This window comes from Haloferax sp. Atlit-12N, from assembly GCF_003383095.1.
GTDB lineage: Archaea > Halobacteriota > Halobacteria > Halobacteriales > Haloferacaceae > Haloferax.
This window is the reverse complement of the sequence record NZ_PSYW01000001.1, coordinates 162,897-217,993: the sequence shown is the minus strand read 5'-3', so window position 1 is coordinate 217,993 and position 55,097 is coordinate 162,897. Positions and strand designations below refer to the sequence as shown.

The 55,097-nt window shown below is 67.3% G+C and carries 58 protein-coding genes and 1 tRNA gene (2 of these 59 cut by a window edge); 30 read left to right on the top strand and 29 right to left on the bottom strand.

The window, feature by feature from the left end; translation table 11 throughout:
• The 5 genes in view from C5B90_RS01135 to C5B90_RS01115 are tightly spaced (each overlapping or abutting the next) and all read right to left on the bottom strand, a layout consistent with a single transcriptional unit that may run on beyond the window.
• Positions 1 to 945, bottom strand: partial view of a MoxR family ATPase gene (locus C5B90_RS01135; RefSeq protein ID WP_115878409.1) — the 5' portion only. The gene continues 78 nt to the left of window position 1, outside the view; the window shows 945 of its 1,023 coding nt (coding positions 1-945); the start codon lies at positions 943 to 945; its stop codon lies off the left edge, out of view.
• Positions 938 to 1,885, bottom strand: coding sequence for a hypothetical protein (locus C5B90_RS01130; protein WP_199517423.1), 948 nt, complete (start codon positions 1,883 to 1,885; stop codon positions 938 to 940). The genes C5B90_RS01135 and C5B90_RS01130 overlap by 8 nt, the downstream gene beginning before the upstream one ends.
• Positions 1,875 to 2,498 carry a chromosome partitioning protein gene (locus C5B90_RS01125; RefSeq protein WP_115878407.1) on the bottom strand — a complete coding sequence of 208 codons (624 nt, stop codon included), beginning with the start codon at positions 2,496 to 2,498 and terminating at the stop codon, positions 1,875 to 1,877. Before C5B90_RS01125 ends, C5B90_RS01130 begins: the two co-directional genes overlap by 11 nt.
• Positions 2,495 to 4,951, bottom strand: coding sequence for a VWA domain-containing protein (locus C5B90_RS01120; protein ID WP_115878405.1), 2,457 nt, complete (start codon positions 4,949 to 4,951; stop codon positions 2,495 to 2,497). The genes C5B90_RS01125 and C5B90_RS01120 overlap by 4 nt, the downstream gene beginning before the upstream one ends.
• Positions 4,951 to 6,747, bottom strand: coding sequence for a BatA and WFA domain-containing protein (locus tag C5B90_RS01115; RefSeq protein WP_115878403.1), 1,797 nt, complete (start codon positions 6,745 to 6,747; stop codon positions 4,951 to 4,953). The genes C5B90_RS01120 and C5B90_RS01115 overlap by 1 nt, the downstream gene beginning before the upstream one ends.
• Before the next feature lie 230 nt (positions 6,748 to 6,977).
• Between C5B90_RS01115 and nhaC the strand changes: the two genes are divergently transcribed.
• On the top strand, positions 6,978 to 8,435 hold the full coding sequence (gene nhaC / locus C5B90_RS01110) for a Na+/H+ antiporter NhaC (protein WP_115878401.1): 1,458 nt from the start codon (positions 6,978 to 6,980) through the stop codon (positions 8,433 to 8,435).
• A gap of 44 nt (positions 8,436 to 8,479) precedes the next feature.
• On the opposite strand, the gene C5B90_RS01105 is transcribed toward nhaC, so the two are convergent.
• Together C5B90_RS01105 and C5B90_RS01100 are read right to left on the bottom strand one after the other, a co-directional pair.
• Positions 8,480 to 9,055, bottom strand: coding sequence for a PH domain-containing protein (locus tag C5B90_RS01105; RefSeq protein ID WP_115878399.1), 576 nt, complete (start codon positions 9,053 to 9,055; stop codon positions 8,480 to 8,482).
• On the bottom strand, positions 9,052 to 9,681 hold the full coding sequence (locus C5B90_RS01100; RefSeq protein WP_115878397.1) for a PH domain-containing protein: 630 nt from the start codon (positions 9,679 to 9,681) through the stop codon (positions 9,052 to 9,054). The genes C5B90_RS01105 and C5B90_RS01100 overlap by 4 nt, the downstream gene beginning before the upstream one ends.
• Before the next feature lie 133 nt (positions 9,682 to 9,814).
• Here C5B90_RS01100 and C5B90_RS01095 point away from each other — a divergent pair, with 133 nt between their 5' ends.
• The 5 genes from C5B90_RS01095 (at position 9,815) to C5B90_RS01075 (ending at position 14,985) form a co-directional block, all read left to right on the top strand.
• Complete coding sequence (locus C5B90_RS01095; protein WP_256364939.1) at positions 9,815 to 10,306, top strand: Lrp/AsnC family transcriptional regulator; 492 nt, start codon at positions 9,815 to 9,817, stop codon at positions 10,304 to 10,306.
• Positions 10,303 to 11,454, top strand: a complete 1,152-nt coding sequence (locus tag C5B90_RS01090) for a pyridoxal phosphate-dependent aminotransferase (protein WP_115878395.1) — start codon at positions 10,303 to 10,305, stop codon at positions 11,452 to 11,454. The genes C5B90_RS01095 and C5B90_RS01090 overlap by 4 nt, the downstream gene beginning before the upstream one ends.
• A 96-nt stretch (positions 11,455 to 11,550) precedes the next feature.
• On the top strand, positions 11,551 to 11,976 hold the full coding sequence (locus tag C5B90_RS01085) for a universal stress protein (protein WP_115878393.1): 426 nt from the start codon (positions 11,551 to 11,553) through the stop codon (positions 11,974 to 11,976).
• A 139-nt stretch (positions 11,977 to 12,115) separates the two neighbouring features.
• A complete protein-coding gene (locus tag C5B90_RS01080; protein WP_115878391.1) occupies positions 12,116 to 12,832 on the top strand; it encodes a hypothetical protein in 717 nt (238 codons plus the stop codon).
• 134 nt (positions 12,833 to 12,966) lie between these two features.
• Positions 12,967 to 14,985: a hypothetical protein gene (locus C5B90_RS01075; protein WP_115880519.1), complete on the top strand. Its 2,019-nt coding sequence runs from the start codon at positions 12,967 to 12,969 to the stop codon at positions 14,983 to 14,985.
• Here C5B90_RS01075 and C5B90_RS20680 read toward each other — a convergent pair whose 3' ends face one another.
• From C5B90_RS20680 to guaB, 4 genes are all read right to left on the bottom strand, one after another.
• A complete protein-coding gene (locus tag C5B90_RS20680; RefSeq protein ID WP_199517422.1) occupies positions 14,986 to 15,126 on the bottom strand; it encodes a hypothetical protein in 141 nt (46 codons plus the stop codon).
• A gap of 179 nt (positions 15,127 to 15,305) precedes the next feature.
• Positions 15,306 to 15,896: a HalX domain-containing protein gene (locus C5B90_RS01070; RefSeq protein WP_115878389.1), complete on the bottom strand. Its 591-nt coding sequence runs from the start codon at positions 15,894 to 15,896 to the stop codon at positions 15,306 to 15,308.
• Positions 15,897 to 16,049: 153 nt separating this feature from the next.
• Positions 16,050 to 17,138: a TrmB family transcriptional regulator gene (locus C5B90_RS01065; RefSeq protein WP_115878387.1), complete on the bottom strand. Its 1,089-nt coding sequence runs from the start codon at positions 17,136 to 17,138 to the stop codon at positions 16,050 to 16,052.
• Between the two features lie 190 nt (positions 17,139 to 17,328).
• Positions 17,329 to 18,825, bottom strand: a complete 1,497-nt coding sequence (guaB, locus tag C5B90_RS01060) for an IMP dehydrogenase (protein ID WP_115878385.1) — start codon at positions 18,823 to 18,825, stop codon at positions 17,329 to 17,331.
• Positions 18,826 to 19,221: 396 nt separating this feature from the next.
• On the opposite strand from guaB, the gene C5B90_RS01055 reads away from it, so the two are divergent.
• From C5B90_RS01055 to C5B90_RS01035, 5 genes are all read left to right on the top strand, one after another.
• Entirely contained in the window at positions 19,222 to 19,419 is a 198-nt protein-coding gene (locus tag C5B90_RS01055; RefSeq protein ID WP_013035350.1) for a hypothetical protein, read from the top strand.
• A gap of 84 nt (positions 19,420 to 19,503) precedes the next feature.
• Positions 19,504 to 20,403 (top strand): DUF5794 domain-containing protein, encoded by a 900-nt coding sequence (locus tag C5B90_RS01050; RefSeq protein WP_115878383.1) that lies wholly within the window; start codon positions 19,504 to 19,506, stop codon positions 20,401 to 20,403.
• 42 nt (positions 20,404 to 20,445) lie between these two features.
• On the top strand, positions 20,446 to 20,832 hold the full coding sequence (locus tag C5B90_RS01045) for a secondary thiamine-phosphate synthase enzyme YjbQ (protein ID WP_058827104.1): 387 nt from the start codon (positions 20,446 to 20,448) through the stop codon (positions 20,830 to 20,832).
• A gap of 102 nt (positions 20,833 to 20,934) precedes the next feature.
• Positions 20,935 to 21,162, top strand: coding sequence for a DUF5795 family protein (locus C5B90_RS01040; protein WP_013035372.1), 228 nt, complete (start codon positions 20,935 to 20,937; stop codon positions 21,160 to 21,162).
• Between the two features lie 56 nt (positions 21,163 to 21,218).
• Positions 21,219 to 21,395 (top strand) — tRNA-Trp (locus C5B90_RS01035).
• A gap of 136 nt (positions 21,396 to 21,531) precedes the next feature.
• On the opposite strand, the gene C5B90_RS01030 is transcribed toward C5B90_RS01035, so the two are convergent.
• Positions 21,532 to 21,789: a hypothetical protein gene (locus C5B90_RS01030; protein WP_115878382.1), complete on the bottom strand. Its 258-nt coding sequence runs from the start codon at positions 21,787 to 21,789 to the stop codon at positions 21,532 to 21,534.
• Positions 21,790 to 21,893: 104 nt separating this feature from the next.
• Between C5B90_RS01030 and C5B90_RS01025 the strand changes: the two genes are divergently transcribed.
• Together C5B90_RS01025 and hdrA are read left to right on the top strand one after the other, a co-directional pair.
• A complete protein-coding gene (locus tag C5B90_RS01025; protein ID WP_115878380.1) occupies positions 21,894 to 22,274 on the top strand; it encodes a hypothetical protein in 381 nt (126 codons plus the stop codon).
• A gap of 111 nt (positions 22,275 to 22,385) precedes the next feature.
• Positions 22,386 to 22,871, top strand: a complete 486-nt coding sequence (gene hdrA / locus C5B90_RS01020; RefSeq protein ID WP_115878378.1) for a dihydrofolate reductase HdrA — start codon at positions 22,386 to 22,388, stop codon at positions 22,869 to 22,871.
• A gap of 21 nt (positions 22,872 to 22,892) precedes the next feature.
• Here hdrA and C5B90_RS01015 read toward each other — a convergent pair whose 3' ends face one another.
• The 5 genes from C5B90_RS01015 to C5B90_RS00995 all read right to left on the bottom strand — a co-directional run bounded on the left by C5B90_RS01015 (position 22,893) and on the right by C5B90_RS00995 (position 26,595).
• A complete protein-coding gene (locus C5B90_RS01015; RefSeq protein ID WP_115878376.1) occupies positions 22,893 to 23,990 on the bottom strand; it encodes a glycosyltransferase family 4 protein in 1,098 nt (365 codons plus the stop codon).
• A gap of 1 nt (position 23,991) precedes the next feature.
• A complete protein-coding gene (locus C5B90_RS01010; RefSeq protein WP_115878374.1) occupies positions 23,992 to 24,369 on the bottom strand; it encodes a 6-carboxytetrahydropterin synthase in 378 nt (125 codons plus the stop codon).
• A gap of 6 nt (positions 24,370 to 24,375) precedes the next feature.
• The gene (locus tag C5B90_RS01005; RefSeq protein WP_115878372.1) at positions 24,376 to 25,374 is read right to left on the bottom strand and encodes a zinc-binding dehydrogenase; all 999 of its coding nucleotides are present in this window, start codon (positions 25,372 to 25,374) and stop codon (positions 24,376 to 24,378) included.
• A gap of 3 nt (positions 25,375 to 25,377) precedes the next feature.
• Positions 25,378 to 26,163 carry a GTP cyclohydrolase III gene (locus tag C5B90_RS01000; RefSeq protein ID WP_115878370.1) on the bottom strand — a complete coding sequence of 262 codons (786 nt, stop codon included), beginning with the start codon at positions 26,161 to 26,163 and terminating at the stop codon, positions 25,378 to 25,380.
• Between the two features lie 177 nt (positions 26,164 to 26,340).
• A complete protein-coding gene (locus C5B90_RS00995) occupies positions 26,341 to 26,595 on the bottom strand; it encodes a hypothetical protein (protein WP_042663789.1) in 255 nt (84 codons plus the stop codon).
• A gap of 78 nt (positions 26,596 to 26,673) precedes the next feature.
• Here C5B90_RS00995 and C5B90_RS00990 point away from each other — a divergent pair, with 78 nt between their 5' ends.
• From C5B90_RS00990 to C5B90_RS21170, 3 genes are all read left to right on the top strand, one after another.
• Positions 26,674 to 27,456, top strand: coding sequence for an HAD-IIA family hydrolase (locus C5B90_RS00990; RefSeq protein WP_115878368.1), 783 nt, complete (start codon positions 26,674 to 26,676; stop codon positions 27,454 to 27,456).
• A 128-nt stretch (positions 27,457 to 27,584) separates the two neighbouring features.
• Positions 27,585 to 28,181: a DJ-1/PfpI family protein gene (locus C5B90_RS00985; RefSeq protein ID WP_004063616.1), complete on the top strand. Its 597-nt coding sequence runs from the start codon at positions 27,585 to 27,587 to the stop codon at positions 28,179 to 28,181.
• Positions 28,182 to 28,259: 78 nt separating this feature from the next.
• Entirely contained in the window at positions 28,260 to 28,394 is a 135-nt protein-coding gene (locus C5B90_RS21170) for a hypothetical protein (protein WP_004968055.1), read from the top strand.
• A 102-nt stretch (positions 28,395 to 28,496) separates the two neighbouring features.
• Here the strand turns inward: C5B90_RS21170 and C5B90_RS00980 are convergent, their stop codons facing one another.
• Together C5B90_RS00980 and C5B90_RS00975 are read right to left on the bottom strand one after the other, a co-directional pair.
• Positions 28,497 to 28,895, bottom strand: coding sequence for an OsmC family protein (locus tag C5B90_RS00980; RefSeq protein WP_042663791.1), 399 nt, complete (start codon positions 28,893 to 28,895; stop codon positions 28,497 to 28,499).
• Between the two features lie 103 nt (positions 28,896 to 28,998).
• The gene (locus tag C5B90_RS00975) at positions 28,999 to 29,715 is read right to left on the bottom strand and encodes a metal-dependent hydrolase (protein ID WP_058567354.1); all 717 of its coding nucleotides are present in this window, start codon (positions 29,713 to 29,715) and stop codon (positions 28,999 to 29,001) included.
• 307 nt (positions 29,716 to 30,022) lie between these two features.
• Here C5B90_RS00975 and C5B90_RS00970 point away from each other — a divergent pair, with 307 nt between their 5' ends.
• From C5B90_RS00970 to tpiA, 12 genes are all read left to right on the top strand, one after another.
• A complete protein-coding gene (locus C5B90_RS00970) occupies positions 30,023 to 30,754 on the top strand; it encodes a fumarylacetoacetate hydrolase family protein (RefSeq protein WP_115878366.1) in 732 nt (243 codons plus the stop codon).
• A gap of 48 nt (positions 30,755 to 30,802) precedes the next feature.
• On the top strand, positions 30,803 to 31,195 hold the full coding sequence (locus C5B90_RS00965; protein WP_115878364.1) for a DUF1648 domain-containing protein: 393 nt from the start codon (positions 30,803 to 30,805) through the stop codon (positions 31,193 to 31,195).
• A 41-nt stretch (positions 31,196 to 31,236) separates the two neighbouring features.
• Entirely contained in the window at positions 31,237 to 31,851 is a 615-nt protein-coding gene (locus C5B90_RS00960; protein ID WP_115878362.1) for a gluconate 2-dehydrogenase subunit 3 family protein, read from the top strand.
• Positions 31,844 to 33,424, top strand: coding sequence for a GMC family oxidoreductase (locus tag C5B90_RS00955; RefSeq protein ID WP_115878360.1), 1,581 nt, complete (start codon positions 31,844 to 31,846; stop codon positions 33,422 to 33,424). The genes C5B90_RS00960 and C5B90_RS00955 overlap by 8 nt, the downstream gene beginning before the upstream one ends.
• A 95-nt stretch (positions 33,425 to 33,519) precedes the next feature.
• Entirely contained in the window at positions 33,520 to 34,605 is a 1,086-nt protein-coding gene (hisC, locus tag C5B90_RS00950) for a histidinol-phosphate transaminase (RefSeq protein WP_115878358.1), read from the top strand.
• Positions 34,602 to 35,111 carry an adenylate kinase family protein gene (locus tag C5B90_RS00945; protein WP_115878356.1) on the top strand — a complete coding sequence of 170 codons (510 nt, stop codon included), beginning with the start codon at positions 34,602 to 34,604 and terminating at the stop codon, positions 35,109 to 35,111. The genes hisC and C5B90_RS00945 overlap by 4 nt, the downstream gene beginning before the upstream one ends.
• On the top strand, positions 35,108 to 35,710 hold the full coding sequence (locus tag C5B90_RS00940; protein ID WP_115878354.1) for a CDP-alcohol phosphatidyltransferase family protein: 603 nt from the start codon (positions 35,108 to 35,110) through the stop codon (positions 35,708 to 35,710). The genes C5B90_RS00945 and C5B90_RS00940 overlap by 4 nt, the downstream gene beginning before the upstream one ends.
• Before the next feature lie 295 nt (positions 35,711 to 36,005).
• Entirely contained in the window at positions 36,006 to 37,619 is a 1,614-nt protein-coding gene (locus tag C5B90_RS00935; protein ID WP_115878352.1) for a methyl-accepting chemotaxis protein, read from the top strand.
• Positions 37,619 to 39,004, top strand: a complete 1,386-nt coding sequence (locus C5B90_RS00930) for an ATP-binding protein (RefSeq protein WP_115878350.1) — start codon at positions 37,619 to 37,621, stop codon at positions 39,002 to 39,004. Before C5B90_RS00935 ends, C5B90_RS00930 begins: the two co-directional genes overlap by 1 nt.
• A gap of 52 nt (positions 39,005 to 39,056) precedes the next feature.
• Entirely contained in the window at positions 39,057 to 39,494 is a 438-nt protein-coding gene (locus C5B90_RS00925) for a hypothetical protein (RefSeq protein ID WP_115878348.1), read from the top strand.
• Between the two features lie 105 nt (positions 39,495 to 39,599).
• Positions 39,600 to 40,121 carry a multiprotein bridging factor aMBF1 gene (locus C5B90_RS00920; protein WP_081909201.1) on the top strand — a complete coding sequence of 174 codons (522 nt, stop codon included), beginning with the start codon at positions 39,600 to 39,602 and terminating at the stop codon, positions 40,119 to 40,121.
• Between the two features lie 183 nt (positions 40,122 to 40,304).
• Positions 40,305 to 40,949, top strand: coding sequence for a triose-phosphate isomerase (tpiA, locus tag C5B90_RS00915; protein ID WP_004977244.1), 645 nt, complete (start codon positions 40,305 to 40,307; stop codon positions 40,947 to 40,949).
• Positions 40,950 to 41,000: 51 nt separating this feature from the next.
• Here the strand turns inward: tpiA and C5B90_RS00910 are convergent, their stop codons facing one another.
• From C5B90_RS00910 to aroC, 6 genes are all read right to left on the bottom strand, one after another.
• Entirely contained in the window at positions 41,001 to 42,767 is a 1,767-nt protein-coding gene (locus C5B90_RS00910) for an ATP-binding protein (RefSeq protein WP_115878346.1), read from the bottom strand.
• Positions 42,768 to 42,830: 63 nt separating this feature from the next.
• Positions 42,831 to 44,180: a DNA polymerase IV gene (dinB, locus tag C5B90_RS00905; protein WP_115878344.1), complete on the bottom strand. Its 1,350-nt coding sequence runs from the start codon at positions 44,178 to 44,180 to the stop codon at positions 42,831 to 42,833.
• 137 nt (positions 44,181 to 44,317) lie between these two features.
• Positions 44,318 to 44,746: an HTH-type transcriptional regulator LrpA1 gene (gene lrpA1 / locus C5B90_RS00900; RefSeq protein WP_004043634.1), complete on the bottom strand. Its 429-nt coding sequence runs from the start codon at positions 44,744 to 44,746 to the stop codon at positions 44,318 to 44,320.
• Between the two features lie 118 nt (positions 44,747 to 44,864).
• Positions 44,865 to 45,803, bottom strand: coding sequence for a thiamine pyrophosphate-dependent enzyme (locus C5B90_RS00895; protein WP_004043633.1), 939 nt, complete (start codon positions 45,801 to 45,803; stop codon positions 44,865 to 44,867).
• A 3-nt stretch (positions 45,804 to 45,806) separates the two neighbouring features.
• On the bottom strand, positions 45,807 to 47,702 hold the full coding sequence (locus C5B90_RS00890) for a 2-oxoacid:acceptor oxidoreductase subunit alpha (RefSeq protein ID WP_115878342.1): 1,896 nt from the start codon (positions 47,700 to 47,702) through the stop codon (positions 45,807 to 45,809).
• 194 nt (positions 47,703 to 47,896) lie between these two features.
• The gene (gene aroC, locus C5B90_RS00885; protein WP_115878340.1) at positions 47,897 to 49,054 is read right to left on the bottom strand and encodes a chorismate synthase; all 1,158 of its coding nucleotides are present in this window, start codon (positions 49,052 to 49,054) and stop codon (positions 47,897 to 47,899) included.
• Between the two features lie 106 nt (positions 49,055 to 49,160).
• On the opposite strand from aroC, the gene C5B90_RS00880 reads away from it, so the two are divergent.
• Entirely contained in the window at positions 49,161 to 49,691 is a 531-nt protein-coding gene (locus tag C5B90_RS00880; protein WP_115878338.1) for a DUF6653 family protein, read from the top strand.
• Here C5B90_RS00880 and C5B90_RS00875 read toward each other — a convergent pair.
• A complete protein-coding gene (locus C5B90_RS00875; RefSeq protein ID WP_115878336.1) occupies positions 49,680 to 50,921 on the bottom strand; it encodes an alkaline phosphatase family protein in 1,242 nt (413 codons plus the stop codon). The two genes, C5B90_RS00880 and C5B90_RS00875, sit on opposite strands and share 12 nt — an antisense overlap.
• Positions 50,922 to 50,987: 66 nt before the next feature.
• Positions 50,988 to 52,280, bottom strand: coding sequence for a 3-phosphoshikimate 1-carboxyvinyltransferase (gene aroA / locus C5B90_RS00870; RefSeq protein ID WP_115880517.1), 1,293 nt, complete (start codon positions 52,278 to 52,280; stop codon positions 50,988 to 50,990).
• 323 nt (positions 52,281 to 52,603) lie between these two features.
• On the opposite strand from aroA, the gene C5B90_RS00865 reads away from it, so the two are divergent.
• Positions 52,604 to 53,779 (top strand): Xaa-Pro peptidase family protein, encoded by a 1,176-nt coding sequence (locus C5B90_RS00865; RefSeq protein WP_115878334.1) that lies wholly within the window; start codon positions 52,604 to 52,606, stop codon positions 53,777 to 53,779.
• 61 nt (positions 53,780 to 53,840) lie between these two features.
• Here C5B90_RS00865 and C5B90_RS00860 read toward each other — a convergent pair whose 3' ends face one another.
• Positions 53,841 to 54,362: a hypothetical protein gene (locus tag C5B90_RS00860; RefSeq protein WP_115878332.1), complete on the bottom strand. Its 522-nt coding sequence runs from the start codon at positions 54,360 to 54,362 to the stop codon at positions 53,841 to 53,843.
• 169 nt (positions 54,363 to 54,531) lie between these two features.
• A protein-coding gene (locus tag C5B90_RS00855) for an NAD(P)-dependent oxidoreductase (RefSeq protein WP_115878330.1) crosses the window boundary here: on the bottom strand, positions 54,532 to 55,097 show its 3' portion. Its footprint extends 280 nt past the window's final position; the window shows 566 of its 846 coding nt (coding positions 281-846); the start codon falls outside the window, past its right edge; the stop codon is at positions 54,532 to 54,534.

Here is a 55,097-nt window from a genome sequence, read left to right as displayed (position 1 = left end):
GTGTCTGATGACCGGCGGGGCCATCTCGACCACGTCCTCCCACGAGACGTGGGTGCGCCCGTGGACGAACGCCCGCGCCTTCGCGGCGAGGACGAGCGCCATGCTCGCGCGGGGACTCGCGCCGAACTCGACCTGCTCGTCTTCGCGGGTCCTGCGGACCAGTTCGATGGTCCGGTCGCGGATGTCGTCGGAGATGGGGACCTGCCGCACGAGTCGTTGGGCCGCGAGCAGGTGCGTCCGTGGCAGGACGCGCTCGACTTCGGGCGACGCGCCGCCCTCGGCGTACTGCTTGACGATAGTCCGCTCCTCGTCGAACTCGGGGTAGTCGACGAGAATCTTCATCAGGAAGCGGTCGGTCTGCGCCTCGGGGAGCGGGTAGGTGCCGCCCTGGTCGATGGGGTTCTGCGTCGCGAGGACGAAGAAGGGGTCCGGAAGCTCGTAGGTCTCGCCCGCGGCGGTCACCTGCTTTTCCTGCATGGCTTCGAGGAGCGCGGCCTGCGTCTTCGGCGTCGCCCGGTTTATCTCGTCGGCGAGGACGACGTTGGAGAAGATGGGGCCGCGCTCGAACACGAAGTCCCGACCGTCCGGCGTCTCGCGGATGATTTCGGTGCCCGTGATGTCCGAGGGCATCAGGTCGGGCGTGTTCTGCACCCGCGAGAACTGCAGGTCCGTCGCGTCCGAGAGGGCGCGCACGAGCGTCGTCTTCCCCAGTCCGGGGTTCGATTCGAGCAGCGCGTTGCCGTCGCAGAGGACGCAGACGAGCAGTCGCTCGACCACGTCGTGTTGGCCGATGATGCGCTTTCCGACCTCGTCTTTGACCGCCGCGACGCTCGCTTGGAGGTCCTCGATGCTGAGGTCGAGGTCGTCGTCTGTCTCGACCGCGATATCGCCTTCAGCCGCGGTCTGCTGTCCGTCGTCGCCGAGCCAGTCTCGTTTGTCACTCATCTTCGTTCTCTCGTATCTTCAGGGTGTAGTCGCGAATCAGGTCAGCCTCTTCGAGCGTGTCGTCGGCGAGGTAGCCGGCGCGCTGGCTCTCGACGGCGCTGTCGCCGCCGTAGCCGGTCGAGTCGTAGGCCGCAGCCGACGACCCCGGTCCGTCACCGCTCCCGCCGGTCCCGGCGACGGTGGCGTTCAACTGCTCCGAGCCGGCGGCCACGTCCTCGGGGTCGCCGAGAATCGAACTCCCGTTCTGGAGCTCCGCCTCCTCGTCAGATTGGTCGAGGCTGTCGCCCGCCGGTCCGCCGTCGCCGGCGAGCCCATCGAACTGGATGTCCGAGACGGCGACTTGGATGCTCCCCGCCGAGAGGAGCAGGGCGACGAGGAGCGCGCCGACGATACGCCGGGTCGGGAGCAACTCCACCGACGACGACTCCCGCAGGCGGGACAGCACGTCGTCGTAGAGCGCGACCGACATGCGCGAATCGCGGTTCGGGTTCCCCTCGTCGGCGACGAGGTCGCGGGCAGTCCGAAGCGCCTCGGCGATCGAGGGGTTCACCGCCTCGAACTGCTCGACCGGCGGTACCCGCATCAGGATGAGGTACTCCGCGACGCCGACGAGGAGGCCCACCGCGAGGGCGATTGGGACGGCGACGTGGACCGAGACGGCCGGGTCGACCCGCGGGAGGAAGCCGAGCGACACCGCCGACTGGACGGGTAACTCGACGACCCGGAACGCGATGTTCGCCAACAGCGTCGCGACCGCGGCGTCGACGACGCTGGAGACGACGGCGGCCTTCGCGGCCTCCCGGCGAACTTCGCTGACGGCGTCGGCCATCGCCTCGCGGCGGGCGGTTCCCGCGTCCGAGTCGGCGGCCGAGGCGGTCGCGTCGGATGTGTCAGGTGCGTCGTCGGTGCCCGGTTCGGACGAGGGTGTTTCAGACACCATCGCACACCGCCGGTTCGTTGCCGTCTTCGAACTCGGAACAGGCCCGCCGGAGGTCGGCTTCGAGGTCGTCGACCTGGTCTTCGAGGTCGGCGATGTCGGACTGGAGCGTCTCTATCTGGGTCTCCAGTTCGGCGTTCGTCTCCTCCAGTTCCTCGTTATCCGTTTCGAGGTCGTCTATCTGGTTTTCGAGCTGGTTGCGCTGTTCTTCGAGTTCGTCGAGCGTCGCCGTGAGTTCGCTGATACGGTTGCGGGCGTCTCGGAGATTGCTTTCGGTCTCTTGGAGTTCACTCCGGGTCGACGACAGCTCGCTTTGGGTCGATTCGAGCTGTGACTCCGTGTCTTCGAGGTTGTTCGCGACCTGCGAGACGTCGCCGCGGGTGCGTTCGAGGCTGCTGTTCAGCTCCTGTAGCTCCGCCTGCGTCGCCGACAGGTTCTGTCGGGTTTGCGAGAGGTCCTGTTCCAGCGCCTCGTTTCGCTCGCGCAGTTGCTCGTTTTGCTGGTCGAGCGAATCGACCGAGTACTGGTAGAACATCGTCGCGCCGACGGTTCCGGCAGTGAGGAGGACGATGACGAGGACGAGACCGAGGTTCAGGGACCGACCCAGGGCGCTCATATCAAACCACCTTCACTTTGCGTTCGACCCCGATACACTTGAAGACGCCGGACGAGCACCTCGGCGAGGTAGAGGAGGAACGCGACGGCGACGAACGCGGCCGCCCAGTCGTCGCGGACGGGTTGGACACCGGCGGCGTTGTCGCGGGCGGAGGCGGCGATTTCGGTCGCGTCCTCGGGGTCGTACATCGTCCCGCCGCTGTCGGAGACGGCGGCTTCGAGCGCGGCCGACCGGCCGAACCCGGCGTACTCGGCGGGGTAGTTCACCGCGAAGGCGGTGTCGAGCACGTCCCGATAGCCCGTCTCGGTGGGGACGACCGTCGCCTCGTAGACGCCGGAGTCGACCGCCGAGAAGGACAGCCCCTCGACGCCCCGCGGGCGCTCGCCACCGCGGTAGACGACGGTCGTCGGCTGGTCGACGCGGGTGTCCGCCACCTCGGCGACGCCGGTCGCCTTCCGCTCCGGGTCGCCGATGACGTAGTTCGTGGACTTCGTGAGCAGGAGCGAGTCGGGGCTCTGGAGCAGGCCGTCGAGCGTGCCATCGCCTGCGTACGTCGTGATGGTGGCGACGCGGCCGAGGCCGTAGCGCCACGAGGCGACCGCGGGGGTTCCGTCGTCGGCCGCGACGAGGAAGTTCGCGCCGCTCCTGACCGACACGTCGTTGACGCTGCCGGGGTTCGCGGTCAGTTCGACGCCGGCGGTGACGAAGTCGTTCTGGTCGACGACCGTGAGGCCGTCGCCGGCGTACTGGCGGTTCGACCCGCCGAAGAGGATGCGGAGCCGGTCGGTCTCGCTGGCCCTGAGGTAGTTCCCGCCGGACGCCCGCGCGATGGTCCGGAGGGTCTGTTCGTTCGGGCTCGGGCCGGTCCCGATGGTGATGACGCGGACCCCGTCGCGGCCGAGTTGGTCCGCGACCCTCGCGGCGTCCTGGAACCGGTCGTGTCCGTCGCTGATGAGGATAATCGTCCCGCGCCTGTCGCCGAGTTGCTGGGCCGCGCCCTCGAGGCCGACGGAGATGTCGGTCGCACCGCCGGACTGAAGCCGGCGGATGAGGTCGGCAGTCGACTCGCGGTTCGGCCCGAGCGGGCGGAGCGGCGAGACCTCGTAGGCGCGGTAGTTGAAGCCGACGATGCCGACCTGATTCTCGTCGCCGAGCTGGTCGAGCGCGTCGAGCGCGACCGACTTCTGGACGCGCATGCCGCTTTCCGCGCTGCCGGAGACGTCGATGGCGAACACGAGGTTCGTCTGCTGGGACGCGCCCTCGCCGGTCGTGACCGGGAGCATCGACGCGAGGCTCGACCCGTCGTAGCCGCCGTTTTCGAACGAGTTCCGCCCGCCGACGGTCAGGAGACCTCCCCCGTCGATGACGAACCGTTGGAGCGACTCTGTGTTACCGACGTCCTCGGCCCGGAGGTCCTGTAAGACGACGGCGTGGTACGACGAGAGGTCCGCGGGGACGGCCTCGGCGGTCTCCACGTCGTACAGCTCCGAGAGGTAGTCGCGGAACGGGTAGTCGCCGCGGGAGACGTACAGCACCCGCGGCGGCTCGACCACGCGGACCGTCTTGCGGAACACGTCGTTCGTCTGGAAGCGGTCGTCGCTCTCGATACGGGCGGTGACGCGGTGGGTCCCGGTGGTCTCGAACGTCTGGGAGAACTCGACGCTGCCGGTCGTGTTGACCGTCTCGCGGGCGACCTCCTCGCCGTCGACCTCCACGACGAGTTCGACGGTTGCGCCCTCGGCGTCCTCGGAGACGACTCCGTCGACCTGCGCGAGGAACGCGTTCTCGACGCCGACGCTGGTCTTCGACGGGCCGCTGACGGTGACGTAGTGTTCGGTGTCGGTCGGTTCGAGCGCGACCGCGCTCACGGTCGCGTTGAGGTCGCGAGCGAGCGTCGTCGCGGACGCGAGGCTCCGCCCCGAGGTGACCCGCCCGTCCGAGACGAGGACGACCGTTCCGTTGGGCCTGAGATTGGCCGCGACGGCGTCGCCGATAGGCGACTCCTCGCCGCGGGCGACCGTCGAAGTCGTGACGGGGACGCCCTCGGCTTCGATGTCCGCCGCGAGCTGCGACGCCACGTCCTCGGTGACGGCCGCACTGTCGGAGTCGTCGACGAGGAGTGTCACCTGCGGGTCGCCGTCAGACATCCGCGTCGTGACGGTGTACGGTCCCGCAGCCGCGACGACCAGGCACAGGACGACGAGGAATCGGGACGCGAACAGGAGTCGCCGGGAGCGCCCGCCGGCAGTCCCCTCCGCCCCGCGGAAGATGAGTGCCCACGCGAGGAGCGCGGCCACTGGGAGCGCGACGAGGAACAGCGGGCGCTGCACGCCGATTGTCCGACCGGCGGCCTCGACCGTCCACGCGAGGGGCGTCGTCGCGGCGGCGGGAGCCGTGGCGGCGACAGCGTCGAGCGCTGTCAGCGCGGCCAACGCCGACCCGAGCGCCGCCATCAGAGGTCACCCCGCCGGCGCAGGTAGGCTAACTCGACCATCGTCGCCGCGAGCGCGACTAACGCGGCCCACTCGATGAGCGGGTCCGGAACCTCGCGCTCTTCGACCCGCGTCGGGTAGTCCGAGGGGGCCGACTCGCCGTCCAGCGAGGCGGCGACCACGTCGGACTCGGCCTCGCTGAGGAGCGACGCCGCGAACCGCTCGTCGCCGACGCGGTAGAAGCCGGCGTCGGCGAGGCGGACCTCCGGGCCGGTCGCCTCGCCCGCGGGCGTCTCGACGGTCTGATTCGCGCCCGCCGCGAGCGACCCGCCGGTCGCCCGGTTCAGCTCGGAGAGCGTCGAGCGCCCGGCGAGGTAGAACACCGAGCGCTTCCAGAACACGGGGTACTGGTAGTTGTATTTGAACGCCGAGCTGTCCTCCATGAAGCCGTAGTAGAGGACGCGCCCGGCCCCGCGGCGCTCGACGGCGACGAGCGAGGTGCCGCCGGTCGTGGTCACGAGCGACTGACCCGACCGAAGGTCGCCGGCAACGTACTCGGTCGGCGGCGGGAAGGTGATGTCGCGGGTTATCTCGTGGCTCTCGACGGTCCCGATGGTCGGGTTCGTCTCGATGCTCGCCTGCGAGACGAGCTGGAGGTCGCCGTAGCTCGGCGACTCCTCTTGGGCCTGAATCGCCACGCCGCCGCCGTCGGCGACGACCTCGCGGCCGGCCTCGACGTTGCCCGAGAGCAGGCGACCGGGGTTGACGTTGCTGTAGATAATCACGTCGTAGTTCGTCGAGACGGCCGTCGGCGGGTTGTCCACGGTCAGCGACACCTCGGGAATGACCGACAGCGCGGCCGTCAGGTAGCGGTTCTCGTCGTTCGTGAGGACGAGCACGTCCACCGAGGCGTCCTCGGGGGCCGCGACGTACAGCGCGTCGTCGGTCGGGAAGGCGTCGCCCGGCGAGAGTTCGGCGCGCCCGCCGCCCGCGGGAACGGGGAGCGTCGCGGTCGCCACGTCGCCGGGGTCCATACGAACCTCTCGGGTGGCTCCGGCGAGCGAGAGCGTCCGCGTCGCCGCCGAGTCGCCGTAGTTCTTCACCGTCACGGTGACGTTCGCGCCGGAGAAGCGCCGGTCGACGATGCCGACGTTGCCTTGTCCGCCGCCCGCGAACTGCTGGAGTTCGACCACGAGGCCGCGGGCGCGGGCCTCGCGGACCGCGTCGCTCCACGGCGAGTCGTCCGCGAAGTCGCTCAGAACGACGACGCGGGCGTCCTCGCCGGCGATGGAGGCGGCGGCAGTAATCGCGGAGCGGAGGTCGCCGGGTGCCGCACTCGCGCGCAGGTCGTCGAGGGCGGCGCGGGCTTCGGTCGCGCTCCCCCGGCGGAGCACCACGTTCGCGTTCGACCCCGCCGCGACGACTGAGGTCGTGCCGGAGACCTCGTCTCGTGCCGCGGCGAGGGTGCTGTCGAATCGGGTTCCCCCGCCGTCGCGGACGCCCATGCTCGCGCTCGTGTCCACGACGAGGACGGTCTCTTGGACCGTCTCCGACTCGGGAACCATCAGGTACGGCGTCGCCAGCGAGCCGACGAGCGCGACGAGCGCGAGCAGTTGGATGAGGAGGAGCAGGCTCCGAAGCAGGCGATCGAAGATGGGGTTCGACGCGTTTCGCCCCGCCGAGTCCGCGAGGAACCGGAAGGTCGGAAGGGTGCGCCGGACCGGCTCCGGCCGCAACAGATAGAGGATGACGAGGGGGACCGCTCCCAAGAGGGCGACCAACCCGAGGGGAAACAAGAAGAACTCGTCGAGGGCCATGCCCGACCCGTGGCGCGCCTCCGGTATGGCTGTTTCCCTATTCGTTGACACGTTCCGAAATATCGACCTATCGGAATAATTGAACGTTCGGCGCAACTGCTCGGGGCCACTCGCTCGATGAATTACTGACAGGCATCATATTGTCAAACAAAAGTACGTCATTGCATAACAATGCACTTGAAGCATAACACGACACAATTTTATGCTCTAAAGTTATTTATTGAGCTACGATGGGAACTGACAGGTACACACCGCGGTCGTACGACGACATCGCCCCGGAGCAGCGCCCGACGCTCAAACAGGCGCTCGTTCCGGTTCTCGGGCTCGTCGCCTTCCTCGGTCTCGGGTCGGCGTGGCTGGGACTCGACCCGCACATCCCGCTCATCTGGAGTATCGCACTGGTCGGCCTCCTCGGTCGCTTCGTCTGGGGCTACACCTGGGAGGACCTCTACGAGGGCATCGAACGCAGCCTGGCGATGGGACTACAGGCGATTCTCATTCTGTTCGTCATCTACGGCGTCGTCTCGACGTGGGTCGCCGCGGGGACGATTCCGGCGCTGATGTACTACGGTCTCGACCTGCTGTCGCCGCAGGTGTTCCTGCCCGCGACGGCGCTCCTCGTCGGCATCGCCACCTTCGCCATCGGTTCGTCGTGGACCGCGGTCGGCACCCTCGGCGTCGCCTTCATCGGCATCGGCTCCGGGCTCGGCGTCCCCGAACCGATGACCGCCGGTGCGATTCTCTCCGGCGCGTACGCGGGCGACAAGCAGTCGCCGCTGTCCGACACGACGAACCTCGCAGCCGCCGTCACGAACACTGACCTCTACGACCACATCCACGCGATGCGGAACGGGACGGCCGTCGCGTTCGGCCTCTCGCTCGTCGGCTTCGTCGTCCTCAGCCTCGGCATCACCGGCGCGATTCCGGCCGGCCAAATCGCCGAGATTCAGACCGCCCTCGCCTCCTCGTACGACATCACGCTCCTCGCGTTCCTGCCGCTCGCGGTCACGTTCGGCCTCGCCGCGGCGGGCTACCCCGCGCTGACGGTCCTCCTCGCGGGCGCGTTCGCCGGCGCGTTCACGAGCATCCTCGTGCAGGGCGCGTCGTTCGTCACGGCGTGGCAGACGTTCATGAGCGGCACCGGCCCGGAGACCGGGTCCGAACTCGTCAACAGCCTGCTCGCCTCCGGCGGCGTCTCCGGTTCCGCGTGGACCATCGCCGTCGTCGTCGCGGCGCTGACGCTCGGCGGCCTGCTCGAACAGACAGGCGTGCTCGCCGTCCTCGCCCACCGCCTCCAGCGCGGTATTCGGAGCCCGCGCCTGCTCGTCGCCTCCACCGGTCTCTCGGCGATGCTGACCAACGCGCTCACCGCCCAGCAGTACATGAGCATCGTCGTCCCCGGCATGACGCTCCGCGACACCTACGACGAGTTCGGCCTCGACAGTTCGGACCTCTCGCAGGCCATCGAGTCCGCCGGGACGCCGACCGGCGCGCTCCTCCCGTGGCACGCCGGCGGCGCGTACATGGCCGGTGTCTTGGGTGTGGCGACGTTCGACTACATGTGGTACTACTTCTTCGGCTACCTCTCGCCGCTCGTGCTGTTCGCCTTCGTCCTCGCGGGCGTCGGCTTCTCGGGGAACAGCACGGCACAGCCCGGTCCCGCCGCTCCGGCGGCGGACGACGACTGACGCGACGCGAACCCGCGCCGCAAACCGAAAACTACCGTTTTTCCTTACCGCTCTAACGCCGCCCTGAGCGCCCGCACCTCGTCGCGGACGGCGACCCACTGCTCGACCGTGCCGGGAATCTCGTCGCCATCGCGGTCGTTCCGGCCCTCGATTCGGTCGCGGACGGCACCGGGGTCGTCAACGTCCTCGAAGCTGATTGCGCCGCCGCCAGCGGCCTCGACCGAGACGGTCCCGTAGCCGAACAGCGACCCCGTAACGCCTTGCGAGAGCCCACTGTTCTGGACGCGGTCGAGGGAGACCCGCTGGACGGTCCGAGAGAGGACGCCCGTCTTCCGGTAGAGCGCCCTGTCGGTGACGACGAAGCGCGTGTTGGTGACGCGGAGGTACGACCACGCCGGCAGGAGGAGTCCGACGAGGCCGACGACCGCGAGTTCGGGCACGCCGTTCGCGGCGGCCGCGACGGCCACGGCGACGAGGATGAAGAGGCCCACGACTGCGGCGGGGATGACGGTCTGTATCCGCGGCCGACCCTCCCAGCGGACGGTCTCGTCGTCGCCGCGGGCAAGCCAGTCGTCGATGGCCGCGACTGTCTCCGAGTCGGTCGCTGAGTCGGTCGTCATCGCTCGTCTGTCGTCGCGTCGAACTCGAAGTCGCTCGGTTCGAGCGCGTCGGCCGACGCGTCGGAGGCGGACTCGGTTCCGACCTCGTCGGGACCATCGTCGCCCGGGGTGGCGGCTTCATCGCCTTCGACGGCCTGCCGAATCGCGCGGAGTTCGGTCAGGATGTCGTCGAGGACGGCGGCCTTCCCCTCCGCGTCGGTCTCCGGCCCGGAGCGGCGCTTGATTCGCTCGTTGACGAGCGTCTGGAGCGACTGCGGGTCGGCGACGTTCTGGAAACTCATCTCGATGCCGCTTCCACCGGCGGTGCTGATGTTGACGGAGCCGTAGCCGAACTGCGCGCCGAGGAACGTCTGACTGTAGGAGGTGTCCTGTACCTTGTCGAACTCGATGCGCTGGACGCTCCGGGAGAGGACGCCCGTCTTCCGATAGAGCGCGTCGGAGGTGACGACGTAGTTCGTGTTCTTGTGCGAGAGGTACGACCCGACGAGGAGCGGGATGCCCACGAGGACGAGCGAGAGCGGGACGCCGACGATGAAGGAGGGCACGAGGCTGTAGGGATGCGGGGTGTCGGCCCAGAGCACCTCTTCGTCGTCGTCGAGAGTGAGCCAATCGAACTCGGCGTTCATGCCGGACACGTTTCCGCCGACGGTGGAATAGTGTTCCGCCGGGCGGGACCGTCGTCATTTGTGACTACTGCTACCGTGTAACACGACAATTCCGCCCGGTTGGGCAAACCATTTTACGGATGCCCGCAACGGACTGTCCATGGACAAGCAGTCACTGCTCGACTTGCTGCGTCACGACGCTCGCGAGAGCGTAGATGACATCGCCCGCCAACTGGGCGCAGACGCCGAAGCAGTGGCAGCAGCGCTCGAGGAACTCGAAGACGACGGGGTCATCCGCGGCTACCAGGCGGTCGTCGACTGGAACAACGTCGACGAGGAGCACGTCCGGGCGCAGGTCGAAGTCGACGTCGAACTCGACCGCGAGACGGGCTACGAGGAGATCGCCCGCCGCATCGCGCGGTTCCCCGAGGTCGCCACGCTGCGACTCGTCTCCGGCGACTACGACTTCTTCATCGAGGTCGAGGGCGCGTCGATGCACGCCGTCTCGAACTTCGTCTCCGAGCGCATCGCCCCCATCCCCGAGGTCACGAAGACGGTCACGCACTTCGTGATGGACTCCTACAAGGAGGAGGGCATCGAACTCGGCGACGGCGACGACGACGACCGGCTCTCCGTGTCGCCATGACGCTCGGCGACCAGCTTTCGGACCGCGTCAAACAGGTGCCGCCGTCGGGGATTCGGAAGTTCTTCGAACTCGCCGAGGAGGTCGACGACGTCATCTCCCTCGGCGTCGGCGAACCCGACTTCTCCGCGCCGTGGGCTGCCCGGACCGCCGCCATCGACTCGCTCGAACGCGGCAAGACCTCCTACACGTCGAACCGCGGGATGCGCGAACTCCGCGAGGCCATCTCGGAGCGCGTCACCCGCTACGGACAGGAGTACGACCCCGAAGACGAGATTATCGTCACGACGGGCGCGAGCGAGGCGGTCGACCTCGCGTTCCGGGCGTTCGTCGACCCCGGCGACGTGGTGGCGATTCCCCAGCCGTCGTACATCTCGTACACGCCGGGAGCCATCTTCGCCGGCGGCGAACCGCTCCCGGTGCCGACCCGCGCCGAAGACGAGTTCAAACTCACGCCTGAGGCGCTCGAAGCCGCCGGGGCCGACGAGGCCGACGTGTTGGTGCTCTGCTACCCGAACAACCCGACCGGCGCGGTGATGACCGACGACGAACTCGCCGACGTGGCCTCGTTCGTCAGGGACCACGACCTCGTCGTGCTCTCCGACGAAATCTACTCGGACCTCCGGTACGAGGACGACCACGCCTCCATCGCCACCCACCCCGGCATGCGCGAGCGAACCATCGTGTTCAACGGCTTCTCGAAGGCCTACGCCATGACCGGCCTGCGCCTCGGCTACGCCATGGGGCCGGCCGGAGCCATCGACGCGATGAACAAGGTCCACCAGTACGCGATGCTTTCGGCGCCCACGACGGCGCAGTACGCGGCGCTCGAAGCCCTGCGGTCGTGCGACGACTCCGTCGACGAGATGCGCCGCGAATACGACCGCCGCCGGCGGTTCGTCCTCGCCCGCTTCGAGGAGATGGGACTCGACTGCTTCGAGGCGAAAGGGGCGTTCTACGTCTTCCCGGAGGCTCCCGACGGCGACGACGAGGCGTTCGCCGAGGGCCTCCTCGAAGAACAGAACGTCGCGCTCGTCCCGGGGAGCGTCTTCGGCGAGGGCGGCGAGGGCCACCTTCGGGTCTCTTATGCGACGGGGATGCGCGAACTCCGCGAGGCGATGGACCGTATCGAGGCGTACGTCAGCGACTGAGCCGACCGGACCACACCCGGAACCCGCTTTTTCTCGAACGAGCGAGTTTCGTGAGTATGCGAAGCATTCACACACTTCGGGCGCGTACATCCAGCGATGTACGACGAAATCCTGCTCCCCGTCGACGGGAGTCCGGCGGCCGAACAGGCGATACCGCACGTGTTCGACCTCGCGGAGCGGTACGACGCGACGGTACACGTGTTGTTCGTCGTGAACACGACGCGAGACAACGCGGGTATCATCAGCGGGACGGTCCTCGAAACGCTGGAGCAGGAGGGCCAACGCGTCGTCGACGAGGTCGTCGAACGCGGCGAGAGCCGCGGCATCGAGACGGTCGGGGCCGTGCGGCGGGGCGCGCCCCACGAAACCATTCTCGACTACGCCACGGAACACGGCGCGGAGGTCATCGCGATGGCGACGCACGGCCGGACGGGCGTCGAACGCGTGCTCCTCGGGAGCGTCACCGAGCGCGTCGTCCGGACCGCGCCGGTGCCCGTGCTGACGGTCCGGGCGACGGGGTAGTCGACTCGGCCGTCTCGGGTGGCCGAAGCGGCCGACCACGCCCCACTCAGAGTGCACCATCGATAATGACACATGATGGCACATTTCGAGAGACCAACACGCAAAGTATTATTAAATATGGTTTCCTCGTGCAACACGAATGGCTTCGGGAGGTGACACGGACATCGCTGTGACGGAGGACACGTCCACGTTCCAACTCGGGCTGGACGACCTCAAGCGACGAGGGAGCGCGCTCCTCGTCGTCGGGTCGGTTCCGACGGAACTCTACTCGCGTGCGTCCAAGCAGATGCTCGGCGCTCCCGACGAGCCGCGACGCCGCCTGTTAGTTCTCAACGACTCGACGCCGCTCGACACCCGTCTCGACGCCGATATCCAGCGCTCGAAGGAGTGGACCCGCGTGGTGCGGTACTCGACGCTCGAACGGAGTGCGACGGCGTCGTCGTCACCGTCGGCCGCCGTCCCGACTGCGGTCGAGACCTGCGAACGCCGGGTGAGCGGTGGCCTCGGCCAACTCGGCGCGGAACTCGCGACCGACGTGACCGAGTTCGACAGCCTCGCCGGGGGGCTCTCTCCGGCCGAACTCCGCGTCGCGTTCGACTGTCTGCCGTCGCTCCTCTCGCGGTACGAGCGGGACCACGTGTTTCGGTTTCTTCACGTCATGACGTCTCACGTCCGCGCGCGAAACGGGATGGTCCACGTCTGGTCTCCCGGCGACCGCGAGGACGAAATAAACCGGATGCTCGAACCGCTGTTCGACGCCGTCGTCGAACTCGACGTCGAGGGCGCGGAGGCTCGCCAACGCTGGCACCTCCGTGGGAAGGAGGTCTCGTCCGGCTGGTTCCCGTTGGAACCGTGAACTTCTCACGACCAATACGTTTTTTACCCTAATCGTGTCACATAGACTCAATGGAATCGTCCGGGCAGGGCAAGCGGACTGACGCGTCTTCCACGCTGGAAGTCGGCTTTTCGCTCCCTTCGGAAGGCGCGGGGTTGGTCGTTCGGGACAACGTCGAACGCCACCAGTTCATGCTTCGCACGCCGTCGCCGGTCGCGCCCGAGCCGGCCGACCGGCATCGGTTCTCGCTCCCGACGGACGCGGCGGTCGGCATCGAGACCGACCGTATCGGGCTGGCGGCGAACACGGTCGTCTGCGTCCGCGACGAGGCGGGGTCGATGCTCGCGCAGGTCGACCAGCAGGGACACGAGGAACTCGGTGCGGAAACCTACAGCATCGAGCTCTTCGGTGCGGTCAAGACGTATCTCCGAGTCGAGGGACCGCTGACCGTCGACGCGAAGCCGCTCGAAACCGTCCTCTCGTTCGAGAAGCCGCAGACGGTGTACGTCGGTGCACGGTCGTCACACGAGAGCCCCGCGACGACGGTCACGACGACCGACGACCCACTGGACGTGATGGAGGCCGTCTCGGCGTTCAGCTCCGCGCTCAAGACCACGAGCGTCGAGCGGTCGTACCCCACGCTCCGAGGTCACCCGCCGCTCCTCGAACTGGGTGATGAACTCGATATCCCCGAGGGACTCCACGTCCCCGACACCGGCGTCCGAATCGAACTCCCGCCGACGCTGAGTCACATCTTCGTGGCGACGCCGCTGGCGTACTACCTCGGCGCGAGACTCGTCCCCGGTGACGCGCCCCGACTCGTCGCCGAAGACGGGTTCGTCCACGACTTCGACGGCCCCCATGGCTTCGAGGAGTCGGTCGCGCGCGCGCTCAAACGGACGTTCTTCCTCGACTGCGTCGTGCGGACGGAGGGCATCTACGACGTGCCGCTCCACGAGCGTCAGACGGTCGAGTCGCGGACGGACATCGACGTCGAGCGGCTGTACGACGCGTCGCTCGGCGAGCAGCTCTCGGCGTATTTCGAGATACCCTACGAGCACATCGCCGACCTCGTTCCGGAGTGGAAGCTGACGACGCACGTCGCGCCGCAGACCGACAACATCGAACTCCTGCCGTTCATCACGAACGACCTCGCGGTCGTCAGGACGCCGACGGGGACCGAAGTCTCCCACTCGGAGGTGCAAGCCGCCGTCGTCGACGATTTCCTCCGCGACGACATCGTCAGGAGCGCGGGCACGACGACACCGAACGAGACGTACGTCAAGCCCAGTTCGACCGACTCGGTCGAGCAGGCGTGGATAAGCGACGGAACGCCGGTCGGTGCGAGCAAGACCACGCCCGCCGCCTACCGGAACCGCCTCCAGCGCAAGCCGACGCAGGGAGATATCGGCATCACGGTCGTCTGTAACGACCCCGAGATGCTCGCCGAGACGGACATCGTCGACGAGGTGTACGGCTCGCGCGACGGGCTGTCGTTCGACGTGGACGCGCACTACGACCTCAGCCGAGCGGAGCTTCGGGAGCTACTCGCCGAGCCGACTGACTTCCTCCACTACATCGGCCACATCGACGACGAGGGGTTCCAGTGCCGCGACGGTCGGGTCGACGCCGAGACGCTCGACCGCGTCGGGACGGGCGCGTTCTTCCTCAACGCGTGCCAGTCGTACGACCAGGGACTCGCGCTCGTCGAGGCCGGCGCTATCGGCGGCATCGTCACGTTCAGCGAGGTCATCAACAGTCAGGCGGTCGGCGTGGGACGCACGTTGGCCCGGTTGCTTAACGGCGGGTTCCCGCTGCAGGCGTCCCTCGACGTGGTCCGAACCGACAGCGACATCGCCCACCAGTACGGCGTGGTCGGGGACGGGAGCCTCTCTGTAGTCCAAGCCGAAAGTGGAGTCGCGATACTCTGCGAGGTCGAGCACATTGACTCGGACACTTACGAACTGTCGTACAACGCGTACCCGACATCGCGGAGTGGGTTAGGGTTCCTAATTAGGCCAGCACTACCTGGAGACTACGGTTACCATCTCTCCTCGGGTGCACTCCAGAATATCGAACTCACCGAGGAGGAACTCCGAGACTTCCTCGCGCTAGAACAGGTTCCGGTCGTTTACGACGATACGGTCTATTGGGACTGCGAATTTCTCTCGTGATTATGGGCCGTAGATGATACTGGTGTTTCCGGCGGCCACGCTTCCGGCCTGTGAGAGCAGGAGCGTGAGCGTGAACAGGACGCCCATCATGCGGGGGTTCTGACGGAGGTACGCGACCATCTGGTTGCTGTCGTCGGACATGTGCACTTACCCCAAGGAGCGAGCGCGAAATATAATTTTTCGTGTATATCTGATATGAAAATAACTTAATTAAGTGAACACGTGTCGCAAGTAATCATCGACGTCGCAAACAGCGCTGTGGACGCGCGAAAGCGGGAAAGAGAGATGAAAGGGTCGGCGTCCGGAACGCTCGCACCCGATTAGGAGCTGTCGATATCGACTTCGCCGCCGATGTCTCGGTAGACTGCGGAGATTCCCTCGGTCTCGTCGAGTTGACCGAGCGTCTCGTCGAGTTCGCGCCGGAGTTCGGTCAACCGGGCGGTGAGCTGTTGATACTCCTCGTTATCTTCGAGCGCCGCTTCGTCTTTTTCGGACTCTAAGAGCGCCTTCTTCGACGCGAGAGAAAACAGGTCCTGAATCCCGACGTCGTAAGCGTTTCGCAGGATGAGGTTAGAGACGGTGTCAGTCAGCGCTTCGCGCGAGACGGGCTTGACGAGGTAGTCGTCGAAGCCCATGGCGATGATGTCGAAGTCGGGTTCGACCGCGGTCACCATCGCGACGCGGCACTCGAAGCCGCGATCCCGTATCTCCGAGAGCGCTTCGTCGCCCGAGAGGTCGGGCATTCGACGGTCGAGGAGAACAACGTCAACCTCGTCGTCGAGCTTATCCAGCGCCTCGCGGCCGCCGTAGGCGACACGAACGCTGTAGTCGTTCCTAAGCCAGGTTGCGTACAGATCGGCGAGGTCAGGCTCATCTTCAACGATGAGCACCAGTGGCTGTTCTGCGCTCATTGGTAGTGTAGGGGTGTTCCGGGGACGCTCACGAAACTCAATGTCGTGCAGTGGTATATCAAAATACCTCTTGTCTAACGCCGGCCGAAACTGCGCTTGTGCGCACTAATTGCCCCCCGGAGTTGTTATACATTCCGGCGAATCGAACAGATTTCACCTGTCAGATGTCTCTGATATCTCTTCGACGGTGATTCGGTTCGCCTCGACGTCCTCCAAGACCGCGCCCCACCCGCCGACGGTGTAGGTTCCCTCGTCGGTCTCGACGGTCAGACAGACCTGTCCCGCGAGTTCGGAAAACGACAGCGTGTCAGTCGGCGCGGAGACCGCCGTGTAGTACAGGTCTGTCACCTCGCCGGTGAACTCGACCGGGTCACGCTCGTCGGTCTCGTACCCCTTGATGTGGGCGACGATGCGCTTTCCGTCGCGGATGAGTGGCTCCGTGTCCTGTACGAAGTGTCTGATGTCTGAGTACACGAACGGGGGTTCGTCCGTCTGTGCGTCGTAGACGACTTCCCAGACCTCCCACAGCGCCGTCTGGAAGTACCAGTGGAAGACGTACGCCAGCGTGTAGTCGTCGACGAGGACGCCGTACTGGTTCATCGAGCTGTCGTGCGGCGCGAAACACGCTCCGGTCCGGTCGACGATAGCGACGAACGGCGTCGGGAGGGTGCGGTGTCTGACCTCCGTGGCGACCTCCTCGTACTCCTGTTCTGCGAGCGGTTCGAGTTCGTCGGTCCGCTCGGGGTGCAACACGACCTTCACCAGCGCGCCGTTCTCGTACGCCTCCGAGAGCGCCGGCTTGAGTTCGTCGAACTGCTCGGGGGTGACGGACAGTTGTACCTCGCCGTCCGCCTCCCGAATCATCTCCTCCGCTCGGTTGAACACCGTCTCGAAGCGCTTGACGATGCTCAACATGTGTCGGTCGACCGCGGGCTGCTGCCAGCGCGTCTCGATTTCTTCCGCCGCCTCGTCGAGTTGGACGGCGCGGCTCTTGAGGTCCTCCATCACCGACTTCGGGTCGCACGCCCGCGCGTGCAAACTGTCCTGTTCGTAGGTCTCGATGTAGCCTTTGGCCTCGAGGTCGCGGAGAACATCGTAGATACGGGCGGTCGGCACGGCGCAGGCATCGGCGAGTTCGGTCGCACTCGCCGCGCCGAGCTGCAGCAGCGCGACGTAAGCCTCCGCCTGATACTGTGACAACCCGGCGTTCCGAAGTGCGGTCCGTAGCTCCGCGGTATCCATCGCTTGTAGATGCACGACATACATCCGTATTAATTATCCCATGTCCTCGTCACGCTCGCGTGACAGGTAGGAGGCCGCAGACGGAGTCGGAGCGTGCGGCGAGAGAAAGAACAGCGGAGTGGCGACCGGCAAAGCGGGGCGCGTCGGGAACTAATTCGGGCGGGACGAAACCGGGGAGTGGGAGAACGCGTTACTCGCTCGGGCTGTAGTTCGGCGCTTCGTCGGTAATCATCACGTCGTGGGGGTGACCCTCGGTCTGGCCGGCGGCGGAGACGCGGACGAAGCGGGCGCGCTCTTTGACCTCGGGGATGGTCTCGGCGCCGACGTAGCCCATGCCGGACTGCATGCCGCCGACGAGCTGGTGAAGCTCGGACGCGAGCGAGCCCTTGTACGGCGTCGCGGCCTCGACGCCCTCGGGGACGTACTCCTCGTCCTCGTTGTCCTCCTTGAGGTAGCGGTCGGCACCGCCGGACTGCATCGCGCCGACGGAGCCCATGCCGCGGTACTGCTTGTACTTCTTGCCGTTCATCGTGATGACGCGGCCGGGAGCCTCGTCGGTGCCGGCGAAGTAGGAACCGAGCATGACGGCGTCGGCTCCGGCGGCGACCGCCTTGATGGCGTCGCCGGAGTAGCGGATGCCGCCGTCGGCGATGACGGGGATATCGTACTCGGCGGCGACGTCGGCGACCTCCGCGACGGCCGAAATCTGAGGCATGCCGGAGCCGGAGACGACGCGGGTCGTACAGATGGAACCGGGGCCGATGCCGACCTTGATGCCGTCCGCGAAGTCGACGAGTTCGGCCGCGGCCTCGCGCGTGCCGACGTTCCCGACGACGACGTCCGCCTCGACGGACTCCTTGATGTCGCGGGCGGTGTCGATGACGTTGAGGTTGTGCGCGTGGGCGCAGTCGATGAAGATGACGTCAACGCCGGCGTCGTCGGCCATCTGCGCGCGCTCGTCGTCGAACGGACCGACCGCAACGCCGCAGACGAGGCGGCCGTCGTCGTCGCGGGCGGCGTTCTCGTACTCGCGGCGCTGGAGAATACCCTGCATCGTCACGAGGCCGACGAGGTGGCTCTTGTCGTCGATGATGGGGACGCGCTCTATCTTGTGGTCGTACATGAGTTCGAGCGCGTCGCGGGCGGTCACGTCGCGCTCGGCCGTGATGACCTCGTCGGTCATGGCCTCGCTGACCTTGTCGGACTCGCCGACTTCGAGGTACGGGCGGATGTCGGTGCCGGAGATGATGCCGAGGACCACGTCGTCGTCGTCGACGACGGGCGCGCCCGAGACGCCGGCGCGCTCCATCATCTCGTCGACCTCGCTGATGGTCTGGCCGGGGTTGGCCGTGACCACGTCTTCGCGGCGGATGACGAGCTCGTCGGCGCGCTTGACGCGCTCGATTTCGCGGACCATCTGCTCGGCGTTCATATTGCGGTGGAGCACGCCGAGACCGCCCTCGCGGGCCATCCCGATAGCCATCCCGCTCTCGGTGACGGTGTCCATCGCCGCGGAGAGGATGGGAATGTTGAGTTCGACGTTCTTCGAGACGCGCGTCGACACGTCGGCGTCGTCGGGTTCGACGCGGCTCTCCATCGGGCGGAGCAGCACGTCGTCGAATGTGAGGGATTCGGGCACCCGTAGCTTCTCGGTGAAGGGTTCTCGGTCAGGAACGTCGTTCGCCATATCAAGCGTGGTTGCGGCGACGACAAAAGGGTTGCGAGATAGCACGGGCGTGTCGATGTATCGCAAACCAGTTCGGGGATTTATACATGTGCGTGAGTATTCTTCGCATCGCCGGCGGACCGAGACGACCACCAGAACACGTGACGACACCCGCGTGCGACGGACGCCGTCGGCCGCGACCACTCGAGGGCGTTCGTCCCCTCGTCACGGAGTACCGAACCGCAAGACCGTCGTGAATAATCACCATATTCATGAACTTGTAACACAGTATCTTCGAGATTTCAACTCATATCCGACGAATCTTCAGTGACTTTTATAAGCGAGCCAGAAATACCTGTGTCCCATGCGGTCGTATCCCACACAACGTTTAATACTCCTGTCCTAATGTAATCCTGTATGGACTCCACGTGTCCCGCCGCATCGCGCATTGCCGGTCAAACGACCTCCGACTCCGGCATTCTCTTTACAGCGATGTGGCAGACATTTAAACGGGAGTTCAATTTCGGACGAAATGGGCTTCGCGTGCAGAGCGCCAGCACGCCCCTGTCCGAATTGCGTTCGTATCGCCGCTTGGGCCATGGTGACGGCCAGTAACATCGAATGAGTGTCTCACGCCACCCGGTCGCCCTTCGCCTCGAGCAACAGGTAGGGGGTGCCACCCGTCTGCTCGCAACCGTCATGGGGCTTCCCCTCATCGACGGCATCTTCCCAGCGCTCATCATCGCGGGGGCGCTGACGACCGCCACGGGCGACCCCTCGGTCACGGGCATCCTCCAGACCGGCCTGCTCATCTTCGGCGGCTCCGCGACGGTCGCGGTCATCCTCGCCGAGATGGACGGCACGCGCCGCGAACAGCTCACGTCTATCCTCCTGCTCGGCGTGCTGCTCATCCCGGTCGCGGTCGCCGAGGCCGCCGTCGCGGAGACCATCGAGACGCTCCTGAACTTCGAGGTGTTCCACCGCTTCGCCGGCCTCGTCATCCTGGCCGTGGCGGCGAAGACGGCGTCCTCGAAGGTCGGTGAGTATCTCCCCTCGCCGAGCATCATCATCGGCCTCGGCCTCGTCGCGAGCTTCGAGCCCTCCGGCTTCGAACTCATCGTCACCCCCGACCCGATGCGCCTGCTCAGCGCCGGCGCAGCGGCCGGCACGGGCGTCGGCTTCGCCGGTGCCATCGCGCTGTTCGCCCCGCGGCTCCGCGGCAACGTCGACATCGACCTGTTCCGCTTCGGTAGCTCGGTCGCCCTCGGCATGCTGGCGCTCGAAGTGCTCGGCCTGATGCCGACGCAGGCCCCCGTCGCCCTCGGCGTCCTCGGCGTCACCGCGCTGTTCGCGTTCGACCCCGGCTCCGACGACGCGGACCTCGACGAGTTCGTCGACGACGCGTCCGACTCCGAATCGGCCACGCCGAACGCGAACGGCGCGGCCGCGGCCGGGCCGGTCGCAGACGGCGGCGACGACGTCGAGTCGTCAGAGGACTACGAGGCGTTGGTCGACGGAGACGCGAACGACACCGACGACGACTCCGAACCGGGGTACGGCTACCCCGGCGAAGAGGAGTCCCGCGCGCCCTGGCTGTAACCCGCCGGGCGACTTTTTCTCCCAGCCGACGAACCCCGTCGCATGCGACGGACCTTCGACGTTCGAACCGAGCGCCGGCTTCAGGTCATCGACGTGACGGACGAAGTCGCGGACGCGATACCCGCCGACTCCGACGGCGTCTGTACGGTTTTCTCGAAACACACCACCGCCGGCGTCTGTGTCAACGAGGCCGAACCCCGACTGCTCGGTGATATCGAGTCGATGCTCGCCGAGGCGGTCCCCGACGACGGCTGGGACCACGACGAACTCGACGGCAACGCCGACTCGCACCTCCGGGCACTCCTCGTCGGCAACGGCGTCTCGATACCGGTCGCGAGCGGCGACCTCGACCTCGGTCGGTGGCAGTCCGTCCTCCTCGTGGAGTGCGACGGCCCGCGCACCCGGACCGTGACGGTGGCGACGCCCTGAACCGGTCTGCGGTGCGGCCTCGCGGACGCCGAGTGCATCGAAACCGTGGGCGAGGCCGACCGCTGGCGGAGGGCTTACTTACTTCGGGACGGTTGCACGGGTATGAGCAACCGCGTCGTACAAGGACGGATGGTCACGCCCGAGACGCTCGCCGAACTCGTCGAGGGTGAGCGCCCGATGGACGCCGAGCCGATTCAGGACGCCGACTTCGACTGCCCGGAGTGCGGCGAGAACGTCATCCAGGTGGGCTACATGCCGAGCGTGACGGAGTTCGTGACGGCCTACAAGTGTCAGGAGTGCGACTGGGCCGACGACGACCGCGACGAGTAGAATCGAAACCCCTTTAAGAAAAATCGCCATACGAGAGAGTGCAGACAGCACGAATCGGGGCTGTGGCCAAGCCCGGCATGGCGACTGACTCCAGAGGCTTGGCGCCCGGGACGACACTCCAGCTGATATACTGAGCGGCCGACTGATCATCGGTCGTGTTGACGACCCTCTGGAGTTCCGAGGTGCCCACCGGAGATATCAGTCGATCGGGGGTTCAAATCCCTCCGGCCCCATTCTAACCTTAATCCTTTCGTAGGGTTTTATTTAGTAGCAGAGGCGCTGAATCGCCGGTTTAGCAAAAACCGGGAGGTGCGTTCTCCGTGAGCGATTCTCCACCAGAGTTCTTCCGCGAGAGCCACGAAACCGCCCTCACAGTAGAAATTCGAGGGTGCCCAGCGCGAACCCCGCGGCCACCGCGGCCGTCAACCGAAACGCCTGCTCGTCGGGCACGCGGAAGACGCCCGCCGCCATCACCGAGACGGACCCGCCGAAGAGGGCCCCCCGAAACACCTCGGCAACGCCCGTGACCGAGTCCGGGGGGACCAACACCCGGAGCGCGACCAACCCCGCGAATCCGAGGAGGACTAGCGCACCGTCGCGCCGGACGTCCCGCGGTTGCTTCTCCATACCCCGCAGTTGTTGTCGCTCGTTTGAAAACTATTGGCGTTCGGGTCGGAGAGAATACCACAAAGATACCAATAAACTATAGGCGCTTGGAGCGACGGCGCGGTATGGTACGGGACACAGCGCGCCGACTCGCCGAGTACCTCAGCAGGCGACTCGGCGACGGACTCCGGACGGTAGTCATCGCCGACGACGACGGGTACGAACTGGAGTATCTCCGCGACGACCTCTCGGAGCAATACACGAAAGGAACGTTGACTGAAGTCGTCTCCGACCTCCGCGTCGAGACGCCGTTTTCGACCACCGGAATCGACACCCATCCCATCGGTGAACGCCGCGCCGTCGTCCACTACTACGAGAACGCGTTCGTCCTGCAGTTTCCTTTCTCCGGGGCGGAGCGAATCATCATCAGCATCGGGACCGACGCCGGGACGGACCTCCTCCAGTTCATCGAGGACTGTCGGCGAATCGTCGACCGGAGCGGCTGAGCGTCGGCCCGTTGGTCGTCGACGGTCCGACGACCCGGGACGACCCGGGACGACCCGGGACGATGACCGCGCTGCACAACGATTTTCTCGCGCGCGCCCGACGTGAGAGTGATGGAACTCGTCTCTGTCGCCGCGCTCGCCGAGAACCGTGTCATCGGCCGCGACGGCGAACTCCCGTGGCCGAGCATCCCCGCCGACAAGGAGCAGTACCGAAACCGCATCGCCGACGACCCGGTGGTGCTCGGCCGGACGACGTTCGAGTCGATGCTCGACGACCTGCCGGGGAGCGCCCAAATCGTCATGAGCCGAAGCGAGCGGTCGTTTTCGGTCGACACGGCTCACCGCGCGGCGAGCGTCGAGGAGGCGGTCGAAATCGCGGAATCGCTGGGCGCGGAGACCGCTTACGTCATCGGCGGGGCCGCCATCTACGCGCTGTTCCAACCACACCTCGACCGGATGATGCTGAGTCGCGTTCCCGGCGAGTACGAGGGCGACACGTTCTACCCCGAGTGGGACGACGACGAGTGGGAACTCGACTCGGAGACCGACTACGAGGGCTTCACGCTCCAAGAGTGGGTCCGCGTCGCCCGCGACTGAGACCGCAGCGGCGACCCGCGGCTACTTCCGGTTCGGGGACGACCCCGTGTTGTCGGCATCGACGAGGTCCAACAGGAACGAGCGAACCGTCGCCGCCGTCTCGTCCCACGTCGGGTGCGCGAGAAAACGGTCGCGGGCGGAAAGCGAGAGCGACTGCAGTCGTCGACGGTTCCGACACAGCGGAGCCACGGCGTCGGTGATTTCGGCCGAGTCCGTCGGGTCGACGAGGAAGCCGTCCTCGCGGTGCGTGACGAGTTCGCTCGCGCCGCCGGCCGACGAGACGAGCGCCGGCAGGCCGAACCCCATCGCCTCGACCGCCGCGATGCCGAACCCCTCGTAGTGTGAGGGGAGCGCGAACAGGTGCGACTCCCGGAGCGTCGCGGCGAGGTCGGCGTCCGAAAGCCGGCCCGCGAAAGTCACGCGGTCGTCGATGCCGCGGGCGACGGCGAGGTCTGAAAGGGAGTCGGCGTAGTCGGTGTCGACCGCCGCACCGACGACCCTCAACTCCCAGTCGCCGCAGACGCGGGAGAGGCCACGGAGCAGGCCGTCGACGTTCTTCCGCGGTTCGAGGTTGCAGACCGTGACGACCCGGAGCGGCCCGTCGGTGGCTCGCGCCCGTATCTCGTCGTCGCCGAGGGGCGCGCCGAACGACGAAAAGCGGTCGCCGGCGGGGTACGCCACGACGCTCGGTTCGGGGTCGGTGACGGCCGCGACCGTCTCTTTCGTCGTCTCGCTGTTGAACACGAACGCGTCCGCGGAGCGGAGATACCGACTCTCGACGGCGCGTCTGGCGTGTCGTCGCCACGCACGGAACTGTTCCAGCGAGTTGAGGTGGTGGACGACAGAGACGACCGGGATGTCGTCGTCGAGCGCGGCGTTCGTGCCGGCGAGCGAGGGGTGACACAGTTCGTCTTGCAAGAGCACGTCCACGTCGAGGCCGCGGAGGCGACGCGCGGCGGAGACGTTGTCTCGGAGTCGCTTTCGGTACGACCGCTCGGGGAGCGAGACGACGGTCACGTCGTCGCCGGCGGCGCGGAGCCCATCGACGAGTTCTGAGTCGTAGCGATAGCCGCCCGAACGGGCGTCGAGCGGGCCGTAGACGACGATTCCGACCCGCACGTCAGAGCGGCGTCTCGTAGGTCGCGCTCGCGACGTCGTCCTCCCAGATGCGAACGGAGACGTGCTGGGGCGCCTCAAGTGACGCCGCCTCGACGAACTGTTCGCACACCTCGCGGGCGAACCGCTCGACGCTCGGGTTCTGCCCGGCGAACTCGACGAGTTCGTTCATGGTCTCGTCGCGGTAGCGAGACAGCGTCGCGTCCAGCGCGGCCTTTACGTCGTCGATATCGACGAGATAGCCGTACTCGTCGAGTTCCGGGCCCGAGAGTTCGACCTCGACGGTGAACGCGTGGGAGTGAAGCTCACCTTCCGGTCCGGGGTTCGGAACCGTCAGGTAGTGCTGGGCGATGAGGTCCCTGCGAACCGAGACGCGGTACATGAACTGTCAAGCGTTCCGGTAGGTAAAGAGGATTTGGACGGCCTCGTCGGGGGCGTCTTCGAGGAGTCGGTAGGCGCGCGCGGCGGACTCGACACCCATTCGGTGGGTCACGAGCGGGTCCAGCGGGAGGTCTTCGAGGTGGTCCCACGCCAAGGAAAAGCGGCGGTCGGCGTCCCAGCGCCCCCGGAGGTCGGGGTCGATGGTGCTGACTTGACTGCTCTCGACGCTGATGCGCGAGCGGTGGAACCGCCCGCCGAGGTCGAGGGTGGCGGGCTTGGTTCCGTACCACGACCCGACGACGACCCGGCCGTCGTACCGCGTCACCGACAGGGCGTCGTCGAGGGCGTCGGGGTCGCCCGAGAGTTCGAGCGTCAGGTCGGCCCCGTCGGCGGGCGCGTCCAGCGACTCGGGATGGACGGCCTCGTCGGCACCGAGCGCCTCGGCGATGGCCCGGCGCTCGGCCACGCAGTCGACCGCGGTCAGGCTCCCGAGCGGGAACTGCGCGAGGAGCGCGGTGGTCACGAGGCCGACGACGCCCTGTCCGAAGACGACGACGTGCTCGCCGATGAGCGGCCGTCCGTCCATCACGAAGTTGAGCGCGGTCTCCATCGTCGGCAAGAGCGCGGCGCGCTCGTCGGTCACGTCGTCGGGGATGGAGATGAGTTCCGAGGGGGACGCCAGAAATCGGCTCTCGTGGGGGTTGAACGCGAAGACGCGGCTTCCGAGCCGCGAGCCGGGCACGTCGTCGCCGACGGCCTCGATTTCGCCGACGGCGGCGTAGCCGTAGCGGAGCGGAAACGAGAGGTCGCCGTCGAGCGCCGCGATGGACTCGTCGGCGGCGAGGTCGGTCGGGGCCTCGCCGCGGTAGACGAGTCGCTCGGTGCCGGAACTCACGGCGGAGGTCAGGGTGCGGACGCGAACCTCACCGGGGCCGGGAGCGGGCACGTCGCGGTCGCGGACCTCGACGCGTTCGGGGGCCACGAAGTAGACCGCGCGACCCTCCATCGTTCAGTCGTCTGCGGTCTCGACGGCCGCGTCGGCGAACTCGACGGTCGTGCCGCGGTGGCGGCAGTCTTCGAGCGCGTGCTTGGCCGCGAAGCCGGCCTCGTGGGCGTTCGAAGCCGTGCCGACGCCGACTTTGAGTTCCACGTCCGCCTCGGCCTCGACGTGGTCGATGGCGTTACGGTACTGGTCTTCGGTGAGGTCGGGCGTGACCGAGATGATGTTGTCGCCGCCGACGAAGAACGACAGCGCACCGTGTTCCTCGCGCAGGTGGCGCATGAGCGACGCGTAGCCCTGTTCGATGTGGATGAACGTGTCGAACTCGTTGAGGCGGTCGGTGTACTTGCCCGTCGCGTCGTTCACGTCGAAGTGCGCGATTTGGAGGTCGGTGTCCGAGCGGTCGGCGTCCGCGAGGGTCTCACCGGAGAGCACCTCGCGGCGGTCGCCGTCCTGCGCGCTGCCGGCGCGCTGGATGCGGTCGGTGGCGCGTTCGAGCGCGACTGCAGGCGACCGGTCGGCGCCGATACCGAGACTGAGCGTTACGGGATAGCGGTTTCCGATAGACTCCTGCAGCAGTTCGTGGTCGTCGCGGTCGAGCCCGTTCGTGACCGCGACCATGTTGTCGAACCGGGTAAAAAACGCGTACCCGTCGCGAGAGCCGACGAACTGGGCCAAGTCGGCGAAGAGCCGCGACTGGAGCGTCTGGAGGTCCATCTCCCGCCGCGGGTCCGGAGTGACCGTCCACGGCCCGTAGTTGTCGATTTGGACGAGTGTCAGCTGCGTGTTCGTCACGGTAGACGAGTAGGGCGACGCGCATATTGGTCTTTGGTTCTGTGACGGTCCCGCCGCAACCTCGGAACCGACGCACCCGACGCTCGCAACGCTTGCGGCATGCTCACCGCCAGCGTGGACGCGCCACGCCGCGCTCGCTGACGGCGATGAGGCCCACGACGGCGAGGGTGAGAGCCCTCAGGCCGACGAATCGCGAATCGTCCGGCTGGCGACCACGTCGAGGACCGCCCACGTCAGCACCCACACGGCGAGCGCCGTGAGGACGATGGCCGTCGTCGACAACAGCGGGAGGACGACGGAGAACGTGGCCACGATGGAGTAGGTCAAAAACAGCGCGACCATCGCGGTCACGAGGCCGTACACGCCCATGGCGCTGTTGCCGGTCGCCGGCCCGCGAAGCCACCCGACCAACCGCTTCGAAGAGACACCCATACGACGACATATGTCACCAATGAACATAATGGTTCTCTCGGGCGAACGTTCAACAGCCCCGGCTCCCTACCGAGGACGATGAACTACCGAGGTGTCGTTCTCGACGTCGACGGGACCGTGGTCCGCGGTGACGAAGCGATTCCGGGCGCGCTCGACGGGCTCGCCGCCGTCGACGCCGCCGGGCTCGACCGACTGTTCGTCTCGAACAACCCGACGAAGGCCCCCGTCGCCTACGAGGCGCGGCTCCGCGGGGCCGGCATCGACGCGACCGCCGACGAGGTGGTAACCTCCGGCACGACCACCACGGCGTACCTCGCCGACCGACATCCCGGCGCGCGGACGTTCTGCGTCGGCGAGGCGGGCTTCCGCGACCAACTCCGCGACGCCGGCCTCGAACTCGTCGGCTCCACCGACGACCCCGAAGTCGTCGTCGTCGCCATCGACCGCGAGTTCCACTACGACGACCTCCGCGACGCCAACCGCGCGCTTCGCTCCGGGGCCGCCTTCTACGGCACCGACCCCGACGTCATCATCCCGACCGCCGACGGCGATATCCCCGGGTCGGGCGCGATTATCAACGCCGTCGCGGGCGTCGCCGAGCGCGACCCCGACGCGATTCTCGGCAAACCCTCGAAGGTCGCCCAGGAGTACGTCCTCGACAAGTTGGGCCTGCCGCCCGAGGAGGTGCTCATCGTCGGCGACCGCCTCGACACCGACATCGCGTTCGGCCTCGACGCGGGCATGGGGACCGCGCTCGTCCGAACCGGCGTGACCGACGACGCGGCCCTCGCGGCGAGCGAGTACGAACCCGACCACGTCCTCGACGGCCTCGGCGACATCGGTCGCATCCTCTCGAAATAGGTTACATCCTCTCGAAATAGCCGTTCTCGGCCGCGAAAGTGGTTGAGAGTCGACTTCCGAGCCGCCGATAACCCCGCCTGCACAATCATTATCGTTCTGACGCGACAACTACCGACCGGGTGATGCCCATGTCCGGAAAGAAGATTCTGCTCCTCGCCGGCGACTTCGTCGAGGACTACGAGATTATGGTACCGTTCCAGGCACTACAGATGGTGGGTCACGAGGTCCACGCGGTGTGTCCCGAAAAAGAGGACGGCGACCGGTGTAAGACCGCCGTCCACGACTTCCGCGGCGACCAGACGTATCTGGAGACCCGTGGCCACGACTTCGCGCTGAACGCGACGTTCGCCGATATCGACCCCGCGGACTACGACGCGCTCGTCGTCCCCGGCGGCCGCGCACCGGAGTATCTCCGCGGCTACGACGAAGTGCTGGACGCCGTCCGGCACTTCTTCGACGAGGGGAAGCCGGTCGCCGCAATCTGCCACGGCCCGCAGATTCTCGCCGCCGCGGGCGTCCTCGACGGCTACGAGATGACCGCCTATCCCGCCGTTCGCGCGGAAGTCGAGCGCGCGGGTTGCTCGTGGGTCGACGAGGTGACCGTCGACGGCAACCTCGTCACCGGGCAGGCGTGGCCGGACCACCCCGAGTGGCTGGCGGCGTTCCTCGACGTACTCGGCACCGAAATCAGCCACGAACCGGCCGCAGCGGCCGCGGACGACTGATTCGCCGAGCCGCTCACACGATATCGCGTGTGAGAATGTCTGACAAAGATTTTTATTAGGGGCGACGAAGGGAGTGGTATGGAAGAGCCGAACAGCCCGTACTTCCGCGAACAGGTCGACGACGTCGTCGAATCGGACCCCCAAGACCGCGAGGTTATCATCGTGGAAGGCGAGGCTATGAGTCTTCGAAGCTATAAGAAGCGCCGCTACTGACCCGGCGGGGCGTCTCCGAGTCCGCCGCGACACCCGTCGCTGGCGGCTTCGATTTCTGTGAAAAGAATGCGAGTGTGTGTCGGCGCGAGTGGCGAGCGACGCTTAGAACGCGTCGCCGACGACGGTCACGTCGGCCTGCAGCTCGTCGCGGAGCGCGTCGTGGACGTGGCAGATGTCCTCGGCGAGTTCCGTGATTTCGGCGAACTCGTCGTCCGAGAGGTCGGACTCCACGTAGACGTCGAAGCTGATGCTCGTGAGGTCGTCGCCGTCGTCGAGGTCGGCGTCGGCGTCGATCTGGACCTTACCGAGGTCGTCGAAGCCCGTCTTCTGACCGCCGACGCGGAAGGCGGGGAGGAAACAGGAGGCGTACGTCGCGACGAGCGCGGCGTTCGGGTTCGGACCCGTCTCGTCGGTGGCGTCGATCTGGAGGTCGAAGTCGCCGACCTGGCTCGTGCATGCGTACCCTTCCTCGCTGACAGTAGAGGTCTGGATGTCGGACATTCATTCCGAGGAACGGAGCGACCGACCCTAAAAGTTCCTCAATAGGACAACGGTGTGCACAAGCGACGACCCGAAACGGGTCGTCACCGAGCGAGGTGAGAGGCTATTCGAGGGTGAACGACTCGTCGCCGTCGAGGGCGTGAACCTCGGCCTGACTGCCGGCGGCTTTCACCTCGCGCTCGAAGTCGCGCACGTCGATTTCGATAGCTGGGAACGTGTTGTAGTGCATCGGGAACACGTGGTCGACGCCGAGCCAGTCGGCGGCGATAGCGCCCTGCCACGGACCCATCGTGTAGTGGTCACCGACCGGGAGCGCGGCCGCGTCGGGTTCGAAGTACGCGCCGAAAATCTCGCGCATGTCGGTCATGAGTCCCGTGTCGCCCGCGTGATAGAACGTCGTGGAGTCGGCGTCGGACTCCTGTGTCGGCAGCGTGTCGCTAATCATGTAGCCGCCGGGCATCCCGGCCTCGTGCTCGTAGCCGGTGTTGATGCCGTTGGTATGGTCGGCGCGGACCATCGTGACGAACGCGTCGCCGAGTTCGACCGTCCCGCCGATGTTCATGCCGATGGTCTCGTCGACGCCCATCTCGGCTTCGACGTAGCCGGTGAGTTCGGGCGTGCCGACGACCGTCGCGCCGTCGAACTCGCCTGCGTGGGCGATGTGGTCCGCGTGCCCGTGGGTGAGCAGGACGTAGTCGGGAGTCTCCACGTCGCTCGGGTCGAGAGACGTGGCGGGGTTGTCGAAGAACGGGTCGATGAGAAGCGAGGTGTCTCCGACCGTGACGTACCACGTCGAGTGACCGTGCCAGGTGAGTTCCATAGCACTCGGTTGTTACAGGCGAAATACACAAAAAGCTATTCGCAGGGGGCGGTGTGACCGCTTTTCGGCGGTCCCCCTCATCGGTGAGTCGCGGCGACGGCTAGGGAGACGGCACAGTCGCTCTCGTCTCGAATTCGACAGCAGAATCGGCCGCCCGAGTCCACTCGAACGAACTGTCCGGGACGGCCGATACACGTCCGTCATCCCACGGCCACAAAAGCGATGAGAATCGTGCAAGAATGTCCCACGTCACCGGGCGACCCGCGCGATGTAAAAGCCTATCACGCCCCCCGCCGACGCGTGGGGCATGCATCACGTCCGATTCCGCGACCCCGCGGGCGCAGTTCGAACCGGCGAGTGGCACGGCGATTCGGTCTCTTTCGGCGGCGAGAACTACGACCTCGACGAGGTCGACGTGCTCCCGCCGTGCGAGCCGTCGAAAATCGTCTGTATCGGCCGCAACTACGCCAAGCACGCCGAGGAGCGCGACGAGGAGGTCCCCGACCGGCCGCTTTTGTTCCTCAAGCCGCCGAACGCGGTCGCCGGCCACGGCGACACCGTGACGCTCCCCGCGGGCAAGAAGAACGTCGAACACGAGGCCGAACTCGCGGTCGTCATCGGCGAGCAGTGCCGGAACGTCGCGGCCGAGGACGCCGAAGGTGTCATCGCGGGCTACACCGTCATGAACGACGTGTCCAACCGCGACGACCAGGACATCGAGACGAACTGGGTCCGCGGGAAGGCGTTCGACGGCTCTGCCCCGCTCGGTCCGGTCCTCGCCGACCCCGACCACCTCCCCGACGACGCGAGCATCTCGTTGCGCGTGAACGGCGAGACGCGACAGGACTCCAGCATCGAACACCTCATCTTCTCGATTCCCGACCTCGTCGCTGAAATCACGTCCTACATGACGCTCGAAGCCGGCGACATCATCTCGACCGGAACGCCCGAGGGCGTCGGCCCGCTGGAAGACGGCGACCGCGTCGCGGTCGAAGTCGAGGGCGTCGGCGTCCTCGAACACGACGTGCGACAGGACTGAGCGCGACCGACATCCCGTTTTTTCATCGCCGAGTCACAACCCGGCCGTATGCGTGTCCCCCGATTGACACTCGTCGGCGTCGCGATACTCGCACTCAGCGCCGTCGCGGGCGTCGCGGCCCTCCCCCGACTTCCCTCCTCGGTTGCGATTCACTTCGGCGTCGGCGGCGACCCCGACTCTTTCGTCGCCGCCCCGCTCGGCGTGCTTCTCATCCCGGTCATCGGCCTCGGCGCGCTCCTCGTCACCCGGTTCGCCGGGGCTGCGGGAAGCGGAACCAACGTCCCGCCCGTCTTTGACTCGATACTGGCGACGTTCCTCGCGTACGTGCAGGCGCTCGTCCTCGCATACAACCTCGGGGCGCGGTTCGACATGTTCGTCGCGGTCCTCCCGGCGGTCGTCACGTTCGGCGTCGTCGCCGTCGTCCTCGACCGCGCGGGCTGAGAGGACAAACCCTATAATTAGGCTGGCCTAATTCCCGCCGAATGCGACTGACGCGACGGGACGCGCTGACCGTGCTCGCCGGTCTCGGCGTCACCGGTGGGGCCGTGTCGCTGACGCAGTTCGACCCGCCGACCGCCGATTCGACCGACGAGGCAGGTGAGTCGACTGGTGCGGACGGAGCGGACGGCGACGACACCCCGCCGACCGCGGTGCGCGAGACGATGGTCGCCGCGGCCGAGGTCGTCTACCCGAGCGCGGCCGAGGGCGTCTCGGAGTTCGTCGAGACCTACGTCGTCGGGCGCGCGAGAGACGACTCGCGGCGGACCGCGATGGTCGACGCCGCGACCGAGTTGGACGACATCGGCCGCGACTGGGAGGGTGCGGCCTTCGCCGAACTTCCCGAAGGCGACCGCGACCGCCTGCTCCGCGAACTCGGCGTCGACGCGGCCGACCCGATTCCGGACGGGACGCTCTCCGAGCGCCTCCGATTTCACGTCGTGAACGAACTGCTCTACGCCTTCTACGCCTCGCCGACCGGCGGCCGCCTCGTCGGCATCGAGAACCCTATCGGCCACCCCGGCGGGGCCGAGAGCTACCGGCGGGCGACGATGGACGACCCCGAGACGACCGACTCCGGGGGTGAGGGCGATGGATAGAATCCCCGTCGCCGACGCCGACGTGTGCATCGTCGGCGCCGGGCCCGCCGGCGGCCTCGTCGCCCACCGACTCGCCGAGTCGGGAGCGACAGTCGTCGTCCTCGAAGCCGGGCCGCGGTTCGACGGCAACAGGCGGGAGCAACTGGAACAGCACGTCCGTCCCGGCCTCGGCGGCCCGTGGGAGATGGGCGGCCCGCGGGACGCGTTTTCCTCCTCGGGCGAGTCGTTCTACCCGCTGAACGCCGCCCGCGTGAAGGGCGTCGGCGGGTCGACGCTCCACTGGCAGGGGATGGTGATGCGCCTCCACGAGCGCGACTTCGAACTCGACTCCAGACACGGCGTCGGAGCCGACTGGCCAATCGGCTACGACGACCTCCGGCCGTACTACGCCGCCGCGGAACGCGAGTTTGGCGTCGCGGGCGCGGACGACAACCCCTACGCGCCGCCGCGGGACGAGCCCTACCCGCTTCCCGCCTTCCGGCCGTCGCACTCGGATTCCATCTTCGCCGAGGCCTGCAAGCGCCTCGGCATCGACATGCACTCCGTGGGCAACGCCCGCAACTCCGAACCGTACGACGACCGGTCGCCCTGCGTCGGTTACGGGACGTGCAAGCCGGTCTGTCCCTCCGGCGCGAAGTACACCGCCGAGTCCCACGTCGAAAAGGCCGAATCCGCGGGGGCACGGGTCATCGACCGCGCGCGAGTCCGGCGACTCGAACACGACGAGGCGGGCGAGCGCGTCGTCGCCGCCGCCTACACGACCCCCGACGGCGAGACCCACAGGCAGGAGGCGACCCAGTTCGTCCTCGCCTGCGGCGGCGTCGAGAACGTCAGACTGCTGTTGCTGTCCGACTCCGACCGCTACCCCGACGGTCTCGCTAACTCCTCGGGTGCCGTCGGTCGGTACTTCATGGACCACCTGTTCGCCGGGATGGGCGGCCGCCTCGACCGCCCCACGCGACAGAACCACGTCGGCTTCAACACCAGCGAGTGCCACCAGTTCTACGACGACGCCGACCCGGTCAACGGCCTCAAACTGGAGTTTCTCAACTACGCCGGCCCGTCGCCGGTCATCGACGCCCTCCACGCCGACACGTGGGGCGACGACCTGCTCGACCAGTTGGACGAGCGCTACGGCACGCACGTGTCCATGGGCGCGCTGGTCGAACAGCTCCCCCGCGAGGACAACTACGTCGGCCTCGACCGGGAGACGACCGACGACCTCGGCGACCCCGTCCCCGAGATACACTGGTCCGTCGACGAACAGACGGAGGCCGCGCTCTCGCGGGCCAACGAGATTCAGGCGCGCGTGCTGGACGAACTCGGCGTCGAGGGCCGCTGGACCGTCGGCCCCGACGAGACCGGCCCCGCGTACCATCACATGGGGACGACGCGGATGGGCGACGACCCCGAGTCGAGCGTCGTAGACGCCGAGTGCCGCGCCCACGACCTCGACAACCTCTGGATTTCGGGGTCGAGCGTCTTCCCGACCGGCGGCGCGATGAACCCGACGCTCACCATCGCGGCGCTCTCGCTTCGACTCGCCGAGTCGCTTCGGGCCGAACTCGGGTAGCGCCCGTCGGAGTCGCGTCTCCAACCCGGCTTCCCTGCCGCCTCGTCCGATCCGGAGTACGCACGCTTAAGAACCGCGACCCGCATTTTCCGACCATGCAACCACGGGACCTCTCCGCGCACGCTCCCTACGTACCCGGCCGCGGGACAGAGGAGGTCGCCCGCGAACTCGGGATGGACCCCGAGGACCTGACGAAACTCTCCTCGAACGAGAACCCCCACGGCCCGAGTCCGAAGGCGGTCGCCGCCATCGAAGACGCCGCGCCGACCGTGAGCGTCTACCCGAAGACGGCCCACACGGACCTGACCGAACGCCTCGCCGACAAGTGGGGCCTCGAAGCCGAACAGGTGTGGGTGTCGCCCGGCGCGGACGGCTCTATCGACTACCTGACCCGCGCGATGCTCGAACCGGACGACCGGATTCTCGAACCGTCGCCCGGCTTTTCGTACTACTCGATGAGCGCCCAGTACCACCACGGCGACGCCGTCCAGTACGAGGTGTCGAAGGGCGACAACTTCGAACAGACCGCCGACCTCGTCCTCGACGCCTACGACGGCGAGCGCATGGTCTACCTCACGACGCCGCACAACCCCACCGGCTCCGTGCTCCCGCGGGACGAACTCGTCGAGCTCGCCGAGTCGGTCGAGGACCACACGCTCCTCGTCGTCGACGAGGCCTACGGCGAGTTCGCCGAGGAACCGTCGGCCATCGACCTCCTCTCGGAGTACGACAACATCGCGGTCCTGCGGACGTTCTCGAAGGCCTACGGGCTGGCCGGCCTCCGCATCGGCTACGCTTGCGTCCCCGAGGCGTGGGCCGACGCCTACGCCCGCGTGAACACGCCGTTCGCCGCCAGCGAGGTCGCCTGCCGCGCCGCGCTCGCCGCGCTCGACGACGAGGAACACGTCGAGAAATCCGTCGAGTCGGCCCGGTGGTCCCGCGAGTACCTCCGCGAACACCTCGACGCGCCGACGTGGGAAAGCGAGGGCAACTTCGTCCTCGTCGAAGTGGCCGACGCCACCGCCGTTACTGAGGCCGCCCAGCGCGAGGGCGTCATCGTCCGCGACTGTGGGAGTTTCGGCCTGCCGGAGTGCATCCGCGTCTCCTGCGGCACCGAAGCACAGACCAAGCGCGCCGTGGACGTGCTCAACCGCATCGTCTCGGAGGTGCCGCCGGCGTGAGAGTCGTCGTCACCGGCACCCCCGGCACCGGAAAGACCACCGCCACCGAGCGCGTCGCCGACGACCTCGACCTCGACGTGGTCCACCTCAACCGACTCGTGAAAGACGAAGGCCTCTGGACCGAGCGCGACGAGGAGCGCGACACGCTCGTCGTCGACCTCGACGCCGCCCGCGACGAACTCGGCGACTGGGACGGCATCGTCGAGAGCCACCTCGCACACCACTTCGAGGCCGACCGCGTGGTCGTGCTTCGCTGTCGACCCGACATCCTCGAACAGCGCCTCCTCGACCGCGGCGAAGCCGAGACGAAGGCGCGCGAGAACCGCGAGTCCGAGGCGCTGGACGTGATTCTCGGCGAGGCCGTCGAGTTCCACGGCGAGGAGTCGGTGTACGAAATCGACACGACCGAGCGCGACCCCGACGCCGTCGCCGACGACATCGCGGCGGTCGTCACGGGCGAGCGCGAACCCTCGGCGGGGACCGTCGACTTCATCGACTACCTATGACGCTCGACCAGTACCGCGACACCGCCGACAAGCTGCTCGCCCCGTTCGTCTCGGTCGCCGACGCCGCCGGCCTCTCGCCGAACGGCGTGAGCGTCGTCGCCTTCGGGTTCGCCGTCGCCGCCGGCGTCGCCTTCGGCCTCGCCGACCCGGTTTGGTACGGCCTCGGCGCGGTGTTCGTCTTCTGTAACGGCTGGCTCGACCTCGTGGACGGCGCGCTCGCCCGCGAGCAGGGGGTCTCCTCGAAGGCCGGCGACCTGCTGGACCACGTGCTCGACCGCTACGCCGACATCGTCGTCATCGTCGGTCTCGCCGCCGGTATCGACTCGTTCGCGCTGGGCCTCGCCGCCGTCACGGGCGTCCTCATGACCTCCTACCTCGGCACGCAGATTCAGGCGGTCGGGCTCGGCCGCGCCTACGGCGGTCTCGTCGGGCGTGCCGACCGACTGGCGCTCATGGGTCTCGTCGGCCTCGCGTCCGCCGTCTACACCGGCACGCTCGGCGGGTTCACGCTCGTCGGCTGGCTCCTCGTGTTCTTCGCCGTCGTCGGCCACCTCACCGCGGTCCAGCGTTTCTGGGGCGCGTGGAGCGACCTGACCTGACCTGACCGGCGTCGCCCGACTCGACAACCAGAACCGACCCGGCCGACCCCCCGAACCGGTCGCGTCTACACTCTCTTTCGATTCGTTTCGGGGGTCCGTGTTCACTCGCACGCAAGTACTCTCCCCCCAGTACCGAGTGTGGATCTTGCCCGGTGAACCAGATTTATATGATTGAGATTATCACCAGTTACCATCTTCAAATGATTCTGAATTACACCATACAACGCCTGAATAGGCTACGATTCCAGCGTCGGCTTCGGTTATGTTCAGTTTTGAATCTGGAGCGTGTCCGGCCGTGACGCGCTCGGAAGACGGCGGCCTCAACGTGGGGCCCGACCCGAAACGCCCCGGGAGGACCGACGCCGCGGGCGACGACGCGATGGTCGCCAACGCGAAGGGCGCGCTGGACGTGGTGCGCGAGATTTCGAGCACCGTCGACGGTCAACTCGACGGGATATCCCGCCGGACCGAGACGCAGGCCGACGACGCGGCGGCGGCCGTCGACGACGTGTCGGACCTCTCGGCGACCGTCGAGGAGATAGCGGCGACCGCGACCGAGGTCAGCGACCGGTCGGAGCGGGCCGCCGAACGGGCCGCCGAGGGCCGGTCGTCGGCGCGCGAGGCCATCGAGGTGATGGAGGACGTTCGCGCCGTCAGCACCGCGGTGGCCGACGAAGTCGAGGCGTTCCGCGCGCGCGTCGACAGCGTCGCCGACGCGCTGGCCGGCATCGACGACATCGCCGCGCAGACGAACCTGCTCGCGCTCAACGCCTCCATCGAGGCCGCCCGCGCGGGCGAGGAGGGCGACGGCTTCGCTGTCGTCGCCGACGAGGTGAAGACGCTCGCCGAGGAGGCGGACGAAATCGACGCCGTGCTCGGGACGGTCCGCGAGGAGACCGACGAGACGGTCGACCACCTCGAAGCCGTCGTTTCGGAGATCGACCGCGGGACCGAGCAGGTCGAAGAGACCATGCAGAGCCTCGACGCCGTCACCGAGGCCGTCGAGGAGACGGCGAACGGGACGAAGTCAGTCTCCGAAGCGACCGACCAGCAGGCCAAGACGACCGAGGCGGTCGCGGCGCGCATCGAGCGCGTCGCCGAGGGCGCAGACCACATCGAAGACGACGTGGAGACGATTCGCGGGGCGCGCGCGGAGCAGACGACGATGCTCCGAGAAATCAGCGGCGCGCTCGACTCCGCGTCGCAGTCGCGGTCCGAGCGAATCGCGGACACAGAGCGAATCCCGACTGGCGTCGACGGACTCGACGACCTCTGCGGCGGCGGGTTCGCCGTCGGCAGTCGCGCCGTCGTCCAACACGACGGGGAGGTGGCGGTCGACGGGCTCGTCGCGCAACTGGCCGCCGCGGCGCTCGACGCGGGGTACGCCGTGTCGATTACGCCGCCGTCCTCGCTCGACCGACGGACGCTCGCGGCTGCTCTCGACGCGGTCGGCCTCTCGTTCGCGGACGCGCTTGACGGCGACCGGCTGTTCGTCCTCGACGCGTTCGGCGAGTGGCGGACGGAGTACAACGTGTTCGACCTCGACCGCAGACCCTTGGACGCGGTCAACCGGACGACCGCCGAGCGGCGCTCCGACCGACTGTTCGTCATCGGCAACATCGCGGGCGAAATCGCCGTCATGGGCGAGTCGGCCGCACGGGAGGCCCGCTACGCGAACGACGACGGCGTCCTCGGCGACGACGACACCGTCCTCAACGTCGTCGACGGGTCGTCCGTCGAAGCGCAGTTCGGCGCGTTCTACACGGGCGCGGCGGACTACGTCCTCAGGGCGTCCCGCGACGGCGCGGCACAGCGCGTCGAACTCACGACCGCACCGGCCGGCGTCTCCGAGGCGACCCGCCGACTCCGAACCCGGGACCGACCGCCGTACGCGACGCTCGTCGAGTGATGTTCGTCCTCGACGCGGCGGGGGCCGTGGCACGCGCGAGCGACGGGTTCGCGGCGCACCTCGGCGCGGACGCCGCGACGCTCCGTGGGCGTCCGCTCTCTGACTTCGTCGTCGCCGAGGACTGGCCGGACGTCCGCGCCGCGCTCGACGCCACGCGAGCGGTGGACGTGTGGGAGAGCCATCAGTGTCGCTGTCGGCTCTCGGGCGTCGATGGCAGGGCGGCGATGGGAGGCGACGACGTTCTCGTCGAGTTCACCCCGTATCCCGGACGCGACGACGACACCGACAGCGACGACACCGGCGCGGGACGGGTCGCCGGGGGGGTCTGCCGCGAACCGTCGGAGCCGGCGGCCGCGCGACTGCACACCGAGCGGGACCGTTTCGACCACCTGTTCGACCTCGTCGACGACGCGGTCATCGAGTTCGAAATCGTCGGCGTCGAACCGATTATCCGGTCGGTCAATCCGGGGTTCGAGGCCGTCTTCGGCTACGACGCGGCCGAGGTGCGCGGCGAGTCGCTCAACGACTTCATCGTCCCGCCGAACGCCGACGACGAGGCGGTCGACTTCGACCAGCGGACCGCCGACGGCAAGGCCAATCACGCTATCGTCACCCGCCAGACCGCGTGGGGGAGACGGGAGTTCCTCTACCGCGGTATCCCCTACAGCCGCGGCGACGGGAGGCAGTACGGTTTTTCCATCTACTCAGACATCACCGGTCAGCGCCGGGCCAGAGAGCACTTACAGGTGCTTCAGCGCGTCCTCAGACACAACCTCCGAAACGAGATGAACGTCGTCCTCGGCATGGCCGAGGAGATACGCGAGGCGACGGCCGACCCGAGCGTCGACCACGCGGCCGGGCGCATCGCCGTGCACACCGAGAAACTCCTGCGGGTCAGCGAGAAGGCCCGAACCGCGGCCGCCGTCCTCGACGACCAGCGGCCCGACGAGGTGGTCGATGCGACCGAGACGGTCCGCGCCGTCGTCGAGCCGCGGCGCACCCGATTCCCCGCGGCGACGTTCGACCTCGACCTCCCGCCGTCGCTTCCGGTCTCAGTCGGGCCGAAACTCGCGCAGGCGCTCGCCAACGTCGTGGAGAACGCGCTCGAACACACGCCCGAGGACGTGACGGTCCGCATCGAGGCGAAGCGGTGCGAGAACGACGCGACACTCCGCGTCAGCGACGACGGCGACGGCATCCCCGAAATCGAGTGGGCGGCCGTCTTCGGCGACGAGGACATCACGCAACTCAGCCACGGCTCCGGGCTGGGGCTGTGGGTCGTCAAGTGGGTGGTCGAATCCGCGGGCGGGCGGGTCGACTACGACCGACGCGACGGGTGGAGCACCGTCCAACTGACGCTTCCGCTGGCGGACGGGAGTCGGTAGCGACCGGTTCGTCCCCAAAAGTAATTTAGTCTGACACGAAGAACAGCGATTAGTGCCCTCCATTGTTCCGTCGCCGGCAGAGGCGACGCTGTTTTTCGTTCCGGTCGTCGTCCTCGTCGCCACGTCGCTTTGGGTGTCGCAGAACGCCGCCGCCCGCGGTCACGGGTTCCCGAACCTCCTCGGGGCGCTCGTCGCCTTCGTTCCGGTCGGACTGGTCGCGTACCTGCTGTTGTTCGTCAGCGGAACGTCGAGACGCCGACCGCCGTCGAGGACCGAGCGTGCCGCACTCGCCGTGATGCTCGCCGGTGTCACCTCGTACGTCGCCGGCGCGTTCACGCTCCCGCCCGACCCGTTCACGCAGGGGCTCGGGCTTATCGTCGCGTTCGCCGCGGCGCTCCCCGTCTCGTACCTCGTCGTTTACCGACGGGGACACCGGGTCGTCACGGACCCGCTCCGACAGCAGGTTCGGCAGCGTCTCGGACGCCAGTAAGGCGGAGGGGCCGCGTTCCGGGCCCGGTTCCATCACGACCCTGCCCCGAGCGATTCGGTGGCCGGTGGCGTGCCTTTTATACGCGGCGGGCGGGTACGTGAGTGTATGCCTCAGTGCGAGATGTGCGGCTCCGACCAAGCCTCTCTGAAGACTGTGAAGGTCGAAGGCGCAGAACTGCAGCTGTGTGACGACTGCGCCGAGTTCGGCACGGAGGTCCGCACCGAGTCGACTTCCAGCGCGAGCACGAAGTACTCCACGTCCTCCTCGTCGGGCTCGAACTCCTCTCGCTCCTCGGGGTCGTCTTCTTCCTCGTCGTCGAAGCGGCGCCGCCGCGACATGTTCGACGACATGGACGAAATCGCGACCGACTACGACGACCGCATCCGGCAGGCGCGGGAGTCCCGCGGAATGAGCCAAGAAGAGCTCGCCCAGTCGCTCAACGAGAAGGCGAGCCTCATCCGCAAGCTCGAACGCGGCGACATCATGCCGCCGGACTCGGTCCGGAAGAAAATCGAGCGCAAGCTCGACATCTCGCTGGTCGAAGGCGAGAGCGACGACGACTCCGAGTGGTCCGGTGGCGGCTCCACGACGACCACCCTCGGCGACGTGGTCAAGCGTAAGGACTGACGCGGCCCGTCCCCCGCGACCGACGACGCCGATTCCGACGCCGATGCCGACGACCCGTCGCGGGGACCGCGCGACCGAATCCTCCGTTCCGTTTATCACGATTTTCCGCCCGCGAGACGCCGTCTCGTGGCAATCGCGGCCCCGAAAACCAATTTATTAGTCTCGCCGGACCCGACTTCGACTGTGTTCATCCTAGTCAATCTCAAGGCGTACCCGTGTGACCCGATCGAAGTCGCCACCGCCGCGCGCGACGTGGCCGAGGAGTCCGGCGTCCGCATCGCCGTCTCCCCGCAGGCGGCCGACATCTCCCGCGTCGCCGACACCGGCGTCGAGACGTGGGCCCAGCACGTCGACCCGAACGGTCACGGCAGCCACACCGGCAGCACCCTCGCCGAGGCCGTCGCCGAGGCCGGCGCGGTCGGCACGCTCATCAACCACTCCGAAAAGCGCCTGAAGCTCGCCGACATCGACGGCTCCGTACAGGCCGCCGAGCGAGCGGACCTCGAAACCTGCGTCTGCGCCAACAACCCCGCCCAAATCGGCGCGGTCTCCGCGCTCGGCCCCGACTCGGTCGCCGTCGAGCCGCCGGAACTCATCGGCGGCGACGTCTCCGTCGCGACGGCCGACCCCGGCATCGTCACCGACGCCGTCGACGCCGCGGCCAACGTCGACGACGACGTTGATGTCTACTGCGGCGCGGGCATCTCGACCGGCGACGACGTGGTGACCGCCGAGGAACTCGGCGCGTCCGGCATCCTGCTCGCCTCCGGCGTCGCCAAAGCCGACGACCCGCGCGCGGCGCTCGAAGACCTCGTCTCCGGACTGTAAGCGCGTCGAAAAAAACCGCTCTGACTCCGGCCGACGGCCCGCGTCTCGCGTCTACTCGCCGTCGGCTTCTTCTTCGACGAACGACGCCTCGATAGCCGCGACCGTCTCCCGGAGTTCGTCGTCGCCCAAGAGGTCCGCGTACTCGTCGCTCACGAGGTCCGGCAGCGCGTACTCGTACTTCCCGCGGCCGGCGTGACGGATGAAGCCCGCCCGGCGGAGCGACCGGTTCCGCCCGTAGGCGAGATGCTGGTCGCCTGTCTCGCCCGCGGCGACGTGGGCGGCGAGCGGGTCGGAGATGCCGCGCTCCCGGTAGTGCGCGAGCATTCCGTGGTGCACGTCTCCTAGCGCGTTCACGATGGCCGTCATGCGGTCGACCACGTCGCGACGGCTCTCGGCACCCGGCGCGGGATGGAGTTCCGCCGGCTCGAAGTCGCCCATCTCGGCGGCCGCCATCCACGACTCGTCGTCGGCCGGTGGGGCCGCAGCGCCCGCGCCGCCCGCGCCGCCCGCGCCGTTGGCCTCCGCCTCGTCGCCCTCGGAGAGCAGTCCGTGCGTCGGCCACGGCGGGCCCGACGGCGCTTCGAGCGGTCGCCGAGGCGGTGTGTCGCCGGCGTTATCGGTCGTATCGCCGGCATCTGCGGCGGCGTCGGCCGCCGCGTCCGCCACGTCGCCGTCGGTGGCCTCGTTGTACTCGCCGAGCGCGGCCTGCTTTTCCGTGGGTCGGTTGAGATTACGGCCGTCGCCGCCGCGGTAGGGCGCTTCCGCCTTCTGGAACATCGCCTGCGCGAACTGGTCGGCCATCCGAGAGAGGTCGCGTGCCTCCTCTAACTCGCGTTCGAGCTGTCGAATCCGCGCGTCCTTCTTGTCTATCTCCTGTCTGAGGTCGGCGATGCGGCTCTCCTGTCTGGCCTTCTCGTCGGAAATCTCCTTGAGGTCCGAGACGAGGTCGCCGTCGACGGACTTCAGGTCCGGACGCTCGAAGTCGTCGAGACCGGGCGTCGCGCCCGCGTCGAACGTCTGTTTCTTGTGGAACTGTACGCGCCGAATTGACTCGGACCAATCGGTGACGAGGAAACCCTCGCCGTTGCCCATGTCCTCGATGGCGTCGGCGTACTCCGAGCCGAGGATTCGCCCGACGACCTTGGTGTCGTTGCGCCACGTAAGGCGGTGCCAGACGAGCCAGTCGCACTGGGTGATGAAGTCCTTTTTTACGTCGGCGGGGCGCTGGGAGATGCCGACGACGCCGAGGCCGTGTTTGCGGCCGCGCTTTCCGATTTTGATGAGCATCTTGCCCGCCTCGTCCATCCCGCCCTTCTCGGGGATGTACTCGTGGCACTCCTCGATGAGCATCAAAAACGGCTTCTTGAGCTTCTTTTCCTTCGCAAAGAGGTGTTTTGCGACCTCCGTCACCAGTTCGTCGGAGGCCGCGTCGTCGAGGTAGCCGGACACGTCGAGGATGATAGGGACGTTCTGTTCGAGCGCGAGCGTGGCGAGACGTTCCGCGTGCTCGGGGCTCACCTGAATGTCGCACTCGTCGTCGGCCCCGGCGTGGAGCAGTTCGAACTCCTGTTTGAGGCCGTAGTACTCGCCGTCCGTGTCGACGATGAGCACCGGGAAGTTCGCCGACAGCAGGTTCTCGATGATGACCGACGCCGTGTTCGACTTGCCCGACCCGGACTTGCCCGTGACGAACCCCCGGCCGGTGAGGATATCGACCACCGGTAGGTCGACCGTCGTCCCCGGTTCTTCGATTCCCTCTCCCCCTGGACCGTCGCTGATCTCGGCGACCGAGATGGTTTCCGTGTCCGAATCCGTCATCCGGTTTGGTGGACTCCCTCGGACGCCATAGTTCCTCCCCCTCGCCCCGTCGTATCGAAAGACTCAGTCGAACTCGACGAGCGACGACTGGCCCTCGTGTGAGCGGGCTCCGCCCCCTGCGTTCGGTGGCTCGTCGTCACCGTCGTCGCCGGCGTCGTCATCGTCGCCGATGCGGTCGTCTGAGATGCCGTCGTCGCCGATGCGGTCATCGGGGTTGTCGTCGCCGCCGGACCCGGTGGACTCCCAGCCGTCGAGGCTCGACTGGTCGGCGTCCGCGAAGGAGAGCTTCGAGACGCGGACGCCGAGCTTTCGGACGGTCGTCTCTTCGAACTCGGCGTCGAGTAAGTCGAGTGCGACCGACTCGACGAGTTCCGGGTCGTCGACGGGGCCAGAAAGCGATGTCGCCCGCGTGTTGATGTCGAACGGCGGGACGACCACCTTGATGCCGATGGTCCGGTACATCGCCCCGCGGGAGTTCGCCCGGTCGGCCACGTCGGCCGCGAGGGCGCGGACGACCTCCCGCTTGTCCTCGATGTCGGCCGTCGGCTCGGTGAACGCCGACTCCCGCGAGAGGCTCTTGGGCCGGCCCGTCGGCGTGACCGTCCGGTCGTCGTAGCCCCGCGCCCGCTCGTGGAGTTCGCGGCCGCGCGAGCCGAACTCGGCTTCGAGGACCGAGGCGTCGGCCTCGGCGAGGTCGCCCGCCGTGTCGATGCCGAGCGAGCCGAGCTTTCGGGCCGTCACGGGGCCGACACCGTGGACCTCCTCAACCGGGATGGGTGCGAGGAACGACCGCACCTCACCGGGGCGGACGACGACCAGCCCGTCGGGCTTGTCGAAGTCGGAGGCGATTTTCGCGGTCGACATGTTCGGCGCGACGCCGATGGAGGCCGCGACGCCGACCTCGCGGGCGATGCGCTGTTTCACGTAGCGGGCAAAGCCCTCCGCCAGCGTCCGGTCGCCGGAGGCCGCGAGGTCCCACCCAGTCCGGTCGGTCACGTCGAGGTAGGCCTCGTCGATGCTCACCTCGCGGACCACGTCGGCGCAGTCGTGGAGAATCGCCTTCACGTCGGCGGCGACCTCCTTGTAGAACTCGAGGTCGACGGTGCGGTAGTGGCCCGCGGCCGTGGGGTCGTCGTCGGGGCCGAGGTCGTCGATTCGCGGGAGGCGTTCGAGCGCGGTCGAAATCGGCTGGGCGCTCTCGACGCCGAACTCGCGGGCCTCGTAGCTCGCCGTGGCGACCGCGCCGTGGCCCTCGCCGGGTTCGTAGCCCATGCCGACGACCACCGGCTCGCCTTCGAGTTCGGGCTCGTGCAGGCGCTCGCAGGCGGCGTAAAAACAGTCCATGTCGACGTGAAGGACGATGCTGTCGGGGCCGTCGTCGGCGGTCGTGCCCGGCAGCGTCTCCTCCGCCATAGTCGAGGTGACGGGCGCGACGCACCTGAAGCTTCAGATAGCGCGGCGAAAGTAAAGCGAGGAAGGAAGGAAGGAAGGACGCGGCGGGCCGGTCGCGGTCGGTCGCTATCGGTCGTCGTCGGCCGTCGTCGGTCGCGTCACTTCAGTCGCTCTTGCAGGAACGAGGGGTGTGCGGCCGTGACGCCGTCGATAGACAGAATCTCGTCGGAGATAACGTCGCCGAGGGAGTCGCCGTCGACGGCGCGGACCTCGGCCATCAGCATGTGGTCGCCGGAGGACGTGTACAGCGCCTCCACCGAGTCGAGTTCCTTGAGGATGCGCGTGACCTCGACGTAGCGCTCGCTGGTCGCGTCGATGCCGACCATGGCGATAGACTGCCCGGCGAGTTTCTTCGGGTCGATGTCGGCCGAGTAACCGATGATGACGCCGTCGTCTTCGAGTTTTCGGATGTACTTCCGAACTGTCGGCTTCGACACGTCCGCCCTGTCTGCGATCTGGGCGTACGACGCCTTCGCGTCTTCCTCCAAGACCGCGAGGATGCGTCCTTCCGTGGACGTGGTTTCCATGCCCGTTGGTTTTCCCACGGGAGAAAAATATCTTGCGAATCCGAAAAGGGTTCTCGGTCACATCGAACCGGCGCGGCCGCCGGTCGAAAACCGAGCGCCGACTACGGCGTCGTCGGCGTTACTTGTGCTTGTCGAGGAAGTTGTCGAACGTCCGCTCCCACTCGTAGGAGTCGTCGAAGTAGCGCTCCGCGAGCGGCTCTTCGGGCATCTCGCCGATGCGCTGTTTCTCCTGCTGGTAGGACGGGCGGTCTTCGTCGACGTAGTACCGGCCGGTGAGGACGGTGCCCTCGTGGAGGGCGTTCTCCGTCTCGAACATCATCTCAGAGGCCTCCGAGCGGTTCGTGTTGTCGAACTCGTAGTCGTCGGAGTCGTTGATGTCGATGTACGGGACGTACTGACGGGCGTCCTTGTTCCACGTCGGACACTGCGTGAGGAAGTCAACGTGGGAGAAGCCGTCGTGCTGGATGGCTTCCACGATGATGTCCTTCGCCTGGTTCGGGTTGACAGCGGCCGTCCGCGCGACGTACGACGCCCCGGCGTTCAGGGACATCGAGAGCGGGCGGAGCGGCGTCTTGGCCGAGCCGTGGGGCTGGGTCTTCGACTTGTGACCCATCGGCGACGTGGGCGAGGTCTGGCCCTTCGTGAGGCCGAAGATCTCGTTGTTGAACACGATGTAGGTGATGTCGTGGTTCTCACGAGCGGTGTGCATGAAGTGGTTGCCACCGATGCCGTAGCCGTCACCGTCGCCGCCGGCGGCGACCACGGTCAGACCGGGGTTCGCCAGCTTCGCGGCGCGGGCGATGGGCAGCGAGCGGCCGTGGATGGTGTGGAAGCCGTAGCTGTTGAAGTAGCTGTTGAGCTTGCCGGAACAGCCGATACCGGTCGTCACCATCATCTCGTCGGGCGAGAGGCCGAGTTCGGCCGCCGCGCCTTTGAGCGCCTTGAGGACACCGAAGTCACCACAGCCCGGACACCACGTCGGCTGGGGTTCGAGTCCGGGGGTGAACTCGTTTTGGTCCTGCTCCGTTTCTTCACCGATTGCGCTGAATGCACTCATGATTTATTCACCCACCTTGGGGACGAACTTCGTGCGGTTGTCTGGGAGCTCCTCGCCTTCGAGGAGCGCCGTCTCGAAGCCCTCGACGATGTCGGCGGGCTCGAACGGGTTGCCGTTGTACTTGAGGAGGCTCGACATCTGGTCGCCGTAGCCGCCGAGTTCCTTGGAGATGAGTCCGCGGAACTGGGCGGAGGCGGTCATCTCGACGACGAGCGCCTCGTCGACGCTGTCGAGGAAGTCCGCGACCTGCTGTTTCGGGAACGGCATCATCTCGGAGACGCCGAGGACCTTGACCGAGTGGCCCTTCTCGTTGAGAACGTCGGCGGCCTCTTCGACGGTGCCCTGCTGGCTGCCGAAGGTGATGAGGCCGAGGTCGGCGTCCTCGTCGCCGTGGATCGTGTTGAACTCGCCGTCGGCGTCGAGTTCGGCGCGGATGTTGTCGACCTTCTGCATGCGGCGGTTCATCTGCGCGACGCGGTTCTCGGGGGACTCCGAGATGTGCCCCGCGGGCATGTGCTCGTTACCCGTTGCGAGGTAGCGACCGCCCTTCTGGCCCGGCAGCGAACGCGGCGAGACGCCGTTTTCGGTGTCGTGCTGGAAGCGCTGGTACTTGCCGGAGTCGTCGTGCGGCGCGTCTTCGAGTTCCGCTTCCGTCAGGACCGAGCCGAGGTCGGCGTTCGGCTCCTCGTCGAAGACCGACGCCGGGACGTTCGAAAGCTCGCCGCCGAGCTTCTGGTCGTAGAGGACGATGGACGGAATCTGGTACTCGTAGGCGATCTGGAACGCCTTGCGCGTCTGGTAGTACGCCTCGGCGGCGGTGCCGGGCGCGAAGACGATGCGGTGAGAGTCGCCCTGCGAGGTGTACAGGACGTGCTCGAGGTCGGACTGCTCGGGCTTCGTCGGCATACCCGTCGAGGGACCGGCGCGCATTGCCTCGACGAGAACGAGCGGCGTCTCGGTAATCTCTGCGAGACCGAGCGGCTCGGACATGAGCGAAAAGCCGCCACCGGAAGAGCCGGACATCGCCTTGACGCCCGCGTGGGAGGCACCGATTGCCAGCGCGGCCGCGGCGATTTCGTCCTCCACCTGCTCGGAGATGCCGCCGAGTTCGGGGAGGTTCTGGGTCATGATGGTGAAGACTTCCGTCCACGGGGTCATCGGGTAGCCCGCGATGAAGCGGCAGCCTTCGTCGATGGCACCGTACGCGATGGCGTCGGAGCCGGAGAGAAGCACCTGCTCTTCGTCGTGTTCGCCGGTCGGCGCGGACACGTCGGGAGCCTCGACGTCGTACTCCTCCTGGACCATCTCGTAGGCGTCGTCGAAGACGGTCAGGTTCGGTTCGAGAATCTTGTCGGGCATCGCGTCCGACATCAGGCTCTTGATGACGTCGGGTTCGATGCCGGCGATGGCGCACGTGACGGCGACACCGGCGGTGTTGCGCATGACCTCGCGACCGTGTTCGCGGGCGATGGTGCGCAGGTCGATGTCGTAGACGTGCCAGTCGTTCTCCTCGACGCGCTCGTCGAAGTCCTCGATTTCGGAGGCGTCGAGCAGACCGGAGTCGTAGACGATGACGCCGCCTTCGTTGAGTTCGTCGAGGTTCTCCGAGAGCGGCTTGATCTCCTCGTTGCCGTAGTAGGCACCCTCGCTCGGGTTCCGGGCGAAGGAGTCACCGAGGGCGAGGAGGAAGTTGTACCCGTCGCCGCGAGACTTGACGGGGTCTGCGCTGACGCGCACTTCCGTGTACGTGTGGCCACCGCGGATGCGCGATGGATAGTGTCGATGCGTGAAAACGTGTAGCCCCGCTCGCATCAGGGCTTTGGCGAAGTTCTGGCTCGTCGAGGCGATACCGTCACCGGAACCCCCTGCGATCCGCCAGATAAGTTCGTGGTCAGTCATATGTTGAGCTCACGGCCCCGCTGGGGCGCTACCTGAAAAGTTGGGGAGGGTCCGATTAAAGACTTTGCTATGGATTAACAAGGAAAGATAATGAAGGACTTAATATTGTTAAACTGACTCACCGTCCCACCATCGAAAGTGGACAAACGGGCTGTCACGCCCGCGGAATAGAGTGAACGATAACGCGGGATTTGTTACTCGTTGTCGGGACTCGACGGGTGGTACGGGGTGTCGTACTCGCCGGCCTGCCCGTCGAGGCGGTCGGGGTTGATGCGTCCGCCGAGGAGCATGAAGTCGAGGATAGTCACGTAGAGCATCGCCTCGACGACCGGGACGCCGCGGGGTGGGAGCACGGGGTCGTGCCGGCCGACGACCTGAATCTCCTTTTCCTCGCCGGTCTCCCAGTCGACGGTCCGCTGTTTCTTCGGGATGGACGTGGGCGCGTGGAGCGTCAGTTCGCCGTACACCGGTTCGCCGGTCGTGATGCCGCCCTGGATGCCACCGTGTTTGTTGCCGACCGGGCGGGGGTCGCCCTCCTCGTCGAACTCCCAGTTCTCGTTGCGGTCGTGGCCAGTCCACTCGCGGGCCGCGCGGCCGAGGCCGAACTCGAAGGCCGTCGCCGCCGGCACCGACATGAGCGCCTGTCCGAGCCGCGCCGAGAAAGAGTCGAACCGCGGCGCGCCGAGGCCGCGCGGGACGCCCTGCGCCTCGAAGTAAATCGAGCCGCCGATGGAGTCACCTTCCTTCTGGTACTCCTCGATGAGCTCCTGCATCTCCGCCGCCGTCTCGGGGTGCGCACACCGCACGTCGTTTTCCTCCGTGTGCTCGCGCAGGTCGTCGAAGGAGACCTCCGGCGCTTCCACGTCGCCGATTTGGTTCACGTGCGCCTTGATTTCGATGTCGTAGTCGCTCTGCTCGATGACCTGCTTCGCCACCGCGCCGGCGGCGACCCAGTTCACCGTCTCGCGCGCGGACGAGCGCCCGCCGCCGCCCCAGTTGCGCGTGCCGAACTTCGCCGAGTACGTGAAGTCGCCGTGGGAGGGCCGCGGCGCGGTCACGTAGGGCTCGTACTTGCCCGAGCGGGCGTCCTTGTTCTGGACGACCATCCCGATGGGCGTGCCCGTCGTGTAGCCGTCCTGCACGCCGGAGTTGACGACGACGGCGTCCGGTTCGCCGCGGCTCGTCGTAATCATCGACTGGCCCGGCTTCCGCCGGTCCAGTTCGTGCTGTACGTCTTCGACCGACAGCTCCACGCCGGCGGGACAGCCGGACACCGTGACGCCCATCGCGTCGCCGTGGCTCTCGCCGTAGGTGGTCATCTGAAAGAGACGACCGAATTCGTTGCCATTCATTACCCGCCCCTCGGGTGGCCGCCCATTTAGTGTTTGTAGAAAGGTGCAATCGTGGGCGGGGGTTCTGCGACCGCACGTTCATAGTCGATGCCGACGAATCCGCCGTATGGAATCGCCGCCTTCCTCCGACCCCAACGCCTCCAATTCCGGTCCCGACCCCGACGCCGCGTCTCCTTCCGCTTCCGGACTCCGCGACCGCCTCGAAGCGACCTTCTGGGAGCGCCACGCCAACCCGTGGAGCGTCGGCACGCGCATCCTCGTCTACCCGGTGTTGATGTACGCCCTCTACCGACGGGACCGCCGGCTCTTTCTCGCTGCCTTCGCGTTCACCGCGGTCAACCCGGTGTTGTTCCCGCGCCCCGCGCGCACGGACAACTACCTTAGCCGAATCGTCCTCGCCGAGCGCGAGTGGCTCGACGCCGAGCGCGGGACGATGGGGCTCGACTACCCGAACGTGCTCAACCTGCTCAACGTCCCGGTCACGCTCTACGCCGTCGCCTCGGCCATACGGCGCAGGCCGGTCGGCACGCTCCTCGGCACGCTCGGCGTGATGGCCCTCAAACTCTGGTGGGTCGACGCCGTCGTGAAGGAGACCGGCGTGACGGGTCGCGGCCCCGACCCTGACTCAGCGGAGTGAGTCCAGCGTCGCCGTCGCGAACGGAATCAGCATCTCGTCGGGGTGGAGACCGCCGTGCATGGCGACGAAACCGAGGTTCCCCGGTTCCTCGTCGCCGTACCAGACGCCGAGGTCTCGGTGGACGACCACGAGGTCGCCGAGGCGTCGCTCGAACGTCGGCGAGGGGTCGGGACCGAACAGTCCCCGCTCTAACACCTCGCGCTTCCGGAACACACGCGCGTCCAACTCGGCCGTGAGCAGGTCGTAGACGGGGTCGATTCGGTCGTCCCGCAGGTGGAGGTGGACGTTCCGCGGGCTTCCCGAGAACCGAATCGGCGTCCCGTCCGTGAGCGTCCGCAGGTCCGAGACGAGGTCGAACGGCGGTTCCGAGAGGTCGGGGTTGCGCTCGGGGTCGGTGTCGACGAGGCCGTGGTCGGCGGTGACGCAGACGAGCGTCTCGCCCGCGTCTTCGTCGCCGGTCGTTTCGGCGAGCGTCGCTATCGCGTCTTCCACGCGGGCGAAGGTCTCGGCGGCCGTCTCGCGGTACGCCTCGGAGTCGACGCCCTCGCCGTGAGCCACGGCGTCGGTCTGCGGGAGGTACGCGAAGACGTACGACGGGTCCACGGCCGACTCGGCCGCCTCGTCGAAGGCGTCCGAGAACGTCGAGAGGTCTTCCGGGTCGTAGGTGTGCGGGACCGTCTCCTCGGACGGGAACGGCGTCACGTGGTGCGCCTCGACGCCCGCGTCGGCGAGCTCGGGGTAGACGCTCTCGCAGTCGGCTACGTCGGCGTGGTCGAGTCGCTCCGGTTCGGTGCCGTCCTTCCGGAGGAAGGGCAACGCCTCGAACATCTCGTCGGCGTCGGGGTCGTAGACGTTCCAGCCGACGACGCCGTGCTCCGACGGCAACGCCCCCGAGTGGAACGTGTTCATCGCGGCGGCCGTCTCAGAGGGGAAGACGGAGGTGAGCGGCGTGACGCGACCCGCGCGCTCGAACTCGCGGAGGAAGGAGATTCGGTCGCGCTCGCCGTCCCACTGGGCGAGGCCGAAGCCGTCGACGAGAAAGACGACAACCTGCGACACGTCGTCGTAGCCCTCGGTCGCCGACGCGGGGAGTCGGGGCCCGACATCCGCGCCGAGCAGGTCGGCGACGGTCCCCGGAATCCGCGAGAAACACCAGTCGTCGTATGCCGGTCGGAGGTAGTCACCGTCCGACTGTCGCTCGCGGAGCGCCTGTGCGTCGGCGTCGAACATACCACCGTCGGCGTCCGGGCGGGCGAAAAAGGTTCCGTCCGGGCGGGTCGTTGTCAGGTCGCGCCCTCAGTTCTCGGTCATGTCGGCACCGAGGTCGGACATCGCCTCGAAGAAGTTCGGGAACGACACGTCCACGTGCTCGCTGCCTGCAATCGTCGTCTCGCCGTCCGCGACGAGGCCGGCGACCGCGAGCGACATGACGATGCGGTGGTCGCCGCGGCCGTCGACTGCCGCGCCGACGAGGTCCGTCTCGCCGCCGTGAATCGTGAGGCGGTCCTGTTGTTCGGTGACGTTCGCGCCCATCTTCGCGAGTTCCTCCGCCATCGCGCTCACGCGGTCGGTCTCCTTGAACCGGACGTGCTCGCAGTTCTCGATGACCGTGTCGCCGTCGGCGATAGCGCCGAGGACCGCGATGGTCGGCAGCAGGTCGGGCGTGTCGCCCACGTCCACGGTCGTGCCGGTGAGGTCGGCCGCGGAGACGGTCAGTTCGCCCGCCGCTTCGTCCCATTCGACCGTCGCGCCCATGTCGCGGACGATATCGACGATGGCGCTGTCGCCCTGCGCGGACGGTCGCGCGCCCTCGATGACGACGTCCTCACCCTCCGCGCCCGCGACCGCGCCGGCCGCGAGCAGATACGAGATGGACGAGAAGTCGCCGGGGACGCTGTACGCGCCGCCCTCGGGGGCGTACGACTGGCCGCCGGGGACCGAAAAGCCGTCGTCGGTCCGGGTCGCTTCTACGCCGAAGTCCGCGAGGAGTTCGAGCGTGATATCGACGTACGGCGAGGACTTGAGTTCGGTCGTGAGTTCCACGTCGATGCCCTCGTCTGTGACCGCGCCGGCCATGAGGAGCGCGGTGATGAACTGCGAGGACACGTCGCCGGGAATCTCGACGGTGCCGCCGGTCATGCCGTCGCCGACGACGAGCGGAGCCTGTCCGTTTCGGCGCGTGCTCTCGGCGCGGCCGTCGAGGTCGAAGACGGCGTCGAGAAGCGGGCCGTGGGGCCGCGAGCGGAGCGAGGCGTCGCCCGTGAGAACCGTCAGGCCCTCGCCGAGGGCCGCACAACCGGTGACGAGGCGCATCGTCGTCCCCGAGTTCTCGCAGTTGACCACGTCGTCGGGCGTGCCCGGACGGCCGCCGAAGCCGGTGACTTCGACCGTCTGGCCGTCGCGGTCGACCGACCCGCCGAAGGCCTCGACCGCGCGCATGGTCGCCTTTGTGTCGGCGCTGACGAGCGCGTCGCGGACGACCGCCTCGTCGCTGTAGCCCGCGGCGAGGACGGCTCTGTGGGTGTAACTCTTCGACGGCGGCGCTCGGGTGCGTCCGGCGACCCGAGACGGGGAGACGTGCGCGTCCATACGCGAGGGGTCGGCAGGGTCCGGTATCAGGGTACCGGACGCGGCGACGTTCTCCCGGACGGCGACGGCGGCGCGGTCGCTCGGTTTCTTGTTTGCCAACAAACATATATTGCGGGCGAGCGTACTGTACTCGGGATGGACGCCACGGGCGGTCCGGGCGAACGAAACGGCGAGTCGCTTGGCTCTCTGCGGCCGCTCGCGGCGAGTTCCGGCGGCCGATTCGCGGCGCGTCTCCCGCCCGAAGAGGCGTGTCGCGGAGCCGATACCGGAACCCGCCGACCGCGACGCGAGAGCTTTACTACCGGCCGGGCGAACCCCGGAGTATGGAACCCGATTTCTCACCGCTGGCCGAGTTCCTCGGCGACGAGTTCGACGGCTATCTCATCTCGGCCGACGGGAGCGACTCCAACCAGCTGTATCTCTCTGGGTTCGACGCACCGGACCCGTACGTGACGCTCTACACGCCCGCGGGCATCCACCTCCTCGTCTCGACGCTGGAGTTCGGCCGCGCGAAGAAAGAGAGCCGCGCCGACACCGTCTCGCGGCTCTCCGACTACGACTACCGCGACAAACACGCCGAACACGGCGCAGTCGTCGGAAAGGCGAAGACAGTCGCGGCGTTCCTCGCCGACCACGAAGTCGGCTCGCTCGCGGTCCCCGCGGACTTCCCGCTCGGCACCGCCGACGCGCTGCGCGACGAGGGCGTTGCGGTCGAGGCCGAGACCGACGACGTGCTCACGAACATCCGCGCGGTGAAGACCGACGAGGAGGTCGCGCACGTCCACGCCGCACAGGACGCCAACGAGGCCGCGATGCGCGCCGCCGAGGGCCTCATCCGCGACGCCGACGTGGCCGACGACGGCACGCTCACGTACGAGGGCGAACCCCTGACGAGCGAGCGCGTCAAGGAAGAAATCGAGGTGACGCTCCTGCGACACGGCTGTGCCCTCGACGAGACCATCGTCGCCTGCGGAGCCGACGCCGCCGACCCACACGACCGCGGGAGCGGTCCGCTCCGGGCCGACGAGGCCGTCATCATCGACATCTTCCCGCGCGACAAGGAGACGAAGTACAACGGCGACATGACCCGGACGTTCGTGAAAGGCGAGCCATCGCCCGAAATCCGCGAGTGGTTCGACCTCACCGAGGAGGCGTTCGAGGCCGCCCTCGACGCCGTCGAGCCGGGCGCGACCGGAGCCGACGTCCACGACGCCGTCTGCGACGTGTACGAGGCGGCCGGCGAGAGCACGCTCCGCGCGGACCCCTCGGCGGAGACCGGCTTCATCCACAGCACGGGCCACGGCGTCGGCCTCGACGTGCACGAACTCCCGTCGCTGAGCCCGAGCGGCGAGGAGCTTCGACCCGGTCACGTCATCACCATCGAGCCGGGGCTGTACGACCCTGAAATCGGCGGTGTCAGAATCGAAGACCTCGTCGTCGTCACCGAGGACGGCTACGAGAACCTGACGGAGTACCCGGTCGAACTCGTCGTCGAGTAGCCGGCGCGAGAACGCGGAATCGGAACGAACGCGGAATCCGAATCGGCGTCGACGGAGAAAATCAGCTGTCGAGGGCGTTTTCGCCGGTCGAGCCGCAAGTGGCGGGCGCATCGGTCCAGCCGGAGTTGGCCTCGCGCCACTGTTTTAGCAGGTCTTCCAGCGCGTCACCCGTCTCGGGCGTGAGTACGCCCGCTGCCTGCCGGACGACGGTCCCGTCCTCGATGAGGAGCGCGTAGATGTTGCCCTCGCCGAGCAGTCCGAGGCGGCGCTGGAGCGCGGTCTTGTCCACCCGCGCGATGAGCGCGTTGTCGTGGGGGCGGCTCCGGGCGGCACCCGGCGACATTCCGCCGCCGGACATCGGCGGCATCATCCCGCTCCGCCCGCCGAGGACGAGCAGCTCGTAGTACTCGAAATGTCCGTACGTCTCGCACAACTCCTTCGCGTACCCGCGCCACGACCCGACCAGCGACTGCTGGCGGCGGTCGAAACTGATGAGCACGAGCGTCTGTTCACCCTCTAAGTCGTCGGGAAGGACGACCTTCTGACCGCTCGTATCTCGTGTCGGGAGGCGAGGGAACTCCATGGGCTAGGCGATTCTCCACCAATAGATAAGTCTAATTGCCGATTCGATAAACCGTCGCGTCGAGAGGACTGTCTCTCTAGCTGCGACGATGTGTGAACTCATCTCGAGTGGTTTCGAGTTCACTCATTATAAACGTCCCCCTCCGAGTCTCAGCGCCGATAACCGGAGGTCAGCGTTCGTATTCGGGGTCGAACAGTTGGGCCGACATCGGCCCCGGTTCGCTCCCCTCGACGACGGCGTACGAAGAGAAGTCGTCGACGCCCGCTTCGGACAGCAGTTCCTCGTCGTAGAACGCGTTGCCGGTGCAGTCGGTCGGGTCGCGCGAGAACAGTTCGGTGACGGCGTCGCACAGTATCTGCGGGGTGCGCCAGTCCTCGGGCGCGCCCATCCCGAAGTGTCGGGTCGCCTCGGACTCGATGGCGGAGACCGGCCACAGCGCGTTCACGCCGATGTCGTCGGCGTCGAGTTCGCCCGCGAGCGACTGCGCGATGAACGTCATGCCGTACTTCGAGAGCGCGTAGGCGACCTTCCCCGGGGCGGGCCGGGCGGGCATCGGCGGCGAGAAGGTGACGACGTGGGCGTGGTCGCTCTCGCGGAGGTGCGGGAGCGCGGCGTGTGTGGTCGCGTACGCCCCGCGGGCGTTCACGTCCATGAGGAGGTCGAACCGCTTCGGCGGCGTGTCCTCGAAGCCCGCGATGTGAATCGCGCCCGCGTTGTTGACGACGAAGTCGATGC

Excerpts from the sequence above, each read along its gene's own strand:
- C5B90_RS00910 (WP_115878346.1), bottom strand. The coding sequence starts at position 42,767 with ATGACGGATTCGGACACGGAAACCATCTCGGTCGCCGAGATCAGCGAC.
- C5B90_RS00985 (WP_004063616.1), top strand. The coding sequence starts at position 27,585 with ATGTCCGGAAAGAAGATTCTGCTCCTCGCCGGCGACTTCGTCGAGGAC.
- C5B90_RS00975 (WP_058567354.1), bottom strand. The coding sequence starts at position 29,715 with ATGGAACTCACCTGGCACGGTCACTCGACGTGGTACGTCACGGTCGGA.
- C5B90_RS01080 (WP_115878391.1), top strand. The coding sequence starts at position 12,116 with ATGGCTTCGGGAGGTGACACGGACATCGCTGTGACGGAGGACACGTCC.
- aroC (WP_115878340.1), bottom strand. The coding sequence starts at position 49,054 with ATGAATGGCAACGAATTCGGTCGTCTCTTTCAGATGACCACCTACGGC.
- C5B90_RS00930 (WP_115878350.1), top strand. The coding sequence starts at position 37,619 with ATGTTCGTCCTCGACGCGGCGGGGGCCGTGGCACGCGCGAGCGACGGG.
- C5B90_RS00960 (WP_115878362.1), top strand. The coding sequence starts at position 31,237 with ATGCGACTGACGCGACGGGACGCGCTGACCGTGCTCGCCGGTCTCGGC.
- lrpA1 (WP_004043634.1), bottom strand. The coding sequence starts at position 44,746 with ATGGAAACCACGTCCACGGAAGGACGCATCCTCGCGGTCTTGGAGGAA.
- C5B90_RS01040 (WP_013035372.1), top strand. The coding sequence starts at position 20,935 with ATGAGCAACCGCGTCGTACAAGGACGGATGGTCACGCCCGAGACGCTC.
- C5B90_RS01130 (WP_199517423.1), bottom strand. The coding sequence starts at position 1,885 with ATGGTGTCTGAAACACCCTCGTCCGAACCGGGCACCGACGACGCACCT.
- C5B90_RS01005 (WP_115878372.1), bottom strand. The coding sequence starts at position 25,374 with ATGGAGGGTCGCGCGGTCTACTTCGTGGCCCCCGAACGCGTCGAGGTC.
- C5B90_RS01055 (WP_013035350.1), top strand. The coding sequence starts at position 19,222 with ATGGACTCCACGTGTCCCGCCGCATCGCGCATTGCCGGTCAAACGACC.
- C5B90_RS01115 (WP_115878403.1), bottom strand. The coding sequence starts at position 6,747 with ATGGCCCTCGACGAGTTCTTCTTGTTTCCCCTCGGGTTGGTCGCCCTC.
- C5B90_RS00980 (WP_042663791.1), bottom strand. The coding sequence starts at position 28,895 with ATGTCCGACATCCAGACCTCTACTGTCAGCGAGGAAGGGTACGCATGC.
- C5B90_RS01085 (WP_115878393.1), top strand. The coding sequence starts at position 11,551 with ATGTACGACGAAATCCTGCTCCCCGTCGACGGGAGTCCGGCGGCCGAA.
- hisC (WP_115878358.1), top strand. The coding sequence starts at position 33,520 with ATGCAACCACGGGACCTCTCCGCGCACGCTCCCTACGTACCCGGCCGC.
- C5B90_RS01105 (WP_115878399.1), bottom strand. The coding sequence starts at position 9,055 with ATGACGACCGACTCAGCGACCGACTCGGAGACAGTCGCGGCCATCGAC.
- C5B90_RS00990 (WP_115878368.1), top strand. The coding sequence starts at position 26,674 with ATGAACTACCGAGGTGTCGTTCTCGACGTCGACGGGACCGTGGTCCGC.
- C5B90_RS00965 (WP_115878364.1), top strand. The coding sequence starts at position 30,803 with ATGCGTGTCCCCCGATTGACACTCGTCGGCGTCGCGATACTCGCACTC.
- C5B90_RS01025 (WP_115878380.1), top strand. The coding sequence starts at position 21,894 with ATGGTACGGGACACAGCGCGCCGACTCGCCGAGTACCTCAGCAGGCGA.
- C5B90_RS00890 (WP_115878342.1), bottom strand. The coding sequence starts at position 47,702 with ATGACTGACCACGAACTTATCTGGCGGATCGCAGGGGGTTCCGGTGAC.
- C5B90_RS01100 (WP_115878397.1), bottom strand. The coding sequence starts at position 9,681 with ATGAACGCCGAGTTCGATTGGCTCACTCTCGACGACGACGAAGAGGTG.
- C5B90_RS00895 (WP_004043633.1), bottom strand. The coding sequence starts at position 45,803 with ATGAGTGCATTCAGCGCAATCGGTGAAGAAACGGAGCAGGACCAAAAC.
- C5B90_RS01090 (WP_115878395.1), top strand. The coding sequence starts at position 10,303 with ATGACGCTCGGCGACCAGCTTTCGGACCGCGTCAAACAGGTGCCGCCG.
- C5B90_RS01045 (WP_058827104.1), top strand. The coding sequence starts at position 20,446 with ATGCGACGGACCTTCGACGTTCGAACCGAGCGCCGGCTTCAGGTCATC.
- guaB (WP_115878385.1), bottom strand. The coding sequence starts at position 18,825 with ATGGCGAACGACGTTCCTGACCGAGAACCCTTCACCGAGAAGCTACGG.
- C5B90_RS20680 (WP_199517422.1), bottom strand. The coding sequence starts at position 15,126 with ATGTCCGACGACAGCAACCAGATGGTCGCGTACCTCCGTCAGAACCCC.
- C5B90_RS01070 (WP_115878389.1), bottom strand. The coding sequence starts at position 15,896 with ATGAGCGCAGAACAGCCACTGGTGCTCATCGTTGAAGATGAGCCTGAC.
- C5B90_RS00875 (WP_115878336.1), bottom strand. The coding sequence starts at position 50,921 with ATGTTCGACGCCGACGCACAGGCGCTCCGCGAGCGACAGTCGGACGGT.
- C5B90_RS00865 (WP_115878334.1), top strand. The coding sequence starts at position 52,604 with ATGGAACCCGATTTCTCACCGCTGGCCGAGTTCCTCGGCGACGAGTTC.
- C5B90_RS00940 (WP_115878354.1), top strand. The coding sequence starts at position 35,108 with ATGACGCTCGACCAGTACCGCGACACCGCCGACAAGCTGCTCGCCCCG.
- C5B90_RS01050 (WP_115878383.1), top strand. The coding sequence starts at position 19,504 with ATGGGGCTTCCCCTCATCGACGGCATCTTCCCAGCGCTCATCATCGCG.
- C5B90_RS01120 (WP_115878405.1), bottom strand. The coding sequence starts at position 4,951 with ATGGCGGCGCTCGGGTCGGCGTTGGCCGCGCTGACAGCGCTCGACGCT.
- dinB (WP_115878344.1), bottom strand. The coding sequence starts at position 44,180 with ATGGCGGAGGAGACGCTGCCGGGCACGACCGCCGACGACGGCCCCGAC.
- C5B90_RS00970 (WP_115878366.1), top strand. The coding sequence starts at position 30,023 with ATGCATCACGTCCGATTCCGCGACCCCGCGGGCGCAGTTCGAACCGGC.
- C5B90_RS21170 (WP_004968055.1), top strand. The coding sequence starts at position 28,260 with ATGGAAGAGCCGAACAGCCCGTACTTCCGCGAACAGGTCGACGACGTC.
- C5B90_RS00880 (WP_115878338.1), top strand. The coding sequence starts at position 49,161 with ATGGAATCGCCGCCTTCCTCCGACCCCAACGCCTCCAATTCCGGTCCC.
- nhaC (WP_115878401.1), top strand. The coding sequence starts at position 6,978 with ATGGGAACTGACAGGTACACACCGCGGTCGTACGACGACATCGCCCCG.
- aroA (WP_115880517.1), bottom strand. The coding sequence starts at position 52,280 with ATGGACGCGCACGTCTCCCCGTCTCGGGTCGCCGGACGCACCCGAGCG.
- hdrA (WP_115878378.1), top strand. The coding sequence starts at position 22,386 with ATGGAACTCGTCTCTGTCGCCGCGCTCGCCGAGAACCGTGTCATCGGC.
- C5B90_RS00955 (WP_115878360.1), top strand. The coding sequence starts at position 31,844 with ATGGATAGAATCCCCGTCGCCGACGCCGACGTGTGCATCGTCGGCGCC.
- C5B90_RS01125 (WP_115878407.1), bottom strand. The coding sequence starts at position 2,498 with ATGAGCGCCCTGGGTCGGTCCCTGAACCTCGGTCTCGTCCTCGTCATC.
- C5B90_RS01030 (WP_115878382.1), bottom strand. The coding sequence starts at position 21,789 with ATGGAGAAGCAACCGCGGGACGTCCGGCGCGACGGTGCGCTAGTCCTC.
- C5B90_RS01010 (WP_115878374.1), bottom strand. The coding sequence starts at position 24,369 with ATGTACCGCGTCTCGGTTCGCAGGGACCTCATCGCCCAGCACTACCTG.
- C5B90_RS00995 (WP_042663789.1), bottom strand. The coding sequence starts at position 26,595 with ATGGGTGTCTCTTCGAAGCGGTTGGTCGGGTGGCTTCGCGGGCCGGCG.
- C5B90_RS00860 (WP_115878332.1), bottom strand. The coding sequence starts at position 54,362 with ATGGAGTTCCCTCGCCTCCCGACACGAGATACGAGCGGTCAGAAGGTC.
- C5B90_RS01065 (WP_115878387.1), bottom strand. The coding sequence starts at position 17,138 with ATGGATACCGCGGAGCTACGGACCGCACTTCGGAACGCCGGGTTGTCA.
- C5B90_RS00920 (WP_081909201.1), top strand. The coding sequence starts at position 39,600 with ATGCCTCAGTGCGAGATGTGCGGCTCCGACCAAGCCTCTCTGAAGACT.